Origin of the sequence: Streptomyces sp. NPDC048420 (genome assembly GCF_040651535.1) — a bacterium.
Lineage (GTDB): Bacteria > Actinomycetota > Actinomycetes > Streptomycetales > Streptomycetaceae > Streptomyces.
The window spans coordinates 207,341-264,870 of sequence record NZ_JBEZKG010000008.1; the positions used below are offsets into that span (position 1 = coordinate 207,341).

51 protein-coding genes and 1 riboswitch (1 of these 52 cut by a window edge) are annotated in these 57,530 nt (G+C 70.8%); of the genes, 32 read left to right on the forward strand and 19 right to left on the reverse strand.

The window, feature by feature from the left end; all coding sequences use genetic code 11:
* The 4 genes from pknB to thiO form a co-directional block, all read right to left on the reverse strand.
* Window positions 1–1,300: the 5' portion of a Stk1 family PASTA domain-containing Ser/Thr kinase gene (gene pknB / locus AB0D34_RS16385; RefSeq protein ID WP_362662009.1), read on the reverse strand. Its footprint begins 638 nt before the window's first position; only the first 1,300 of its 1,938 coding nucleotides appear in the window; the start codon lies at window positions 1,298–1,300; the stop codon falls past the left edge of the window.
* Between the two features lie 118 nt (window positions 1,301–1,418).
* Entirely contained in the window at window positions 1,419–2,213 is a 795-nt protein-coding gene (locus AB0D34_RS16390) for a thiazole synthase (RefSeq protein WP_362662011.1), read from the reverse strand.
* A gap of 3 nt (window positions 2,214–2,216) precedes the next feature.
* Window positions 2,217–2,417 carry a sulfur carrier protein ThiS gene (gene thiS, locus AB0D34_RS16395; protein WP_007381442.1) on the reverse strand — a complete coding sequence of 67 codons (201 nt, stop codon included), beginning with the start codon at window positions 2,415–2,417 and terminating at the stop codon, window positions 2,217–2,219.
* A complete protein-coding gene (gene thiO, locus AB0D34_RS16400) occupies window positions 2,414–3,571 on the reverse strand; it encodes a glycine oxidase ThiO (protein WP_362662013.1) in 1,158 nt (385 codons plus the stop codon). The genes thiS and thiO overlap by 4 nt, the downstream gene beginning before the upstream one ends.
* Window positions 3,569–3,681, reverse strand: a riboswitch (TPP riboswitch). Its footprint overlaps the gene before it by 3 nt.
* Before the next feature lie 52 nt (window positions 3,682–3,733).
* Here thiO and AB0D34_RS16405 point away from each other — a divergent pair.
* From AB0D34_RS16405 to AB0D34_RS16430, 6 genes are all read left to right on the forward strand, one after another.
* A complete protein-coding gene (locus AB0D34_RS16405) occupies window positions 3,734–4,084 on the forward strand; it encodes a hypothetical protein (RefSeq protein ID WP_362662015.1) in 351 nt (116 codons plus the stop codon).
* Window positions 4,085–4,116: 32 nt separating this feature from the next.
* Complete coding sequence (locus AB0D34_RS16410; RefSeq protein ID WP_362662017.1) at window positions 4,117–5,331, forward strand: FAD-dependent oxidoreductase; 1,215 nt, start codon at window positions 4,117–4,119, stop codon at window positions 5,329–5,331.
* A gap of 128 nt (window positions 5,332–5,459) precedes the next feature.
* Entirely contained in the window at window positions 5,460–5,831 is a 372-nt protein-coding gene (locus tag AB0D34_RS16415) for an Rv2175c family DNA-binding protein (RefSeq protein ID WP_362662019.1), read from the forward strand.
* A 94-nt stretch (window positions 5,832–5,925) separates the two neighbouring features.
* On the forward strand, window positions 5,926–6,576 hold the full coding sequence (gene thiE, locus AB0D34_RS16420) for a thiamine phosphate synthase (protein WP_362662021.1): 651 nt from the start codon (window positions 5,926–5,928) through the stop codon (window positions 6,574–6,576).
* 98 nt (window positions 6,577–6,674) lie between these two features.
* On the forward strand, window positions 6,675–7,598 hold the full coding sequence (gene metF, locus AB0D34_RS16425) for a methylenetetrahydrofolate reductase [NAD(P)H] (RefSeq protein WP_362662023.1): 924 nt from the start codon (window positions 6,675–6,677) through the stop codon (window positions 7,596–7,598).
* A gap of 56 nt (window positions 7,599–7,654) precedes the next feature.
* The gene (locus AB0D34_RS16430; RefSeq protein ID WP_362662025.1) at window positions 7,655–8,629 is read left to right on the forward strand and encodes a hypothetical protein; all 975 of its coding nucleotides are present in this window, start codon (window positions 7,655–7,657) and stop codon (window positions 8,627–8,629) included.
* A 20-nt stretch (window positions 8,630–8,649) separates the two neighbouring features.
* On the opposite strand, the gene AB0D34_RS16435 is transcribed toward AB0D34_RS16430, so the two are convergent.
* The 5 genes from AB0D34_RS16435 to AB0D34_RS16455 form a co-directional block, all read right to left on the reverse strand.
* Window positions 8,650–10,152 carry an NAD(P)/FAD-dependent oxidoreductase gene (locus AB0D34_RS16435; RefSeq protein ID WP_362662027.1) on the reverse strand — a complete coding sequence of 501 codons (1,503 nt, stop codon included), beginning with the start codon at window positions 10,150–10,152 and terminating at the stop codon, window positions 8,650–8,652.
* A 48-nt stretch (window positions 10,153–10,200) separates the two neighbouring features.
* Window positions 10,201–10,815 (reverse strand): DUF4126 domain-containing protein, encoded by a 615-nt coding sequence (locus AB0D34_RS16440; protein WP_362662029.1) that lies wholly within the window; start codon window positions 10,813–10,815, stop codon window positions 10,201–10,203.
* 406 nt (window positions 10,816–11,221) lie between these two features.
* Window positions 11,222–11,854, reverse strand: coding sequence for a TetR/AcrR family transcriptional regulator (locus AB0D34_RS16445; RefSeq protein ID WP_362662031.1), 633 nt, complete (start codon window positions 11,852–11,854; stop codon window positions 11,222–11,224).
* 47 nt (window positions 11,855–11,901) lie between these two features.
* A complete protein-coding gene (locus AB0D34_RS16450; protein WP_362662033.1) occupies window positions 11,902–13,986 on the reverse strand; it encodes a YhgE/Pip domain-containing protein in 2,085 nt (694 codons plus the stop codon).
* Window positions 13,958–14,686, reverse strand: coding sequence for an ATP-binding cassette domain-containing protein (locus AB0D34_RS16455; RefSeq protein ID WP_362662035.1), 729 nt, complete (start codon window positions 14,684–14,686; stop codon window positions 13,958–13,960). The genes AB0D34_RS16450 and AB0D34_RS16455 overlap by 29 nt, the downstream gene beginning before the upstream one ends.
* Window positions 14,687–14,869: 183 nt before the next feature.
* Between AB0D34_RS16455 and AB0D34_RS16460 the strand changes: the two genes are divergently transcribed.
* From AB0D34_RS16460 to AB0D34_RS16470, 3 genes are all read left to right on the forward strand, one after another.
* Entirely contained in the window at window positions 14,870–15,454 is a 585-nt protein-coding gene (locus tag AB0D34_RS16460; RefSeq protein ID WP_362662037.1) for an SAV_6107 family HEPN domain-containing protein, read from the forward strand.
* Between the two features lie 145 nt (window positions 15,455–15,599).
* Window positions 15,600–16,370: a methyltransferase gene (locus tag AB0D34_RS16465; RefSeq protein WP_362662039.1), complete on the forward strand. Its 771-nt coding sequence runs from the start codon at window positions 15,600–15,602 to the stop codon at window positions 16,368–16,370.
* Window positions 16,371–16,647: 277 nt separating this feature from the next.
* A complete protein-coding gene (locus tag AB0D34_RS16470) occupies window positions 16,648–17,043 on the forward strand; it encodes a DUF3040 domain-containing protein (RefSeq protein ID WP_328746635.1) in 396 nt (131 codons plus the stop codon).
* 159 nt (window positions 17,044–17,202) lie between these two features.
* Here the strand turns inward: AB0D34_RS16470 and AB0D34_RS16475 are convergent, their stop codons facing one another.
* The 4 genes from AB0D34_RS16475 to AB0D34_RS16490 form a co-directional block, all read right to left on the reverse strand.
* A complete protein-coding gene (locus tag AB0D34_RS16475; RefSeq protein WP_362662350.1) occupies window positions 17,203–19,614 on the reverse strand; it encodes a DUF3488 and transglutaminase-like domain-containing protein in 2,412 nt (803 codons plus the stop codon).
* Window positions 19,614–20,984: a DUF58 domain-containing protein gene (locus AB0D34_RS16480; RefSeq protein WP_362662041.1), complete on the reverse strand. Its 1,371-nt coding sequence runs from the start codon at window positions 20,982–20,984 to the stop codon at window positions 19,614–19,616. Before AB0D34_RS16480 ends, AB0D34_RS16475 begins: the two co-directional genes overlap by 1 nt.
* On the reverse strand, window positions 20,984–22,018 hold the full coding sequence (locus AB0D34_RS16485) for a MoxR family ATPase (protein WP_362662043.1): 1,035 nt from the start codon (window positions 22,016–22,018) through the stop codon (window positions 20,984–20,986). The genes AB0D34_RS16480 and AB0D34_RS16485 overlap by 1 nt, the downstream gene beginning before the upstream one ends.
* A gap of 249 nt (window positions 22,019–22,267) precedes the next feature.
* Window positions 22,268–22,873, reverse strand: a complete 606-nt coding sequence (locus AB0D34_RS16490; protein WP_362662044.1) for a carbonic anhydrase — start codon at window positions 22,871–22,873, stop codon at window positions 22,268–22,270.
* A gap of 355 nt (window positions 22,874–23,228) precedes the next feature.
* On the opposite strand from AB0D34_RS16490, the gene rsmH reads away from it, so the two are divergent.
* The 16 genes from rsmH (at window position 23,229) to AB0D34_RS16570 (ending at window position 40,969) form a co-directional block, all read left to right on the forward strand.
* Window positions 23,229–24,185 (forward strand): 16S rRNA (cytosine(1402)-N(4))-methyltransferase RsmH, encoded by a 957-nt coding sequence (gene rsmH, locus AB0D34_RS16495; protein ID WP_362662046.1) that lies wholly within the window; start codon window positions 23,229–23,231, stop codon window positions 24,183–24,185.
* A 51-nt stretch (window positions 24,186–24,236) separates the two neighbouring features.
* Window positions 24,237–24,806, forward strand: a complete 570-nt coding sequence (locus tag AB0D34_RS16500; RefSeq protein WP_362662048.1) for a hypothetical protein — start codon at window positions 24,237–24,239, stop codon at window positions 24,804–24,806.
* Between the two features lie 5 nt (window positions 24,807–24,811).
* The gene (locus AB0D34_RS16505) at window positions 24,812–26,788 is read left to right on the forward strand and encodes a penicillin-binding protein 2 (RefSeq protein WP_362662050.1); all 1,977 of its coding nucleotides are present in this window, start codon (window positions 24,812–24,814) and stop codon (window positions 26,786–26,788) included.
* A gap of 183 nt (window positions 26,789–26,971) precedes the next feature.
* The gene (locus tag AB0D34_RS16510) at window positions 26,972–28,492 is read left to right on the forward strand and encodes a UDP-N-acetylmuramoyl-L-alanyl-D-glutamate--2,6-diaminopimelate ligase (RefSeq protein WP_362662052.1); all 1,521 of its coding nucleotides are present in this window, start codon (window positions 26,972–26,974) and stop codon (window positions 28,490–28,492) included.
* A 4-nt stretch (window positions 28,493–28,496) separates the two neighbouring features.
* Window positions 28,497–29,897 (forward strand): UDP-N-acetylmuramoyl-tripeptide--D-alanyl-D-alanine ligase, encoded by a 1,401-nt coding sequence (gene murF, locus AB0D34_RS16515; RefSeq protein ID WP_362662054.1) that lies wholly within the window; start codon window positions 28,497–28,499, stop codon window positions 29,895–29,897.
* Window positions 29,894–30,967, forward strand: a complete 1,074-nt coding sequence (gene mraY / locus AB0D34_RS16520) for a phospho-N-acetylmuramoyl-pentapeptide-transferase (protein WP_362662056.1) — start codon at window positions 29,894–29,896, stop codon at window positions 30,965–30,967. The genes murF and mraY overlap by 4 nt, the downstream gene beginning before the upstream one ends.
* The gene (gene murD / locus AB0D34_RS16525; protein WP_362662058.1) at window positions 30,949–32,367 is read left to right on the forward strand and encodes a UDP-N-acetylmuramoyl-L-alanine--D-glutamate ligase; all 1,419 of its coding nucleotides are present in this window, start codon (window positions 30,949–30,951) and stop codon (window positions 32,365–32,367) included. Before mraY ends, murD begins: the two co-directional genes overlap by 19 nt.
* A gap of 20 nt (window positions 32,368–32,387) precedes the next feature.
* Window positions 32,388–33,749 carry a putative lipid II flippase FtsW gene (gene ftsW / locus AB0D34_RS16530; protein WP_362662060.1) on the forward strand — a complete coding sequence of 454 codons (1,362 nt, stop codon included), beginning with the start codon at window positions 32,388–32,390 and terminating at the stop codon, window positions 33,747–33,749.
* A gap of 6 nt (window positions 33,750–33,755) precedes the next feature.
* On the forward strand, window positions 33,756–34,850 hold the full coding sequence (gene murG / locus AB0D34_RS16535) for an undecaprenyldiphospho-muramoylpentapeptide beta-N-acetylglucosaminyltransferase (RefSeq protein WP_362662062.1): 1,095 nt from the start codon (window positions 33,756–33,758) through the stop codon (window positions 34,848–34,850).
* A gap of 19 nt (window positions 34,851–34,869) precedes the next feature.
* Window positions 34,870–35,664: an FtsQ-type POTRA domain-containing protein gene (locus AB0D34_RS16540; protein ID WP_362662064.1), complete on the forward strand. Its 795-nt coding sequence runs from the start codon at window positions 34,870–34,872 to the stop codon at window positions 35,662–35,664.
* Window positions 35,665–35,951: 287 nt separating this feature from the next.
* The gene (ftsZ, locus tag AB0D34_RS16545) at window positions 35,952–37,148 is read left to right on the forward strand and encodes a cell division protein FtsZ (protein WP_362662066.1); all 1,197 of its coding nucleotides are present in this window, start codon (window positions 35,952–35,954) and stop codon (window positions 37,146–37,148) included.
* Window positions 37,145–37,873, forward strand: coding sequence for a peptidoglycan editing factor PgeF (gene pgeF / locus AB0D34_RS16550; RefSeq protein ID WP_362662068.1), 729 nt, complete (start codon window positions 37,145–37,147; stop codon window positions 37,871–37,873). The genes ftsZ and pgeF overlap by 4 nt, the downstream gene beginning before the upstream one ends.
* Window positions 37,874–37,879: 6 nt before the next feature.
* Entirely contained in the window at window positions 37,880–38,599 is a 720-nt protein-coding gene (locus tag AB0D34_RS16555) for a YggS family pyridoxal phosphate-dependent enzyme (protein ID WP_362662070.1), read from the forward strand.
* Window positions 38,600–38,727: 128 nt separating this feature from the next.
* Window positions 38,728–39,369 carry a cell division protein SepF gene (gene sepF / locus AB0D34_RS16560; protein ID WP_362662072.1) on the forward strand — a complete coding sequence of 214 codons (642 nt, stop codon included), beginning with the start codon at window positions 38,728–38,730 and terminating at the stop codon, window positions 39,367–39,369.
* A 72-nt stretch (window positions 39,370–39,441) separates the two neighbouring features.
* Entirely contained in the window at window positions 39,442–39,726 is a 285-nt protein-coding gene (locus AB0D34_RS16565) for a YggT family protein (RefSeq protein WP_362662074.1), read from the forward strand.
* 46 nt (window positions 39,727–39,772) lie between these two features.
* A complete protein-coding gene (locus AB0D34_RS16570; protein WP_362662076.1) occupies window positions 39,773–40,969 on the forward strand; it encodes a DivIVA domain-containing protein in 1,197 nt (398 codons plus the stop codon).
* A gap of 170 nt (window positions 40,970–41,139) precedes the next feature.
* Here AB0D34_RS16570 and ileS read toward each other — a convergent pair whose 3' ends face one another.
* Window positions 41,140–44,277, reverse strand: coding sequence for an isoleucine--tRNA ligase (gene ileS, locus AB0D34_RS16575; RefSeq protein ID WP_362662078.1), 3,138 nt, complete (start codon window positions 44,275–44,277; stop codon window positions 41,140–41,142).
* 584 nt (window positions 44,278–44,861) lie between these two features.
* Here ileS and AB0D34_RS16580 point away from each other — a divergent pair.
* The 6 genes from AB0D34_RS16580 to AB0D34_RS16605 all read left to right on the forward strand — a co-directional run bounded on the left by AB0D34_RS16580 (window position 44,862) and on the right by AB0D34_RS16605 (window position 50,650).
* On the forward strand, window positions 44,862–46,064 hold the full coding sequence (locus tag AB0D34_RS16580; RefSeq protein WP_362662080.1) for a TraR/DksA family transcriptional regulator: 1,203 nt from the start codon (window positions 44,862–44,864) through the stop codon (window positions 46,062–46,064).
* 61 nt (window positions 46,065–46,125) lie between these two features.
* A complete protein-coding gene (lspA, locus tag AB0D34_RS16585; RefSeq protein ID WP_362662082.1) occupies window positions 46,126–46,701 on the forward strand; it encodes a signal peptidase II in 576 nt (191 codons plus the stop codon).
* A 58-nt stretch (window positions 46,702–46,759) separates the two neighbouring features.
* Window positions 46,760–47,704 (forward strand): RluA family pseudouridine synthase, encoded by a 945-nt coding sequence (locus AB0D34_RS16590; RefSeq protein WP_362662084.1) that lies wholly within the window; start codon window positions 46,760–46,762, stop codon window positions 47,702–47,704.
* Window positions 47,701–48,171: a GNAT family N-acetyltransferase gene (locus AB0D34_RS16595; RefSeq protein WP_362662086.1), complete on the forward strand. Its 471-nt coding sequence runs from the start codon at window positions 47,701–47,703 to the stop codon at window positions 48,169–48,171. Before AB0D34_RS16590 ends, AB0D34_RS16595 begins: the two co-directional genes overlap by 4 nt.
* Before the next feature lie 110 nt (window positions 48,172–48,281).
* The gene (locus AB0D34_RS16600) at window positions 48,282–49,856 is read left to right on the forward strand and encodes a Na+/H+ antiporter (protein ID WP_362662088.1); all 1,575 of its coding nucleotides are present in this window, start codon (window positions 48,282–48,284) and stop codon (window positions 49,854–49,856) included.
* 53 nt (window positions 49,857–49,909) lie between these two features.
* Window positions 49,910–50,650, forward strand: coding sequence for an SDR family oxidoreductase (locus AB0D34_RS16605; RefSeq protein WP_362662090.1), 741 nt, complete (start codon window positions 49,910–49,912; stop codon window positions 50,648–50,650).
* A gap of 220 nt (window positions 50,651–50,870) precedes the next feature.
* Here the strand turns inward: AB0D34_RS16605 and AB0D34_RS16610 are convergent, their stop codons facing one another.
* Entirely contained in the window at window positions 50,871–51,986 is a 1,116-nt protein-coding gene (locus AB0D34_RS16610; protein ID WP_362662092.1) for a mechanosensitive ion channel domain-containing protein, read from the reverse strand.
* Between the two features lie 119 nt (window positions 51,987–52,105).
* Here AB0D34_RS16610 and AB0D34_RS16615 point away from each other — a divergent pair, with 119 nt between their 5' ends.
* Entirely contained in the window at window positions 52,106–52,675 is a 570-nt protein-coding gene (locus AB0D34_RS16615; protein WP_362662094.1) for a dienelactone hydrolase family protein, read from the forward strand.
* A 1-nt stretch (window position 52,676) separates the two neighbouring features.
* Here the strand turns inward: AB0D34_RS16615 and AB0D34_RS16620 are convergent, their stop codons facing one another.
* From AB0D34_RS16620 to AB0D34_RS16635, 4 genes are all read right to left on the reverse strand, one after another.
* A complete protein-coding gene (locus AB0D34_RS16620; RefSeq protein ID WP_362662096.1) occupies window positions 52,677–54,332 on the reverse strand; it encodes an alkaline phosphatase D family protein in 1,656 nt (551 codons plus the stop codon).
* Window positions 54,333–54,424: 92 nt separating this feature from the next.
* Window positions 54,425–55,234 carry a thioredoxin domain-containing protein gene (locus tag AB0D34_RS16625; RefSeq protein ID WP_362662098.1) on the reverse strand — a complete coding sequence of 270 codons (810 nt, stop codon included), beginning with the start codon at window positions 55,232–55,234 and terminating at the stop codon, window positions 54,425–54,427.
* 71 nt (window positions 55,235–55,305) lie between these two features.
* Complete coding sequence (locus tag AB0D34_RS16630) at window positions 55,306–56,007, reverse strand: hypothetical protein (RefSeq protein ID WP_362662100.1); 702 nt, start codon at window positions 56,005–56,007, stop codon at window positions 55,306–55,308.
* A 77-nt stretch (window positions 56,008–56,084) separates the two neighbouring features.
* Window positions 56,085–57,410, reverse strand: coding sequence for a DUF2252 domain-containing protein (locus AB0D34_RS16635; RefSeq protein WP_362662102.1), 1,326 nt, complete (start codon window positions 57,408–57,410; stop codon window positions 56,085–56,087).
* Window positions 57,411–57,530 lie beyond the last annotated feature (120 nt).

A 57,530-nucleotide genomic window follows, 5' to 3' on the forward strand; every position in this document is an offset into this window, starting at 1 on the left:
GTATGCGGGCGCCCACCCCCGGGTCCGTGCTGATGACGGTGCCGCGCTTCACGGTGTCGCTGTAGGCGTACGTGACCTTGCCGGTCTCCAGACCGGCCTCGTCCAGCCGGTCCCGGGCCTGTGCCTCGGTCTTCGTCAGGAGGGCGGGGACCTGGGTGAACTGGCCGGAGTTGATGTACCAGACGCCCGCGCCGAGGCCGAGGGCCAGCAGGACCGCGGCGACGATCAGGAGCGGGCCGCGCCGGAGGCCGCCGGAGGAGCGGCCACGCCGGGACGGCGGGGGCGGGGGGCTCTCCAGGACGCTGGTGCGGTGGTACCCCGGCTCGGGCTCGTCCTCGTTGACCGGCAGCGGTCGCGGCACCGTCAGCGAGCGCGGGATCACGCTCGTACGGTTGTCCGCGCCCGCGTACTCCACGGAGAGCGCCTGCGGCGGCACCGCGTCCAGCTGGCCGTCACTCAGCCTGCCGCGCGCCTCACGGGTCTGCGCGAGCAGCGCCACGGCGTCGTACGGGCGCAGGTCCGGGGTGCGGGCGGTGGCCGACGCGACCAGCTCGTCCAGTTCGTACGGCAGTCCCGGGACCATGGCCGACGGGGGCGGAACGTCCTCGTGGAGGTGCTTGTAGAGGACGATCGCGGGGGAGTCGCCCTCGTGCGGCTGGCTGCCGGTCAGCATCTCGTACAGGACGACACCGCACGCGTACACGTCGACGCGGGCGTCGGCGGCGCCGGGCTGGTCGATCTGCTCGGGCGAGAGATAGGAGACCGTGCCGAGGACGGCTCCGGTGGTGCTCGTCACGGTGTTCACGGACCGCACCAGCCCGAAGTCGGCGACCTTGACCCGGCCGTCGTCCCCTATCAGGACGTTCTCCGGCTTCATGTCCCGGTGCACGAACCCGGCGCGGTGTGCGGCGCCGAGCGCGGCGAGGACCGGTTCCAGGATGTCCAGGGCGGCGCGCGGCTGCAGGGCGCCGCGCTCGCGCAGCACGTCACGCAGGGTGCAGCCGGCGACGTATTCCATGGCGAGATAGACGTACGATCCGTCGGTGCCCTGGTCGAAGACCTGCACGACGTGGGGGTGGGCGAGCCGGGCGACGGACTTGGCCTCCCGGATGAACCGCTCGACGAAGGCCCCGTCCGCCGCGAGCGCGGGGTGCATCACCTTGAGCGCGAGCACGCGGTCCAGACGGGTGTCCAGGGCCCGGTAGACCGTGGCCATCCCGCCGACCGCGATCCGCGCGTCCACGCGGTAGCGGCCGTCGAGCACCTGCCCGACCAGCGGGTCCTGAAGGGTCGTATCCACGCAGGCGAGTGTACGAGCCGCCGCTGACAGTCCATCCGGTTCGGCGGATTTGGCGGCGGTACTGCAGCTGACCTGTGACGGAGGTCGCACCTGGCCGTGTCTTAGGTCGAACGTGCGTTCAGAACGCTGGACGCTCCGGATCCAGTACGGCCCTGCCCTGCACCGGGGACGACGCCTCGGCGAAATGCCGCCGGGGGATGCGTCCCGCCCGGTATGCCAGCCGTCCCGCCTCCACCGCGTGCCGCATCGCGTGCGCCATCAGCTCCGGCTCCTGGGCCCGGGTCACCGCCGAGGCGAGCATCACACCCGCGCACCCCAGTTCCATCGCCAGCGCCGCGTCGGACGCCGTACCCGCCCCCGCGTCCAGGATCACCGGCACGCGCGCGTGCTCCACGATCAGCTGGAAGTTGTGCGGGTTGCGGATGCCGAGCCCGGAGCCGATCGGCGAGCCGAGCGGCATGATCGCGGCGCAGCCCACGTCCTCCAGCTTGCGGGCCAGTACGGGGTCGTCGTTGGTGTACGGCAGCACCGTGAAGCCTTCGTCGACCAGGGTCTCCGCCGCGTCCAGGAGTTCGATGGGGTCCGGCAGCAGGGTGCGCTCGTCGGCGATGACCTCCAGCTTGACCACCTCCGTACCGAGCGCCTCGCGCGCGAGGCGGGCCGTCAGGACGGCTTCCCCGGCGGTGAAGCAGCCGGCCGTGTTCGGCAGGACCTGGATGCCGAGCCTGGTGAGGACGGACAGCACGGAACCGTGCACCGAGGGGTTCACGCGCCGCATCGCGACCGTCGTCAGCTCGGTGCCGGAGGCGATCAGCGCCCGCTCCAGCACATCCAGGCTGGGCGCCCCGCCGGTGCCCATGATCAGCCGGGACGAGAACGACGTACCGCCGATGAGAAAGGGATCGTCGGCCATGGGTCAGCCTCCTTGGACGGCGGTGAGGACTTCCACGCGGTCTCCCTCGGCGAGGGACGTGGACGGCCACTGCGCGCGCGGGACGACGGTCTCGTTCAGCGCGGCGGCGACCCCGGAGGGCGCCGGGGTCAGCGCCCGCACCACGGTGTCGAGAGCCGTTCCGGGAGCGAACTCCCGCGGCTCCCCGTTGACGGAGATGTTCATGCCGGCTGCTCCACGCGCTGAAGGAAACGCCTCGGGGTGAACGGGCGGGCCACCTCCGGGAGTTCACCGGTGGTCAGGACGTGCGCCATGGCGTCCCCGGTGACCGGGGTCAGCAGGACGCCGTTGCGGTAGTGACCGGTGGCCAGCAGGAGTCCGGGCAGTTCCGTCGGACCGAGCAGCGGGGCGTTGTCCGGGGAGCCCGGGCGCAGTCCCGCGCGGGTCTCCGTGAGCGGCAGTTCGGTGATCCCGGGCACCAGCTCGTGCGCGTCCCGCAGCAGCTCGTACACCCCGCCCGCGGTGACCGTCGTGTCCCAGCCCAGCTCCTCGCTGGTCGCGCCGATCACCAGCTCGCCGTTCTCCCGGGGCACCAGGTAGACCTGGCTGCCGCGGACGACGGCCCGCACGGTGCGGTTCAGGAAGGGCGCGTGGCGCGGCGGCACGGTCAGACGCAGCACCTGACCCTTCACGGGCCGTACGGGAGGCAGGAGGGCCTCCGGGACCCCTTTCAGGCGGCCGCTGAGGCTTCCGGCGGCGAGCACCACCTGGCCCGCGCCCAGCTCCTCGCCGTCGGTCGTGGTGACCCCGGCGGCCCGGTCCCGTACGACCCGCAGGCGCTCGGCCCACACACGGTGGAAGACCACGCCCGCCCGCTCGCACGCGGCCAGCAACGCGCGCGTGAGGCGCCGCGGATCGATCTGGTGGTCGCCGTCCACCCGCAGCCCGCCCCGCACCCCCGGCGCGAGCATCGGCTCCAGGCGCCGGCACTCCCGCCCCGACAGCCACTCCGACTCAAGTCCCGACTGCCGCTGCAGCATGTGCAGTTCACGCAGATGCGCGCGGTCGTCGGCGTCCAGGGCGACGGCGAGCGTGCCGCATCGCCGGTAGCCGAGGTCGTGCCCGGTCAGGTCGCTGAGCTCGGCCGCGAAGTCCGGGTAGCGCTGGGCCGAGGCGAGGTTCAGGCCGAGCAGGGTCTGCTCGCCGTAGTGCAGTTCGGTGACCGCGGCCAGCATCCCGGCGGCCACCTGGGCGGCCCCGCCGCCCGGTTCGGGGTCCACGACGGCCGTGGTGAGACCGCGCTGCGCGGCCCGCCAGGCCGTGACCAGGCCGATGATGCCGCCCCCGACGACGAGGACGTCTGACGTACGTGAGGACATGGGCGTCCAGCCCCTCCCTTCGCCGGCATGACCCGGATCAGGTTCGTACGGTCGGAGGCCGCCCAGCCTCCCTCTCAGCCCGGTGCGTCCGGGCTCCCGCGAGTGCTCTACGTTGGCCACCCTAGCCCGACGCCCCAGGTCTCAGTAAGGGAGCCTCTCTCCGTGGCACGCTCGCTCGACGGTCTCGTCCTCGCCCCTGTCGCCGACCAGGCGCCGGGCCAGGTGGGCACCCGCACCCGGTTCACGTACCACGAGAAGGGCGGGGAGATCTGGGCCGAGTACGCGGGCGGCGACGTCGTACGCGGGCATCTGGTCGGCACGCGCGCGGGGGACCGTCTCGACTTCCGGTACGTGCAGCTCAAGCACGACGGGACGACGTCCTCCGGGCACTGTGTCTCGACGGTCGTGGAGCTCGCCGACGGCCGGGTGCGGCTCCAGGAGACGTGGGAGTGGGAGTCGCAGTCCGGTAGCGGGACGAGCGTTGTGGAGCAGGTCACGCCCCACGACTCCTGACTGACTCATTGTCAGCTGACTATGGTGATCAAATGAGCGAGCAGACGCGGGCGCAGCGGCGGGTGGTCGTGGTCGGCGCGGGCATGGCGGGGGTACAGACCGCGGTCGCCCTGCGCGAACAGGGCTTCAAGGGCACCGTGACGGTGATCGGCGCGGAACCCCACCAGCCGTACGACCGGCCGCCGCTGTCCAAGGCGGTCCTGCTCGGCAAGGCCGAGGGCTCCGCCTTCGACGTGGACTTCGAGGCCCTCGGCATCGAGCTGCTGCTCGGCCGCGAGGTGCTCGGGGTACGCCCTTCGGGGCATGAGCTGGACACGGCCGACGGTCCGGTGCCCTACGACGTCCTGGTCCTCGCCACCGGCGCCGAACCGATCCGGCTGCCCGGCACCGAGGGCGTGCCCGGCGTGCATCTGCTGCGCACTCTGGACGACGCCGAGCGGCTGCGGCCGGTGCTCTCCCGGCAGCACGACATCGTGGTCGTCGGCGCCGGCTGGATCGGCGCCGAGTTCGCCACCGCCGCGCGCGAGGCGGGCTGCGCGGTGACGGTCGTGGAGGCCGCCGACCGGCCGCTCGCGGGCGCGCTGCCCGCCGAGGTCGCCGCCCCGATGGCCGCCTGGTACGCCGATGCGGGCGCCACTCTGCGCACCCACGCGCGTGTGGCGCGTGTCGAGCCCGGCGAGGTCGTCCTCGACGACGGCTCCCGGGTGGCCGCGGGCGCCGTCGTGGTCGGCATCGGCGCCCGGCCCGCCACGGCCTGGCTCGCCGGTTCGGGCATCGAGCTCGGGGCACAGGGCGAGGTCGTCGCCGACGACCGGCTGCGCACCTCCGCGCCGGACGTGTACGCGGTCGGCGACTGCGCCTCCTTCCCCTCGGGGAGGTACGGCGAGCGACTCCTGGTCCACCACTGGGACAACGCCCTCCAGGGCCCGCGCACGGTGGCCGCGGACATCCTGGGCGAGACCCCCACGGTCTACGACCCGGTCCCGTACTTCTGGTCCGAGCAGTTCGGCCGCTTCGTCCAGTACGCGGGCCATCACGCGTCCGCCGACACGACCCTGTGGCGCGGCGAGCCGTCCGGACCCGCCTGGACGGTGTGCTGGCTCCGGGAGAACCGGCTGGTGGCCCTCCTGGCCGTGGGCCGCCCCCGCGACCTGGCCCAGGGCCGCCGCCTGATCGAGGCGGGCACGGAGATGGCCCCGGACCTGCTGACGGACCCGGCGAGGCCGCTGAAGGCGGCGACGGCGTAGGCGGGGTCGTCGGCGCGGGCGTGACCGGTGCCCGGCAGGCCATTGCCGGAGTCGAAGCTCCTCCCATCGGCCCCCGCCGGAGGCGCCCCGGCTTCCGACTGTCAGTGCGGGATGGCACGCTTAATCCCGTGACCGAGATTGACGCAAAAACCGATGCACTCGTTCCCGCCTGGCTCACCCTCCCCGACATCGCGGAGATGCTCGACGTCGAGGTGACGCGTGTGCGGCAGCTGGTCAAGGAGGGCCAGCTCATCGCCGTACGCCGTGGTGAGAACCGCGCGCTGCACGTCCCCGCCGCCTTCATCGACGGGGCCGAGCAGAAGGTCGTCAAGGGCCTCGCCGGGACCCTGACGCTCCTGAGGGACGACGGCTTCACCGACGAAGAGATGCTGGAGTGGCTCTTCACCCCCGACGAGAGCCTGCCCGGCACCCCCGCGCAGGCCCTGAGCGAGAATCGCGGCACGGAGGTGAAGCGCCGGGCCCAGGCGCTCGCCGTCTGAACCGAACAGCACCGGCGTACGGGCCGTGACCACCGGGGCCACGGCCACGGTCGAGCACGGCCCGTACGCCACCGGACCCGGGGGAGACTCACGCATGCCCGACACCGCCCGCACCCAGCTCGCCGATGCCCGCGTCTACCTCTGCACGGACGCCCGCAAGCGCCAGGGCGACCTCGCCGAGTTCCTGGACGCGGTCCTGGCCGGCGGCGTCGACATCGTGCAGCTGCGGGACAAGGGCATGGAGGCGGCCGAGGAACTGGAGCACCTGAAGGTATTCGCCGACGCCTGCGCCCAGCACGGCAAGCTCCTCGCGGTCAACGACCGGGCCGACGTGGCCCACGCGGCCGGGGCCGAGGTGCTGCACCTCGGCCAGGGCGACCTCCCTGTCCCCGCCGCCCGCGCGATCCTCGGCGACGACATCCTCATAGGCCGCTCCACGCACGCCGAGGAGGAGGCCGCCGCGGCCGCGGTCCAGGACGGCGTGGACTACTTCTGCACCGGCCCCTGCTGGCCGACCCCCACCAAGCCCGGTCGGCACGCCCCCGGCCTCGACCTGGTCCGGTACACAGCCGCCCTCGGCACCGACCGGCCCTGGTTCGCCATCGGCGGCATCGACCTCGGCAACCTCGACGAGGTCCTGGAGGCCGGCGCCCGCCGGGTCGTGGTCGTGCGGGCGATCACCGAGGCGGACGACCCGGGCGCGGCCGCCGCGGAGTTCGCGAAGCGGCTCCGGCACACGCTGTAACCGGTCCAGGTGTCCGAGGGGTGGACAACAAGTCGACAATCCGGGCAAATTTCCCTGATCCGGTTGGGTGGCCGCCGCCCCCTGACTAACCTTCCGGTATGGCCCTCGGAACCGCATCCACCAGGACTGACCGCGCGCGCACTGTGCGCGACATGCTCGCCACGGGCAAGATGACGTACTCCTTCGAGTTCTCGGCGCCCAAGACCCCCAAGGGCGAGCGGAATCTGTGGAGCGCGCTCCGGAGGGTCGAGGCGGTCGCTCCGGACTTCGTCTCCGTCACCTACGGCGCCGGCGGCTCCACCCGTGCGGGCACCGTCAAGGAGACCCAGCAGATCGTCGCGGACACCACCCTGACCCCGGTCGCCCACCTCACCGCGGTCAACCACTCCATCGCGGAACTGCGCAACATCATCGGCCAGTACGCCGACGCCGGGATCCGCAACATCCTGGCCGTGCGCGGCGACCCGCCCGGCGACCCCATGGCCGACTGGGTGGCCCACCCCCAAGGCCTGACCTACGCCGCCGAACTCGTCCGGCTCATCAAGGAGTCGGGCGACTTCTGTGTCGGTGTCGCCGCCTTCCCGGAGATGCACCCGCGCTCCGCCGACTGGGACAGCGACGTCACGCACTTCGTCGACAAGTGCCGCGCGGGCGCCGACTACGCCATCACCCAGATGTTCTTCCAGCCGGAGTCCTATCTGCGGCTGCGTGACCGAGTCGACGCCGCGAGCTGCGCGACGCCCGTCATCCCGGAGATCATGCCCGTGACCAGCGTGCGGATGCTGGAGCGGCTTCCGCAGCTCAGTAATGCGATCATCCCCTCCGCCCTGAAAGAGCGGATCCTCACAGCAAAGGACGATCCGGCCGCTGTACGCTCGATCGGAATCGAGTTCGCCACGGAGTTCTGCGCGCGGCTGCTGTCCGAGGGAGTGCCCGGACTGCACTTCATCACGCTCAACAACTCCACGGCATCGCTGGAAATCTACGAAAACCTGGGTCTGCACCATCCACCGCAGGCCTAGACCTGCCGCACGGACATACGACACACTGCGTAGCGGTCACTGGGAGAGGGGCGTACATGGGCTGGACGGTCCTCTACATCGCGTTCGGATTCGTCGCGCTGTGGCTGCTGGGCGAGGTGCTGCTGCAGTACAAGGCGCGGCTGCGCTGGCGGGTGCTCGCCTTCGTCGGCTTCCTCGGCGTGGTCCTCGGCGTGCTGATCTCGCAGGTCGTCGTCATCGGGCTCGGCGCGATCGCCTTCGCGGTCGGCCAGACCTACGTCACCCTGTCGTTCCGTCGTGGCTTCGAGCAGGGCTGGGCGGTCAACCCGCCGGCCGCGCTGGAGGGTCTGACCGGCGGCAAGAAGAGCCGTCGGGAACGCGGCCGCGAGGAGCCCTCCCTGGAGGTCACCGACCTGGAATCGGGTGACCCGGCGGCCTACGGCGACGAGGCCTCGTACGACCAGGGCCGCCCGGACACCGCCGGTTACGATCACGACGACTACGACCGCGACGACGTCTTCACCCCCGCGCGCTCCGCCGCCCCGACGGCCGCCGAGTCCACGGCGGTCTACGAGCCGCAGCCCATGCCCGAGGACACCGGCTCCTACGGCATATACAGCGATGCCACCTACGCCGGCGACCAGTCCTACGCGGCCGCGGGCCAGACCCAGGACCAGTACGCCACGGCGGCCGCCGACCAGTCGTACGGCTACGACGGCTACACCGGCTACGACCAGCAGCAGTACGGGTACGACCAGTCCGGGCAGCAGCAGTACGCCGCCTACTCGGACCCGTACATCGGCACCCAGACCTATGGCGCCGGGTCCTACGACACCTCCTACGGCGGCCAGCAGCAGTTCGTCCAGCAGGGCTACGGCCAAGACCAGTACGCCGGGTACGGCGAGACCCCGGCCGGCGGGGTGTGGGTGCCGCAGCAGCGCACCGACGAGTACGGCGCCGAACTCCCGCAGGAGCAGCAGTACTACCAGGACAACAGCGGCCAGGGGCAGCAGAACCAGGGCCAGGGGTACGACGAGCAGTACCGCTTCTGACCCGGAGCGGCTCCCTCACCTCACTGAGAGCCGCGGAACTCCGGCCCCTCCACGATCAGTCCGGCGACCAGCGCACCCGACATCCCGGCGTGGGGGAGCCCACCGCCGGGGTGCGACCAGCCTCCGGCCGTGAACAGGCCCGGTACAGCGGTGCTGTTGGACGGATGCAGGGTGCCTTCGCCGCCCGCCAGGGAGGGCGGGGGGACGGCGCCGCCCTCGGCCCCCGTCTCCCGCTCGGTGTGCACGGGTGTCCGCACCTCGCGCCACAGGATTCGCTCCCGCAGCCCCGGCATCGCGCGCTCGGCGGCGGTGACCATCTTCTCCGCGAAGGCGTCGGCGGCCCCGGGGGCCGTCCAGTCGTAGGCTGCTCCGGACGCCACCGTCGCCGTCAGCACCATGGACTCGTGCTCCTCGTCGGGGCGCAGAGCGGGGTCGTCCGGCCGGTCGATCCGCACGGTGGGCTCGGGCAGTTCCCCGTGTGCGAACTCGGACAGCTCGCCCTCCGGGTCGGGGCCGTACACCACCGTGCGGTGCACGGCGTCCGGCTCCCGTGCTCCGCGCAGGGCGAGGCACACCACGACCCGGCCCGTGTGCAGATCCTCGGCGTCCGGGGGGACGTCCTTCGCGCCGTACAGCTCGCGCCTCGGCACGAGCCTGCGCAGTCGCCAGGGACCCGTGCCGACGACGGTGTCCGCCTCCACCACCGTCCCGTCGGCGAGTTCGACACCTGACGTGCGGCCGTCCTTCTCCAGCACCCCGGTCACTTCGGCGCCGAAGTGGAACTCGACCCTGCGCTGGACGCACCGCTCGTGAACCGCCCGCGCCAACTCCCGCATGCCGCCCCGGACATACCAGGTCCCGAAGGCATGCTCCATGTACGGCAGGATGGCGGCGCTCGCCGGAGCGGTGCCGGGGTCGACGCCGTACGCGAGCGCGTAGCCGTCCAGCAGGGCCGCGAGACGGGGGTCGCGCAGCTCCCAGGCGCCGATCTCGTACAGGGTGCAGGCCCGACGGGTGCGCAGCAGTCGCTTGTGCGGCACCGCCGGGTAGGGCTCGCGCATCAGCACCGACCAGTTCGGCCACAGCGGCTCCTCCAGGAGCGGTCTGCGGGTGCGGTCCCAGGCCTCGCGGGCCCGGATCAGGAAGTCGCCCCAGCGTGCGCCGGCGCCCGCGCCGAGGGCCTGGTCCAGAGCGGCCACCACTCCCGCGCGGGACGCGTTCGGCAGGGAGACCTCGGTGCCGTCCGCGAACACGTGCCGCGACGACGGATCGACCTGGACCAGATCGACGACCGACTCCAGGGGCTCCTTGCCGGTCTTGACGAACAGATCGCGGTAGACCGCGGGGAGCGTCAGCAGTCCGGGGCCGGTGTCGAAGGCGAAGCCGTCCCGCTCCAAGCGGCGCACCGCTCCGCCGTACGTCTCCGTACGCTCGTACACCGCCACCCGGTGGCCCGCGACGGCCAGCCGGGCGGCGGCCGCCATCGCGCCCATCCCGGCGCCGATCACCGCAATCCTTGCCATGCCTGCGACTTTATCGGCCGCCACTGACACTCCGGCCGACGCCCACCGTCAGCCGGGCGGTCGACCCACCAGCGCCGCGAGGCGTTTCTCCTCCCGGCGCTGCGCCCTTCGGCGTCGGAACCTCCTGATCCGGGAGATCAGGAAGAACAGCACCACCAGCCCCGCCACCAGCAGGACGCCCGCGATGATCGCCGCTGCCGTCGGGTGGAACATCGCGAACGTGACGATGCCGCCCACGCCGAGGTCCTCGGCCAGGCTCAGGACGATGTTGCTGAAGGGCTCGGGGGAGGTGTTCACGGCCATGCGGGTGCCCGCCTTGACCGTGTGGCTGGCAAGGGCCGTCGAACCGCCCACCAGGCCCGCGACCACGTCGTTGAGCGAACCGCTCTGGCCGGCCAGCAGGGCGCCGACCCAGGCGCCGGCCACCGGACGGACCACCGTGTGGACCGAGTCCCACGCGGAGTCGACGTACGGGATCTTGTCCGCCACCGCCTCGCACAAGAACAGCACGCCCGCGATGACGAGGACCTCGGGGCGTTGCAGGGTCTCGGGGACCTCGTCGCTCAGCCCCGTCGCGCCGAACACGCCGAGCAGCAGCACCACCGCGTACGCGTTGACGCCGCTGGCCCAGCCGCTCGTGAACACCAGAGGGAGTACGGACACGGACGCGATCGTAACCAGTCGGCCACAGGGCGTCCTGGGGATGAGCGCGCACAACTGAGTATCCGTACCTAGTGGGTGAGATGAGTACGCGCGCGGATGGGCTCCGACCTGGGTGAACGAGAGAGTGGAGGCACGGCGAAGGGGAACGGCTCCGGCACCGGCGACACGGGGCGCCGGAACGGAGCCACCCCGGACCCGCTCCTTCCGTCGGCCCAGGTCGGCGGGAGCGAGGCACGGGGGAACCCGGGAAAGCGGGGGAACGACCGAACGGGGGCCCAGTGGGGGGAAACGGGGGAACACACGGGGGTACGGGGGAAATCGGGGGAACAAGGAAGGCGCCGGTTCGAGGTGGCCCGCGGGGGACGCGGCCACAGCGGACCGGCGCTTTCGCATGCCGGGCCTCGCGTCAGCCCCGACGTCCGCTCACCCGCCCCTGCAACAGCCGCGACAGCGCCGCGTGCACGTCGTCCAGCGAGCGTTCGGGTTGGAAGGACTGCCAGTCCAGGGCAGCCACCAGGACCATGCCGACCAGGGCGGAAGCCGTGAGCGAGACGTCGATCTCCTCGCTGAACTCGCCGTTCTCCACGCCCTCGCGCAGCACGCCCTCCACGACCGCCACGGCCTCCTGACGGACCACCATGAGCGTGGACTTCCAGGCCCGGTTGGTGCGCCACAGCTCGGCCACGTACAGCTGGGTGAAGGCCGGGTAGCGGTCGATGAAGACGAGGCCCGCGCGGATCATCGCGTCCAGGGCGTCCACCTTGCCGCCACCGGCGCGTGCCGTCCCTTCGGCCGCCTCCCTCAGCGAGGCCGTGAGCAGACCCACGCCGTGCCGCAGCAACTCCTCGAAGAGGACGGACTTGCTTGCGAAGTTGTAGTAGACCGTGCCCTTCGCGACTCCGGCCCGCTCGGCGATCTCGTCGACCGTGGTGGCGGAGAAGCCCTGCTCGGCGATAAGCGTGACGGCCGCCTCGTAGAGCTTCTGCCGGGTGGCCTCGCGGCGCGTGCTGACGCCCGCCGTGGTGCTGCTGCTTTCCATGGTCCTGATTCTCACAGGTGAGGGCGCCCCTGAGGTCGTGGAAGGGCTCACAGGGTCAGCTCCGGGTGCAGCCGGTCGAGCGTCCACACCTGCCGTCGGCGGGCCGACACCGCGGTCAGCGCGAGGGCGCCCGCGGTGAAGGCGAGGAGCACCACGCACGCGTGCCACACAGGAGTGAGACCGCCGCCCGTGATGAGCCTCCTGAGGGCCTCGACGACGTAGCTCATCGGCAGGAAGGGGTGCAGCGCGTTGAAGAAGCCCGGACTCGTCTGGACGGGGTAGGTGCCGCCCGCCGAGGTCAACTGGAGCATCAGGAGGGCCAGTACGAGGATGCGGCCTGCCGCTCCGAAGCGGGCGTTCAGCCACTGGACGATCGCCGCGAAGCAGGCCGTCACCAGGAACAGGAAGCCCACGGTTCCGGCCGCGCGGGCCATCTGCAGGCCGACCGCCCAGTGCAGCACCGACATCAGGGCCACCGTCTGGAGCACCCCGATCGCCACCACCGGCAGCCAGCCCGCCAGCGCGATCCGCCAGGCCGAGGCACCGGCCGCGAGGGCACGCCGGTTCATCGGCGCGATCAGCATGTACGCCACCATCGCGCCCACCCACAGGGACAGCGGGATGAAGTACGGGGCGAACCCGGTGCCGTAGTTGGGCGCCTTGTGCAGGTCCTTGGAGACGAGCTGGACCGGGTCGGACATCACGTCGGTGCGCTGATCGCGGTCCTTCTTGTCGTAGTCGGGGATCTGCGAGGCACCGTCGTGCAGCCCGGTGGAGAGCTTCTCGGAGCCGTCGGCGAGCTTGTACATGCCGCCGCTCAGGGTGTCGGCCCCGCTCTTGAGCCGGCCGATGCCGCTGTCCAGGTCCTGTGCGCCGGTCCTCGCCGTACCGAGGCCCGAGTGGAGCGTCCTGGCCCCGGCGGCGACCTTCCCGGCGCCCTCGTTCAGCTTGTTGATCCTCGCTACGGCGTCGTCGAGGTCCTCGGAGAGCCGGGGCGCCCGGTCGGCGAGCACGCGGGCCTGCCGCTGAAGCGTGGCCAGCTGTCCGTCGAGCTTCTTCAGGTCGCCGTTCTGGTCGGCGACGAGCACGTTGACGTCGTCGGCGACCCGCGCCACGTCGGCGGCGGCCCGCCGTGCCTTCTTCAGGTCGGCGCAGGCGGCGTCCGGCAGCACCGGGTCCGTGCAGCGCGTCTTATAGACGGCGTTCAGGGTGTCGGCCGCCGTATGCGCGCCCTTGGCGGCCGCCGGGGCGGTCCTCACCAGGGTGTCGAGGTTGTGGCGGACGGCTCCGGCCGAGTCGGTGACGAGCCGGGCCGTGTCACCGATGCTCTCCTCGTTGTCCGCGAGGAACGGCCCCACCCTGTCCGCGACCCCGTTGACCTTGTCGGCGAGGGTCTGGGTGCCGTCGGCGACCTGGCGCGCTCCGTCCGCCAGATCGCCCGAGCCCGAGTCGAGCCTCTCCAGCCCGTCGGACAGCTTCCCGCTGCCCGCCTGGGCGTCGTCGAGGCCCGCGGCGAGGTCCTCGGACCCCTTCTCCGCCTTGCCGATGCCGCCTTCCAGGTCGTCGGCCCCGTTGGCGGCCTTCACCGTGGCGCCGTGGATGTCGGAGAAGGAGATGAAGATCCGGTCCAGGAAGGATCGCGAGGCCTTCGTGGAGGCGGCCTGGCGCACCTCGGCGAAGACCGTCCGCGAGATCTGCCCGACGATGTAGTTGTTGGCGTCGTTCGTACGGACCTGGAGCGCGCCGGTCTCGGGGGAGTCGCCCGCGCTGGAGGCGATCCGCCGGCTGAAGTCGACCGGCATCGTGAGCGACAGGTAGTACCTGCCGTCCTCGACGCCCTCCCGGGCCTCGGCCGCACTCACCTGCTGCCAGTCGAAGGTGTCACTGTCGCGCAGCCCCTTGGCGATCTCGTCCCCCGCCGCGAGCCTGCTGCCGTCGGCGGTGGCGCCCTTGTCGTCGTTCACGAGGGCCACGGGGATACGGTCCAGGCGGCCGTACGGGTCCCAGAAGGACCAGAGGTACAGGGCGCCGTACAGCAGCGGCAGCACCAGCAGGGCCACCAGGGCGGCCCGCGGCAGCTTGCCCCTGCCGAAGCGGCGCAGCTCAAGCGCGGCCAGTCGCGGCGAGCGCATCGGCCTCCTCCTTCCGGTTCCCGGGTCGCGTGGACACCGTCACGGCGTCCTGGGGCGCCTCGCTGCACACCGCCACGACCGTCGTCCCGGCCGCGGCGAGCGACCTGAGCAGCGCCCAGGCCTCGGTACGTTCGGCGTCGGACAGCTTCAGGTCCAGGTCGTCGATGCCGAGCAGCCGCGGCCGGCCGATCAGCGCCAGCGCGATCGACAGCCGCAGGGCCTCCAGGCGTTCCAGATCCCGTACGGCGGTCCGCGCACCCTTGGGCAGCGCCTCCCGGTCGAGCCCGGCGGCCGTCAGCGCGGTGTCGATCCGCAGCCTCGCCTCGGCCGCACCCTCGGCGCGGGGCCGCAGCAGCCCGCGTACCGAGTCGCCGAACCGCCGCTGCAGCAGCGCCCGTTCGCGCAGGTGCTCCCCGACGGTCAGCGCCGGGTCGAGGTCGGTGACCCCGGCGACATGGGCCAGGGCGCTGATCCGGCGCACCGCCGTCATCCGCTTCGGCAGCCGGGCCTCGCCCACGGTCGCTGTGCCCTCGGTGGCCTTCATCCGTCCGGTGAGCGCGAGGAGCAGGCTCGTGCGGCCCGAGCCGGACGGCCCCGCCACCGCGATCAGCGCCCCGGACTCCGCGGTGAGGTCGATCCCGCGGAAGGCCCAGCCGCGAGGCCCCTCGACCCCGAGACCCTCGGTCGTGACAGCTACCACGACCCACCCCCTGAGTTCTGGAAACGAGTTTTTGAACTGACTGGTCAGTGCAAAAACTAACCCGAACCTTCGATCGAAGCAAAAGCCCAGGTCAGAACGGATTGTCAGTGGCATACCTCACGATGGGCACATACGGCACTCCGTAGCGGGATGTGCCGTCAACCAGACGACAGGAGGTTCGTCATGGCCAGCTATCACGCAGCAGCCGCCCGTCGGCGCCGCGCCACCGGCCCTGCCCCCTCACTGACCGGTCCGGCGAGCGACGTGCACCCCGTCCTGCGCCGGACGACGGCCCCGCCCGCCGCCCTCGACCTGCTCGCCCAGGCCCGCGCGGGCCTCGACGAGGCCTCGGCGCTGGAGACGCCGAACGAGCGCTACGCGACGGCCCATCTCGCCGCCCTGCGCACCGCGGCCGCCGTCCTCGCCGCGCGGGGGCGCCCGGAGCCCACGCCCCGACGCCGTGCCAAGATCCGGAGCGCCTGGGAAGTGCTCCCCGAGATAGCGCCCGAACTCGCCGAGTGGAGCGCGCTGTTCGCTTCCGGGGCCCGGCGCCGTGCCCGGGCCGAGGCCGGCATCCAGGGCGCGGCCAGCCGCCGGGACGCGGACGACCTCATACGCGACGTGGCGATGTTCCTGCGGCTCGTCGAGCGGATGCTGGTGCTCCAGCCGGTCCTGCCACAGCCACGGCAGGACACTGAGGGCGCTCACGGACGGGAGGAGAGCGGCCACGGCAGCGACCACGACCGCGACTTCCCGGACGCGGGGTGACCGGTGCGCCGCGCGACGGATCCACCGAGGTCCGCCCTGCGAGACGGGCGGCCGGGCGCGCCACCGGAGTGACCGGGTGAGGTATCGGAGGCAATAGGGTGGAGGGCGCCTGAAGCTTCCCACTCGCGCCGAGGAGTCACCTGCCGTGTCGGACCCGCTGCGACCCCGCGCCTCCCTCCGTACCGCCGTGGTCTGGGAGGTCCTCCAGGACGCCCTCGACCGCCGGGTCAAGGCCACGGGACGCCAGGCGCTGGACGTCCTGGACACCGGAGGCGGCAGCGGCAACTTCGCGGTGCCCGTCGCCCGCCTCGGCCACCAGGTCACCGTCGTCGACCCCAGCCCCAACGCGCTGTTCGCGCTGGAGCGCCGCGCCGCCGAGGCCGGTGTCGCCGACCGGGTGAAGGGCGTCCAGGGCGATGCCCACGGCCTCTTCGACGTGGCCGAGCGCGGCGCCTACGACGTCGTGCTGTGCCACGGCGTCCTGGAGTACGTGGACGACCCGGCCGAGGGCGTGCGCAACGTGGTGGCCGCCCTGCGCCCCGAGGGCGTCCTCAGTCTGCTCGCCGCGGGACTCGGCGGCGCCGTGCTCACGCGGGCCCTGGCCGGCCACTTCAAGGAGGCCCGGCAGGCGCTCGACGACCCGAACGGCCGCTGGGGCGACGGCGACCCCGTGCCGCGCCGCTTCACCGCCGAACAGCTCACCGCGCTCGTCGAGGGCGCGGGACTCACCGTCGGCGCCGTGCACGGCGTGCGGGTCTTCGCCGACCTCGTCCCCGGCGTGCTCGTGGACACCGAGCCCGGCGCCCTGGAAGCCCTGCTGAAGCTGGAGGAGGCGGCGGCCGAGCTCTCCGCCTTCCACTCCGTGGCCACCCAGCTCCATGTGCTCGGCGAGACGCGGGAGGCCTCCGAGGCCTGAGCAGGCTCCTGTGCCGTAGTGCTGATCAGGTACTTGATGGCACATGGAGTACGCCACAGGCCCCCCGATCGGGCGCTCAGCGCCGTATGATCGAGGGAGACCGCCCGGCATGACGGGACGGCCGCTGGGGAATGACAAGATTCAGCGACCGGAGCGTTCATGGCGGAATCCGGTTGGCCAATTGGCGCAGAGGGGCGGGTTTCACGGGGGCGATTCCCTGCCTATCCTGAAGGGACCCCCCGAGTCGCCCCGGCGACTGCACGATGAGGAGGACGACGTGCCGCTCTCGGAGCACGAGCAGCGAATGCTCGAGCAGATGGAGCGAGCGCTGTACGCCGAAGATCCCAAGTTCGCGACAGCGCTTGAGGGAAGCGGGCTGCGTACGTACACCCGGCGACGGGTCTACCAGGCGGTCGCCGGCTTCCTCGTGGGTATCGCGCTCCTCATGGCAGGTATGGTCGCCAAGCAGGTGTGGCTCAGTGTGGTCGGCTTCCTGGTCATGCTGGGTTGTGCGGTGCTCGCCGTGACCGGTTGGCGCAAGGCTCCCAAGCCGGGCGAACAGCCCGCCGCGGGTGCTCCGCACGCCCGTCGCCAGGGACGGCAGAAGCGCTCGATGATGGACAGGATCGAGCAGCGCTGGCAGCGCCGTCGCGACGAGCAGGGCGGCCAGTAGCCGCTCCGACAGTTCCCACAGAACTCCTGAGGGGGTGGCCCACCCGGTCGGGTGGGCCACCCCCTCACGTATGCCCTCGGGTCGTCCTGCGTCCCCGACAGCACAGTGGCCCGGGCCATCACCGTTCCGTCACCCGGAGGCGCCCGGGAGCGGCGTTTTTCAGCCTTCCTGACCGGACGGCTTGCGCAGCGTCGGCCGGATCGCCGCCGCTCGGGTCGTGACCCCGGCCCACCACTCCGTCGCCGCCCACACCACCCGTGCGGTGGAACGCGGCGCGATCAGCGCGCGGATCCGGGTGCCCCGGCTGACCGAGCCGCGCAGTCCGCCGATCACGAGCTGGACGTCCTGGGCGAGGCCCACCGTCGCGCGGGGGCGCGGGGCGTAGAGCACCTGCTCCACGGCGTCCGCCACCCGGTGCACGGAGGCCGCGACCGTGGCGTCGAGATGCCCGAGCCGTACGATCCGCGCCGCGGCCTTGCGCGGGGTCTGCGAGTCGTCCGGCAGGATCCCGAAGTCCCACGCGGTGTCGGTGAGCTCCTGCCAGACCGCCAGGGTGTGCGCGGCGGTGCCCGCCTCACTGCGGCCGTGCGCGCCCAGACGTACCGAGCGGACGCGCAGCCGCCACAGCATCGGGGCCAGGGGAATCGCCAGCACGGCCAGCCCGACGAACACCCAGAACAACAGGGCCAGGTACCACCACGAGCCGCTCACACCCCACCAGGGGCCGCCGCTGTCCTTGGCCGCCGCGGCCGCCGGGGAAGCGCTGTCGCACTCCTGCAGCCTCCGCAGCTGGGCCGAGCAGCTCTCGCTCGCCGAGGGCGAGGCCGAGGGTGCGGTGGACGACCCCACGGAGGGCCGCGCCACGCCGGGGTCCACGCTGCCGGAGGAGTCCGGGACGGTGTACGAGGGCACCGTGCCTCGGGTCGGGGTGGGCTCGAAGCGGGTCCAGCCCACACCCTCGAAGTACAGCTCGGGCCAGGCGTGGGCGTCCTTCAGCCCCACCGACACCGAGCCGTCCGCCTGCGGGGTGCCGGGCGCGAAGCCCACCGCGACCCGGGCCGGAATGCCCAGCGAGCGGGCCATCGCCGCCATGGCGAAGGAGAAGTGGACGCAGAAGCCCTGCTTGTCCCGCAGGAAGTTGGCGATCGCGTTGGGCCCGTCGCCGACCTCCACCTGGGTGTCGTACTCGAAGCCGCCGGTCACCGCGAAGTAGTCCTGGAGCGCGACCGCCTCCTCGTAGCGGTTCTTCGAGCCCGCGGTGACCTCACGGGCGGTCTTGGCCACCACGGCCGGCAGCGAGTCGGGCAGCTCGGTGTACTCGCGCTCGATGGCCGGGGGAGGCGGGGGCGCCGCGGCGAGCTGTTCGGCCGTGGGCTGCACGTCCAGGCTCTTCACCTCGTACGTCAGCCCGCCCGTGTTCTGCCCGTGGTCGCCGACGAGCGCCATGCCCTGGGGCTCGTACCGCCAGCTGCCGCGGACCTTGACTCCGCTGGGCGGATACGGCATCGGCAGGTAGTTCTGCTGGTACCAGCCGGCCGCCGAGATGGTGGTCTCCACCTCGGCGCGCTTGACGTCCGAGGCGAGGCCGATCGGGGTGGGGAAGTCGTCCGGCACACCGGTGATGGACCGCTTGGACGGTTTCCAGGTCCGGCCGTCGAAGTCGTCCAGGGAGACGATCCGCAGGTACAGGTTGGAGACGTCGGTGCTGCTGCCGGTCTGCACGGACAGGGCCTGGCGGTCCTCGTCGACGTTCAGGCTGTCGCGCAGTGACAGCAGCGGGTTGACCGCGGAGATGGTGCCGCCGTTCCCGTTGCCGACGCCCACGCCCGTACCGTTGGCGTCCAGGAGGCCGCCGTTCATCGCCGGCAGGGCGAGCGGCACCACGAGGGCGACGCCCAGGGCGACCACGCCGATGCGCCGCCCGGTACGGACCGGTGCCACCGGACCGTTGTCACCGCCCGGAGTACGCGCCGCCCCGCCGAAGACGCGGCCCCACTGGGAGAGCCGGTCGCGCCCCTCGGCCAGGAGCAGCAGCAGATAACCGGCCGCCGCGACCAGGAACCAGAACCAGTCGCCGTGGCCTTCGGAGAGCCCCGCGGCGACGGAGTACAGCGCCAGCAGGGGCAGGCCCGCCGGGGCCGCGCTGCGGAAGGTCACCGCGAGGGTGTCCACCAGGAGCCCGACGACCAGGACGCCGCCCAACACCATCAGCTTGATGCCGTCGGACTCCAGCGGAGCCGGGATCGCGTACCGCGCGATGTCGTCGCCGCCCTGCTGCAGCAGGTCCGCGAAGTGCAGGAAGACGCCCGGTCCTGGGACGATCCCGAGGAAGGCCTGGTCGCGGGCGAAGACCAGGGTCAGCATGACCAGCGTGACGACGGCCTGGGCGGCCATGGTCAGCGGACGGGCCAGCGGTATCCGCCGGGCCGCCGCGCCCACGAGCGTCTGCACCCCGAGCAGCAAGGCGGCCTGCACGATCCAGGTGACCGGCTCCACCAGCGGGAGCAGGGCGCACGCGGCCATCAGCGTGGCCGCCCACGCGCACAGCGCAAGTCGCCCACGGCCGCTCATCATGATCCCTCCCCGACGCCGGCCGCGCCGACGCCCGTGCGCTCGCGGTCCGCGAGGCGCCACAGCTCCTCCAGGGCGGCGCCCCGCGGCACGCCCATGACCGTCCAGCCCGCCTCGCGCAGCATCCGCAGCCGCTCCTCGTGCCCGTCCGAGGGGCCGGGCACGTCGGACGGTTCCCGCACCCAGCTGTCGCTGTCCAGCACGAAGGCGAGCGCGCCCCCGCTGCGCTGCCGCATCTTGGCGGCCACCGTGGCCTGCTCCTCGTCGAGGTCGCCGAAGAAGGCCACCAGCAGCCCTTCGTTCCCGCTGCGCAGCACGTCGTAGGCGCGCGAGAGGCCGGTGCCGTCGGAGTGGTCGATCACCGCCAGGGTGTCCATCATCAGCCCGGCCGCGTCCGCCGTGCCCTGGCTGGCGCCCGCGAAGCCGTCGGCGCCCTCGCCGGGCACGGCGTTGCCGGTGTCCGTCAGCAGCCGGACGGAGAAGCCCCGTTCGAGCATGTGCACCAGGACGGAGGCGGCGCCCGAGACGGCCCACTCGAAGGCCGAGTCCGGGCCCGCGCCCGCGTAGGCGAGGCCCCGGGTGTCCAGGAGCACCGTGCAGCGGGCACGCTGGGGCTGTTCCTCGCGGCGCACCATCAGCTCGCCGTAGCGGGCGGTGGAGCGCCAGTGGACGCGGCGCAGATCGTCGCCGTAGCGGTAGCCGCGCGGGATCACGTCGTCCTCGCCGGCCAGGGCGAGCGAGCGCTGCCGCCCGTCGCCGTACCCCTTGGCCTCGCCGCTGAGGCGCACCGGCGGCAGTGCCTCCACGCGCGGGATCACGGTCAGGGTGTCGTACGTCGAGAAGGAGCGGGTCAGCTCGCACATGCCGAACGGGTCGGTCAGGCGCAGCTGGAGCGGGCCCAGCGGGTAGCGGCCGCGCAGGTCGGAGCGGACCCGGTAGGAGACTTCGCGGCGGCCGCCCGGCTCGACCCGGTCGAGCACGAAGCGAGGGCGCGGGCCGAGGACGTAGGGCACCCGGTCCTGGAGCATCAGCAGGCCGGTGGGCAGCCGGGAGACGTTGTCCATCCGCAGATGGACGCGGGCCTCGCTGCCGGCCGGTACGCGCGCGGGGGAGAGCCTTCGGCTGCCCGCGACCCGGTAGCGGGTGCGGTAGAGCACGGTGGCGCAGACCAGGGGCAGCACGGCCAGCAGGAGGCCGACCCTGAGCAGGTCGCTCTGGCCCAGGACGTACGCGCAGACGGCCGCGGCTATCCCGGCGGCGAAGAAGGAGCGGCCCCGGGTGGTCAGGCCGGCCAGTGCCGTGCGGACCCCGCCCTTGTCGCCGCGGTCCACATCGGGCCCTTCGGCGCTTCCGGGCCCACCGGCGGACATCACAGGCTCCGCGGCGGCTGCTGCGGATACGCGGGCGTGCCGCGGCCGATACCGAGACCGCCCTGCTGGGGCGCCGCCGGGACCGGGGTGCGCTGCAGGATCTCCTGCACGACCTGCTCCGAGGTGCGCCGGTTCAGCTGGGCCTGGGCGGTGGGCAGCAGACGGTGGGCGAGGACCGCGACGGCGAGCGCCTGGACGTCGTCCGGCAGCGCGAACTCGCGGCCGCTGAGGGCGGCGGATGCCTTGGCGGCGCGCAGCAGGTGCAGCGTCGCGCGCGGGGAGGCGCCGAGTCTGAGGTCGGGGTGGGTGCGGGTGGCGGAGACCAGGTCGACGGCGTACCGCCGGACCGTTTCGGCGACATGGACGCCGCGGACGGCCTCGATGAGCTTCACGATGTCGTGGGCGTGCGCCACCGGCTGGAGGTCCTCCAGCGGGCTCACCCCGCCGTGGATGTCGAGCATCTGCAGCTCGGCCTCCGCACTGGGGTAACCGACCGAGACGCGCGCCATGAAGCGGTCGCGCTGGGCCTCCGGGAGCGGGTAGGTGCCCTCCATCTCGACCGGGTTCTGGGTGGCGACCACCATGAAGGGGCTGGGCAGCTCGTAGGTCTGCCCGTCGATGGTGACCTGGCGCTCCTCCATGGACTCCAGAAGGGCCGACTGGGTCTTCGGCGAGGCGCGGTTGATCTCGTCGCCGATCACGATCTGCGCGAAGATCGCGCCCGGCTTGAACTCGAAGTCCCGGCGCTGCTGGTCCCAGATGGACACGCCCGTGATGTCCGAGGGCAGCAGGTCGGGCGTGAACTGGATACGGCGCACCGAGCAGTCGATGGACCGCGCCAGGGCCTTGGCCAGCATGGTCTTGCCGACGCCGGGGACATCCTCGATCAGAAGATGTCCCTCGGCGAGCAGCACGGTCAGCGAGAGCCGTACGACCTCGGGCTTCCCCTCGATCACGCCCTCCACCGAACTGCGTACCCGCTCCACGACGGCGGTCAGATCAGTGAGGCTCGATCGATCGTCATAGGTGGTCACCCGGCCCTCCTCGGCCCGTACTTTCAGGGCCGACGCTCTGTGATGCGTAACCGGCCCACCCCGAATCACGGACACCACGCGTGAAAAGTTCCGCGCGACGCCACAACCGCATTCTTGCTGCCGTTACCGATTCGTGTCACTCGACTGTGGACAACTGGCTGCACTATGTCGGGTCTTACGGCGTTTTGGGCACCCCGAGGGCCGAAATCAACAGCGAAACGACAGCTACGGCAGCCGGTCGCGCCGCTCTCAGGCCGGGTCGATCTCGCGCAGCAGACCCGTCTTCACGTCGAACACGAAGCCGCGCACGTCGTCGGTGTGGAGCAGGAACGGCGAGGTCCGCACGCGCTGCATGGACTGCCGTACGTCCTGTTCGACGTCCCGGAAGGCCTCCACCGCCCACGCCGGGCGCTGTCCGACCTCCATCTCCAGATCGGTGCGGAAGTCCTCGGTGATCGCCTCCAGACCGCAGCCGGTGTGGTGGATCAGGACGACGCTGCGGGTGCCGAGCTTGCGCTGGCTGATGGTGAGCGAGCGGATCACGTCGTCGGTGACCACACCACCCGCGTTGCGGATGGTGTGGCAGTCGCCGAGCTCCAGGCCGAGCGCGGCGTGCAGGTCGAGGCGGGCGTCCATGCAGGCCACGACGGCGACGTGCAGGACCGGGCGGGCGTCCATCCCGGGGTCGGTGAACGCGGAGGCGTAGCGCTCGTTGGCGTCGACCAGGCGGTCGGTCACGGAGCCACCGCGGGGTATGGCGCCTTCGGTGGGAACGGGTGCGGAAGTCGTCATAGCCATGACGGTACTGGTCACGGCTGTTCCGGTCCTGTCGTGAGAAGGGAAAAAGAGCGTCATCACGTCCTCTGTGTGAGGTAACCCACAAGGGTGCCGGGTGCGTCCGAACGGGCGGTTTCCGTTCATTCGCCGCTTCGTGCCCGCGTCGGTGCGCGACGCGCAGGCCGGTTGATTGACCGCGCGACACCGTGGACTAAAGTGACGCGAAGCGGGAGGCGAGGCCTCCCTGCTGACATTCCCCGGAGGCCCCCGGCGCAGGCGCGGACGGCCTCCCCACGTGCGCGGCGCGTACGTACGGCTCGGCCTCCTCCCGCTCCCGGTCGGCTGACGCTTCCGGCGCCGGCAGGCCTCCCCTTCCACGAGCGGGCGGGGACCCGGCGGTGCGTAGGGGCCGTGCCGGACCTGAGAGGGCCCCTTGAGCCAGAGTCGACACGTCCCGGTGATGCTCCAGCGGTGCCTGGACCTGTTGGCCCCCGCGCTGGAGCGGCCCGGAGCGGTGGTCGTCGACTGCACGCTCGGCCTCGGCGGCCACAGCGAGGCCCTGCTCCAGCGGTTCCCGCAGGCCCGGCTCGTCGGTCTCGACCGCGACAAGGAGGCCCTGCGCCTGTCCGGCGAGCGGCTCGCACCCTTCGGTGAGCGCGCCACGCTCGTCCACGCGGTCTACGACGAACTCCCCGATGTCCTCGACCGGCTCGGCATCGCGCGCGTGCAGGGCGTCCTCTTCGACCTCGGCGTCTCCTCCATGCAGCTCGACGAGGCCGACCGCGGGTTCGCCTACGCCCAGGACGCCCCCCTCGACATGCGCATGGATCAGACGACCGGCATGAGCGCCGCCGAGGTCCTGAACACCTATCCGGCGGGCGAGCTGGTGCGGATCCTTCGGGCGTACGGCGAGGAGAAGCAGGCCAAGCGGATCGTGTCCGCGATCGTGCGTGAGCGCGACAAGGAGCCGTTCACGAACAGCGCCCGGCTCGTCGAGCTGATCCGCGACTCCCTGCCGCAGGCCGCCAAGCGCACCGGCGGCAACCCGGCCAAGCGCACCTTCCAGGCCCTGCGCATCGAGGTCAACGGCGAACTCTCGGTCCTGGAGCGGGCGATCCCGGCCGCGGTGGAGGCGCTCGCGGTGGGCGGCCGGATCGCGGTGCTGTCGTACCACTCGCTGGAGGACCGGCTGGTCAAGCAGGTGTTCGCGGCCGGTGCCGCCAACACCGCCCCGCCCGGCCTGCCCGTCGTCCCCGAGCAGTACCAGCCCCGGCTCAAGCTGCTCACGCGCGGTGCCGAACTTCCCACCGAGGAAGAGATCGCCGAGAACCGGCGGGCCGCACCGGCGCGTTGCAGGGGCGCCGAGCGAATCAGGGAGTCCATCGAGTGAAGTCCGTGAGGCGCGTACGTGAGTGGGGAAACCGGACTCACTGGAGGGCGTGTGAGTAGGAAACCCGAACTGAAGGGGAGGGCGGCCCGTCTCGTGCGCCTCTTCCCCGGTCCCACGGGCTCCGGACAGGCGGCCCGTACCCCCTTCGTGCTCCTCGTGGTGCTCCTCCTCGGCGGCGGCCTCATCGGGCTGCTGGTGCTGAACTCCGCGCTCAGCGAAGGGTCGTTCAAGCTCACCGACCTCCAGAAGGAGACCAAGGGCCTCACCGACGAGGAACAGGGGCTCCAGCGGGACGTCGACGCCTACTCCGCCCCCGACGCCCTGGTGCGCCGCGCCCGTGAACTCGGCATGGTGCCCGGTGGCGACCCGGCCTTCCTCGACCCCGACGGCACCGTCAAGGGCGTCCCGTCGCCCGCCTCCGGCGCCGAGCAGGCCTCCGCGCGGATGCCGCTCGTCCTCGCGCCCGAGGCGATCGGCACCGTGACGGTCCCGACGCCGACGGTCAGCCCCACGCCGACGGAGGCTCCCGCGCAGGCCCCCGAGGCCGTCGTGGAGACCCCTGAGGCCGATCCCTCCGCTGTCCCGCCCTCCACCTACCCGACCCCGACCCCCGGCAGGTGACGGAAGTGTCCGACGATTTCGGCAGGCAGCCGCCGCGCCGCCGTGTGCCCGGACCCGCGCGCCCCGAGCGCTCCGCCCGCCCCGTCGGCCGGCCGCGCCCCGGGCCCGGTGCCCGTCCGGCCCGCCGCCCCGCGGCGCCTCGCCAGGCGGCCCCCAAGACCATCCGCCTGGGCAGCCCCCGCCCCCGGCTGCGTCTGGTCGGCCTCGCGCTGACGCTGGTGCTCGCCGCCTTCGTCGTACGACTGCTCCAGGTGCAGGCCGTCGACGCCAGCACCTACGCCGCCAAGGCCGAGCAGAACCGGTACGTCGGCTACACCCTGGCCGCCGAGCGCGGCGGGATCACCGACCGGGACGGCGTGGCCCTCGCGACCAGCGAGGACGCGTACGACATCACGGCCGACCCCACGCTCTTCACCCGCGAGCAGCTGAAGGTCGATGACGGGCCCGAGCAGGCCGCCGCGCTGCTGGCGCCGATCCTGGGGCAGGAGCAGGAGACGATCGTCAAGAAGCTGCGGCCCAAGGACAAGAAGCTGCGCTACGTCCTGCTCGCGAGCCGCCAGACCCCGCAGGTCTGGAAGCAGATCAAGGACCTCAAGTCCGCGCTCGCGACCAAGGCGGAGACCGACCCGAGCACGGCCAACGTCCTCGGAGGCGTCCTGTCCGTACCGACCACCAAGCGTGTGTACCCGAACGGCGACCTCGCCGCCGGGATACTGGGCTGGGTCAACGCCGACGGCAAGGGCGGCGGCGGGGTCGAGCAGCAGTTGAACACCCTGCTGGCCGGTAAGGACGGCAAGATCCGCTACGCCCAGTCCGGCGGCCGCCAGGTGCCCACCGTGGGCTCCACCGAGACCCCCGCGGTGCCCGGCAGCGACGTCGAACTCACCATCGACCGCGACATCCAGTGGGCCGCCCAGCAGGCCATCACCGACCAGGTGAAGGAGTCCAAGGCGGACCGCGGGTACGTGATAGTGCAGGACACGCAGACCGGCCAGGTCCTCGCCATGGCCAACGCGCCCGGCTTCGACCCGAACGACCTGTCCAAGGCGAGCTCGGTGAACATGGGCAACGCGGCTCTCCAGGACGCCTACGAGCCCGGTTCCACCGCCAAGGTCATGTCGATGGCCGCCGTACTGGAACAGGGCGTCGCCACCCCGCTCACGCATGTGATCGTGCCCAACCGGCTGCACCGCGGTGACCGGCTCTTCAAGGACGACATCGACCACGAGACCTGGTACCTCACGCTCAACGGCGTGCTCGCCAAGTCGTCGAACATCGGCACCATCCTGGCGACCGGCCAGCTCGGCAAGACCCAGGCGCAGGCCAACCAGGTCCTCTACTCCTACCTGCGCAAGTTCGGCCTCGGCCGCTACTCCGGGCTCGACTTCCCCGGCGAGACCCCGGGCATCCTCGCCAAGCCCGCCGACTGGTCGACCTCGCAGCAGTACACGATTCCTTTCGGCCAGGGTGTCTCCCTCAACGCGATGCAGGCGGCGTCCGTCTACTCGACGATCGCCAACGGCGGTGTCCGCGTCGAACCCACGCTCGTGCGCGGCACGAAGGGGCCCGACGGGCGCTTCACCCCCGCCGCGAAGCCCAAGGAGACAAGGGTCGTCAGTGCCAAGACGGCCAAGACGCTCGCCCGGATGCTGGAGTCGGTCGTGGACGACGAAGAGGGCACCGGCACCAAGGCACGCATCCCCGGCTACCGGGTCGCGGGCAAGACGGGTACGGCCAACCGCGTGGATCCGGCCACCGGCAAGTACAAGGGCTACACCTCGTCGTTCGCCGGGTTCGCACCCGCCGACAAGCCCCGGATCACCGTCTACTGCGCCATCCAGAACGCCACCAAGGGCAGTTACTTCGGCGGCCAGATCTGCGGACCCGTCTACAAGCAGGTCATGGAGTTCGCGCTGAAGTCCCTTCAGGTCCCGCCCACGGGGGCGAAGGCCGCGAACTTCCCTGTCACCTACTCGCCCTGATCAGCAGCACCTCATCAGCACCTCGGAAAGGCCACCAGGAACCACCTCGTGACGACGATCACCTCCGATTCCGGGAACCAGGGCACGCCTCGCCCCTCACTTCGCTCCGAGGCGGGTGCGCCCGGTACGCTCACCGCCGTGCCACACGCTGATCAGTCCCAAACCACCCAGAAGGGCGCACCCGTGACATATCCGGGACCGCCCCGGCCGGTCCGGGTCTCCGCAACACCCCTCGCGGAGCTCGCCGATCAGCTGGGTGCCGATGTGCCGAAGAGCGGCGCGGGGGTCACGGGCATCACCCACGACTCGCGTGCCGTCCGCCCCGGCGACCTGTACGCCGCTCTCCCGGGCGCCCGTCTGCACGGCGCCGACTTCGTCACCCAGGCCCTCGGCCTGGGCGCCGTCGCCGTGCTGACCGACCCGACCGGCGCCGAGCGCGCCGCGGCGACCGGGCTTCCTGTCCTGGTCGTCGACGACCCGCGCGCGCGGATGGGCGAACTGGCGGCCACGATCTACGGCCACCCCGGCCGCGACCTGCTCCAGATCGGCATCACCGGCACCTCGGGCAAGACCACCACCGCCTATCTCGTCGAGGGCGGTCTGAAGGTCAAGAACAACACCGGCCTGATCGGCACCGTCGAGATGCGCATCGGTGACGAGCGCATCAAGTCCGAGCGCACCACGCCCGAGGCCACCGATCTCCAGGCCCTGTTCGCGGTCATGCGCGAGCGCGGGGTCGAGGCGGTCGCCATGGAGGTCTCCAGCCACGCGCTGGTCCTCGGCCGGGTCGACGGCTGTGTCTTCGACATCGGCGTCTTCACCAACCTGAGCCCGGAACACATGGAGTTCCACTCCGGCATGGAGGACTACTTCCAGGCGAAGGCACAGCTGTTCACGCCGAAACGCAGCCGTCTCGGCGTCGTCAACCTCGACGACGAGTACGGCCGCCGGCTCGTCAAGGAAGCCACTGTCCCGGTCGTCACCTTCTCCGCCGAGGGCCACCCGGACGCCGACTGGCGTGCCGCGGACGTCCAGGTCGGCCCGATGGACTCGACGTTCACCGTGATCGGCCCCGAGGGCGAGCGGATCGAGGCCAGGTCGCCGCTGCCGGGCCCCTTCAACGTGGCGAACACCCTCGCCGCGATCGTCGCCCTCGCCGCCGCGGGACTCGACCCGCAGACCGCAGCCGACGGTGTCGCCGCGGTGCCGGGAGTGCCGGGCCGTCTGGAGCGCGTGGACGCCGGACAGCCGTATCTCGCGGTGGTGGACTACGCCCACAAGACGGACGCCGTCGAGTCCGTCCTCAAGGCGCTCCGCAAGGTCACCGAGGGCAGCCTGCACATCGTGCTGGGCTGCGGAGGCGACCGTGACCGGACCAAGCGCGGGCCCATGGGCGCCGCCGCGGCCCGCCTCGCCGACACCGCCGTACTGACCTCCGACAACCCACGCTCGGAGGACCCCCTCGCGATCCTCGCAACCATGCTCGAAGGTGCGGCGTCCGTGCCAGTACACGAGCGTGGCGAGGTCCAGGTCTTCGAGGACCGGGCCGCCGCGATCGCCGCAGCCGTCGCCCGAGCACGGCCCGGAGACACCGTGCTGGTCGCGGGCAAGGGCCATGAGCAGGGCCAGGACATCGCCGGGGTGGTCCGTCCCTTCGACGACCGCCAGGTGCTTCGAGAAGCCATCCAGAAGACCCAGGGATGAACTTGTGATCGCCCTCTCTCTCGCCGAGATCGCCTCAGTCGTCGGCGGGCAGACGCATGACATACCGGATCCGTCGGTGCAGGTGCACGGGCCCGTCGTCATCGACTCCCGGCAGGTGAAGGACGGCAGTCTGTTCGCCGCCTTCGTGGGGGAGCGCGTCGACGGCCACGACTACGCCGACCAGGCCGTCCAGGCGGGGGCGGTGGCCGTGCTGGCCCAGCGTCCCGTCGGTGCACCCGCGATCATCGTCGACGACGTCCAGACCGCCCTCGGCGCCCTCGCACGTCATGTCGTACGACGGCTCGGCGCGACCCTGGTCGCCCTCACCGGCTCGGCCGGCAAGACCAGCACCAAGGACCTGATCGCGCAGGTGCTGCGGAGCAAGGCGCCGACGGTGTTCACGCCGGGCTCGCTCAACAACGAGATCGGGCTGCCGCTCACCGCCCTCACCGCCACCGAGGAAACCCGTTTCCTCGTCCTGGAGATGGGCGCCCGCGGCATCGGCCACATCGCCTACCTCACGGATCTGACGCCCCCGAAGATCGGTCTCGTCCTGAACGTCGGCACCGCCCACATCGGCGAGTTCGGCGGCCGCGAGCAGATCGCGCAGGCCAAGGGCGAACTCGTGGAGGCCCTTCCCGAAGACGGCACCGCGGTACTCAACGCCGACGATCCCCTCGTACGGGCCATGGCATCCCGTACGAAGGCGAAGGTGATCCTTTTCGGAGAGTCCGGCGAAGCGGACGTACGCGCCGAGAACGTGCGACTCATGGACAGCGGACAGCCCGCCTTCATGCTCCACACACCCTCCGGTGCAAGCGAAGTGACCATGCGCCTGTACGGTGAGCACCACGTGTCGAACGCGCTCGCCGCGGCCGCCGTCGCCCATGAGCTGGGCATGTCCGCAACCGAGATCGCCACCGCGCTCTCCGGGGCGGGCTCCCTCTCCCGCTGGCGTATGGAGGTCACCGAGCGCCCGGACGGCGTGACCATCGTCAACGACGCCTACAACGCGAACCCCGAGTCCATGCGAGCCGCTTTGCGCGCGCTCGCGGCGATGGGCAAGGGGCGGCGGACCTGGGCGGTGCTCGGCAAGATGGCCGAGCTCGGGGACGAGGCGCTCGCCGAGCACGACGCGGTCGGACGGCTCGCCGTCCGGCTCAATGTCGGCAAGCTCGTCGCGGTCGGGGGCAGGGAAGCGTCCTGGCTGCAACTGGGCGCATATAACGAGGGTTCGTGGGGTGAGGAGTCGGTGCACGTGTCCGACGCACAGGCGGCGGTCGACCTGCTGCGCAGTGAGTTGCGCCCGGGAGACGTCGTCCTCGTGAAGGCGTCCCGTTCGGTCGGTCTGGAGAGCGTCGCCCAGGCGCTGCTCGACGCCGAGGGTGAGGTTGCCGCCCGATGATGAAGCAGATCCTGTTCTCAGGAGTCATCGGCCTCTTTCTGACCCTGGTCGGCACCCCGCTGCTGATCAAGCTGCTCGCGCGCAAGGGTTACGGCCAGTACATCCGGGACGACGGCCCGCGCGAGCACGCCAGCAAGCGCGGTACACCGACGATGGGCGGTATCGCCTTCATCCTGGCGACCGTCGTCGCGTACTTCCTGTCCAAGGTCATCACCGGCTACCCGCCCACCTACTCGGGTCTGCTGGTGCTCGGCCTGATGTGCGGGATGGGCCTGGTCGGCTTCCTCGACGACTACATCAAGATCGTCAAGCGGCGTTCGCTGGGCCTGCGGGCCAAGGCGAAGATGGCGGGCCAGCTGATCGTCGGCATCAGTTTCGCGGTGCTCGCGCTGATGTTCCCGGACGCCCGCGGCAACACCCCGGCCTCCACCAAGCTGTCGTTCATCACCGACTTCGGCTGGAAGATCGGCCCGATCCTGTTCGTGGTCTGGGCCCTGTTCATGATCCTCGCCATGTCGAACGGGGTGAACCTCACCGACGGTCTGGACGGCCTCGCCACGGGCGCCTCCGTCCTCGTCTTCGGCGCCTACACGTTCATTGGCGTCTGGCAGTTCCAGGAGTCCTGCGCCAACGCGGGCACCCTGACCAACCCGAACGCCTGTTACGAGGTGCGCGATCCGCTCGACCTCGCGGTGATCGCCTCCGCGCTGATGGGTGCCTGTCTGGGCTTCCTGTGGTGGAACACCTCGCCGGCCAAGATCTTCATGGGCGACACCGGTTCGCTCGCGCTCGGCGGTGTCCTGACCGGCCTCGCGATCCTGTCCCGCACCGAGCTGCTGGTCGCCATCATGGGCGGTCTGTTCGTCCTCATCACGATGTCGGTCGTCATCCAGGTCGGCTCCTTCCGGATGACCGGCAAGCGCGTCTTCCGCATGGCACCGCTCCAGCACCACTTCGAACTCAAGGGCTGGTCCGAAGTCCTCGTGGTGGTCCGTTTCTGGATCATCCAGGGCATCTGTGTGATCGTCGGACTGGGTCTCTTCTACGCGGGATGGGCAGCAGAGAAGTGATCGACCTGCAGGGTATGCGCGTCACCGTCGCCGGGCTCGGCGTCTCCGGCATCCCGGCGGCCAAGGTGCTGCACGCGCGCGGGGCGCACGTCACGGTCGTCAACGACGGCGACGACGCACGCGCGCGTGAGCAGGCCGCCGAGTTGGAGGCGCTCGGCGTCACCGTGCGCCTCGGCGACGGCGCGACCCTGCCCGAGGGCACCGAACTCGTCGTCACCGCGCCCGGCTGGAAGCCGGACAAGCCGCTGTTCACGGCGGCCCGCGCGGCCGGCGTCGAGATCTGGGGCGACGTCGAACTCGCCTGGCGGCTCAGGGGCCCCGACGCGGCCCCCTGGCTCGCGATCACCGGCACCAACGGCAAGACGACCACCACCCAGATGCTGGCGTCGATCCTGAAGGCCGCGGGTCTGCGCACCGCGGCCGTCGGCAACATCGGCATCTCCGTGCTCGACGCCGTGCTCGGCGAGGAGCAGTACGACGTGCTCGCCGTGGAGTTGTCGAGCTACCAGCTGCATTGGGCGCCCTCGCTGCGCGCCCACTCCGCCGCCGTGCTCAACCTCGCCCCCGACCATCTCGACTGGCACGGCTCCATGGAGGCGTACGCCGCCGACAAGGGCCGCATCTACGAGGGCAATCGGGTCGCCTGCGTCTACAACGTCGCCGACAAGGCCACCGAGGACCTGGTGCGCGAGGCGGACGTCGAGGAGGGCTGCCGGGCCGTCGGCTTCACCCTCGGCACCCCCGGGCCGTCCCAACTCGGCGTCGTCGAGGGCATCCTGGTCGACCGGGCCTTCGTCGAGGACCGGCACAAGAACGCACAGGAACTCGCCGAGATCTCCGACGTCAACCCGCCGGCCCCGCACAACATCGCCAACGCCCTTGCTGCGGCCGCCCTCGCACGCGCATTCGGGGTGCCCGCACGGGCCGTACGGGACGGGCTGCGGAACTTCACCCCGGACGCACACCGCATCGCCCACGTGGCCGCCGTGGACGGTGTCGCGTACGTCGACGACTCCAAGGCCACCAACACCCACGCGGCGGAAGCCTCGTTGGCGGCCTACGAGTCGATCGTGTGGATCGCGGGCGGGCTCGCCAAGGGCGCGACCTTCGACGAGCTGGTCACCAAGTCGGCAAAGCGACTTCGCGGGGTCGTGCTCATCGGCCAGGACCGCGCCCTGATCCGCGAAGCCCTGGCGCGACACGCCCCGGAGGTACCCGTGGTCGACCTCGACCGGACCGACACTGGGGCGATGCTCGCGGCTGTCCAGGAGGCCTCCCGCCTCGCCGTCGCAGGTGACACGGTGCTGCTGGCCCCGGCCTGCGCCTCGATGGACATGTTCGCCAACTACAACAAGCGCGGTGACGCGTTCGCGGAGGCGGTTCGCGAACTCGGCTCCTGACCGACGTAGCGGAGGCGTTGATGCCCACCAGCCGTACCGGCAGGCCCCCCGTGCAGCGGGCGCCCCGCCGCCCCGCCGTCTCCCGGCCGCCCCGCGACAACCCCGTACGACGGCTGTACGGCAACGCCAGGCGCGCCTGGGACCGGCCGCTGACCGCGTACTACCTGATCCTCGGCGGCAGTCTGCTGATCACCGTGCTCGGTCTGGTGATGGTGTACTCGGCCTCCCAGATCACGGCTCTGCAGATGTTGTTGCCGGGGTCCTTCTTCTTCCGCAAGCAGTTCCTGGCCGCCGTCATCGGCGCCGTCCTGCTGCTGATCGCCTCCCGGATGCCGGTCAAGCTGCACCGGGCGCTCGCCTACCCGATCCTGGCGGGCGCGGTCTTCCTGATGGCCCTCGTACAGGTGCCGGGGATAGGGATGTCGGTCAACGGCAACCAGAACTGGATCTCGCTCGGCGGCTCCTTCCAGATCCAGCCCAGCGAGTTCGGCAAGCTCGCCCTCGTGCTGTGGGCGGCCGATCTGCTCGCCCGCAAGCAGGACAAGAAGCTGCTGACCCAGTGGAAGCACATGCTGGTGCCGCTCGTCCCGGTCGCCTTCCTGCTGCTGGGGCTGATCATGCTCGGCGGCGACATGGGTACGGCGATCATCCTGACTGCGATCCTGTTCGGCCTGCTGTGGCTGGCGGGGGCGCCGACCCGGCTGTTCGTCGGCGTCCTGTCGATCGCCGGGCTGATCGGCATGATCCTTATCAAGACCAGCCCCAACCGCATGGCCCGGCTCGCCTGCATCGGCGCCACCGAGCCCAAGTCGGGGGCCGCCGACTGCTGGCAGGCCGTGCACGGCATCTACGCCCTCGCCTCGGGCGGAATCTTTGGCTCCGGGCTCGGCGCGAGTGTGGAAAAATGGGGCCAACTACCCGAAGCCCACACCGACTTCATCTTCGCCGTCACCGGTGAGGAACTGGGCCTCGCGGGGACGCTGTCGGTGCTCGCCCTCTTCGCGGCCCTAGGCTATGCGGGTATCCGCGTGGCCGGACGCACGGAGGACCCCTTCGTCAGGTATGCCGCGGGAGGCGTGACCACCTGGATCACCGCTCAGGCGGTGATCAACATCGGTGCGGTGCTCGGTCTGCTGCCGATCGCCGGTGTCCCGCTCCCGCTGTTCTCCTACGGAGGCTCCGCCCTGCTGCCGACCATGTTCGCCATCGGGTTGCTGATCGCGTTCGCGCGCGACGACCCCGCTGCGCGGGCGGCGCTTTCGCTGCGGCAACCTCGCTTTGGTAGAAAGCGGGCGGGAGGCGCCGCGTCGGCACGGGGGCCTCGGAGATGGAACACGATGAGACGGCGCGCCCCAGCGGCGCGGTCGTCCGGAGAGCGGTGAATTTCGGTGCATGTCGTACTCGCCGGTGGGGGGACCGCCGGCCACATCGAGCCCGCGCTCGCCCTCGCGGACGCCCTGCGCAGGCAGGACCCGGGAGTGGGAATCACGGCCCTGGGCACGGAACGGGGCCTGGAGACCAAGCTCGTCCCGCAGCGGGGGTACGAGCTAGCGCTCATCCCGGCCGTGCCGCTGCCCCGTAAGCCCACCCCTGAGCTGATCACCGTCCCGGGCCGGCTGCGCGGCACGATCAAGGCCACCGAGCAGGTCCTGGAGCGCACCAAGGCCGACGCGGTTGTCGGCTTCGGCGGCTATGTCGCGCTGCCCGCCTACCTCGCCGCCAAGCGGCTCGGCGTGCCGATCGTGATCCACGAGGCCAACGCCCGCCCCGGCCTCGCCAACAAGATCGGCTCGCGGTACGCCGCCCAGGTCGCCGTGGCCACGCCGGACAGCAAGCTGCGCAACTCCCGCTACATCGGCATCCCGCTGCGCCACACCATCGCCACCCTGGACCGGGCCGCCACCCGTCCCGAGGCCCGCGCGATGTTCGGGCTCGACCCGAACCTGCCGACCCTGCTGGTCTCCGGCGGCTCGCAGGGCGCCCGGCGCCTCAACGAGGTCGTCCAGCAGGTCGCGCCCTGGCTCCAGCAGGCCGGGATCCAGATCCTGCACGCGGTCGGCCCGAAGAACGAACTGCCGCATGTGCAGCAGATGCCGGGAATGCCCCCGTACATCCCGGTAAGTTACCTGGACCGGATGGACCTCGCGTACGCCGCGGCCGACATGATGCTCTGCCGCGCGGGCGCGATGACCGTCGCCGAACTCTCCGCCGTCGGACTCCCGGCCGCCTACGTCCCGCTGCCCATCGGCAACGGCGAACAGCGGCTGAACGCCCAGCCGGTGGTCAAGGCCGGCGGCGGACTGCTGGTCGACGACGCGGAACTGACGCCGGACTGGGTCCGTGCCAACGTCCTGCCGGTGCTCGCCGACCCGCACCGGCTGTACGAGATGTCCCGCTCGGCCGCGGAGTTCGGCCGCCGGGACGCCGACGAGCTGCTCGTCGCCATGGTGTACGAGGCGATCGCCTCCCACCGACGCCAGTAGCCAGGGAGAGGGAGTGCGCGTGGCCGGATCGACTACCGCCGAGCGCGGTGAACGCCAGCAGGAGTCGTCCGGCCCGCCTCCCGCCCGGCGGTTGAGGGTGCGCAGACTTCGTACGATCATCATCCTCGCCGTTGCGCTCGTAGTCCTCGGAGCGGGATCCGTCTGGCTGTTGTACGGCTCCCAGTGGCTCCGCGTGGAAAGCGTGTCGGTCTCGGGGACCAGGGTGCTGACTCCGGCGCAGGTGCGCGAGGCCGCCGCCGTGCCGGTCGGATCGCCGTTGATTTCCGTCGACACCGATGCGATCGAGGCACGACTGCGCCGAAAATTGCCCCGAATTGGCGTGGTTGACGTCTCCCGTTCCTGGCCCCACGGAATCGGGCTGAAAGTGACCGAGCGGACTCCGGTTCTGCTCGTCCAAAAGGGCGGAAACTTTGTCGAAGTGGACGATGAGGGTGTCCGTTTCGCCACAGTTTCCGAGGCCCCTAAAGGCGTTCCCGCACTGGAATTGACGCTCTCTCAGCCCGACTCCCGCGCCGCGAGCCTGCGCCGCTTCGGCGAGGACCGGCTGGTGCGTGAAGCGGTGCGCGTCGCGGGTGTAATTCCGGCCGCCGTCGCCCGGGTCACCCGATCCGTCAAGGTGCGTTCGTACGACGACATCTCGCTGGAGTTGAGCGGCGGGCGGACGGTCGCCTGGGGGGGCAGCGAGAAGGGTGCCGCCAAGGCCCGTACGCTCACCGCTCTCATGAAAGCCGCCCCGGATGCGCGGCACTTCGACGTCAGCGTTCCCACCGCCCCTGCGTCATCGGGGAGTTGACGCACATCAGCGCAGGCCAGCACCCTGGTTGGGCACTGCTACGGCTGATCACATAGGGTGAAAAGAAAAACGGGAGGTTCGGCGTGTTCGTTGAACGTGCGCCACTTGTCGACTTAGTGTCCTGTTCAGAAGACTCCAGGAAACAGACACACTGGTAACCCTAAACTTCAGCGTTAGGGTTCGGGTCGGCGCTACGGACCGTCCCAATCGGCATCAGTCGTCGGATCGCGGGGCACCAGTGCTTCGTTGGTTCGACGACACGTAACTCGAGGCGAGAGGCCTTCGACGTGGCAGCACCGCAGAACTACCTCGCAGTCATCAAAGTCATCGGTGTCGGCGGCGGTGGTGTCAATGCCATCAACCGGATGATCGAGGTCGGTCTCAAGGGCGTCGAGTTCATCGCCATCAACACCGACGCGCAGGCGCTGTTGATGAGCGACGCCGACGTCAAGCTCGACGTCGGCCGCGAACTCACCCGCGGACTCGGCGCCGGCGCCAACCCGGCCGTCGGCCGCAAGGCCGCCGAGGACCACCGTGAGGAGATCGAGGAGGTCCTCAAGGGGGCCGACATGGTCTTCGTGACGGCCGGTGAAGGCGGCGGCACCGGCACCGGCGGCGCGCCCGTCGTGGCCAACATCGCCCGCTCGCTCGGCGCCCTCACCATCGGCGTGGTCACCCGCCCCTTCACCTTCGAGGGCCGGCGCCGTGCCAACCAGGCCGAGGACGGCATCGCGGAGCTCCGCGAAGAGGTCGACACCCTCATCGTCATCCCGAACGACCGGCTGCTGTCCATCTCGGACCGCCAGGTCTCGGTGCTCGACGCCTTCAAGTCGGCCGACCAGGTCCTGCTCTCCGGTGTCCAGGGCATCACCGACCTGATCACCACGCCCGGTCTGATCAACCTCGACTTCGCCGACGTCAAGTCGGTCATGTCCGAGGCCGGTTCGGCCCTCATGGGCATCGGCTCGGCCCGCGGCGACGACCGCGCGGTGGCCGCCGCCGAGATGGCGATCTCCTCACCGCTCCTGGAGGCGTCCATCGACGGCGCCCGGGGCGTACTGCTCTCCATCTCCGGTGGCTCCGACCTCGGCCTGTTCGAGATCAACGAAGCGGCCCAGCTGGTCAGCGAGGCCGCCCACCCCGAGGCCAACATCATCTTCGGCGCGGTCATCGACGACGCCCTCGGCGACGAGGTCCGGGTCACCGTGATCGCCGCCGGCTTCGACGGGGGCCAGCCCCCGGCCCGCCGGGAGACCGTCATGGGCTCGTCCTCGTCCTCGGCCCGCCGTGAGGAGCCCACTCCGGTACGGCAGACCGAGTCCCGTCCGTCCTTCGGCTCGCTCGGCAGCGTCACGCCGAAGGAGGACCCCGAGCCCGCTCCCGAGCCGGCCGCCGACCTCCCGGTCGCACCGCCGGTCCCGCCGTCGCGGACCTACTCCGACAGCGCGGCCGAGGAACTGGACGTGCCGGACTTCCTGAAGTGATAGGACAGCGCGAGAGCGTGAGCGGCGCGCACTTCGCCTTCACCGACCGGTGGGGCGGGGTGAGCGCCGCTCCGTATGAGCAGCTCAACCTCGGCGGGGCGGTCGGCGACGACCCCGGCGCCGTACGGACCAATCGCGAGCTGGCCGCCAAGTCGCTCGGTCTCGGCCCGGCCCGGGTGGTCTGGATGAACCAGGTTCACGGGGCGGACGCCGTGGTGGTCTCGGAGCCGTGGGGCGAGAAGCCGGTGCCCCGGGTCGACGCGATCGTCACCGGCGAGCGCGGTCTCGCCCTCGCCGTCCTCACCGCCGACTGCACTCCGGTGCTGCTCGCCGACCCGGTCGCCGGAGTCGTCGCGGCAGCCCACGCGGGCCGGCCCGGCATGGTCGCCGGAGTCGTCCCCGCCGCGCTACGCGCGATGACCGAACTCGGCGCCGATCCCGCCCGGATCGTCGCCCGCACCGGACCCGCTGTCTGCGGCCGGTGCTACGAAGTGCCCGAGGAGATGCGCGCCGACGTCGCCGCCGTCGAACCCGCGGCGCACGCCGAGACGAGTTGGGGCACCCCCGCGGTCGACGTGACCGCCGGAGTACACGCTCAGCTCGACCGGCTCGGGGTGCGCGACCGGCAGCAGTCGCCGGTGTGCACACGCGAGTCCGAAGACCACTTCTCGTACCGCCGCGATCGCACCACAGGGCGACTCGCGGGATATGTCTGGCTGGACTGATGGGGCATGACGGACCGTAAGGACGAACTCGCCGCAAATCTGGCGAAGGTGGAGGAGCGCATCGCCGCCGCGTGCGCGGCCGCCGGGCGGGGGCGCGAGGAGGTGACCCTCATCGTGGTCACCAAGACCTATCCCGCGAGCGATGTGCGGACGCTGGCGGAGCTCGGCGTGCGTCATGTCGCCGAGAACAAGGACCAGGACGCGGCACCCAAGGCCGCCGAATGCTCGGATCTGCCCCTTACTTGGCATTTTGTCGGCCAGTTGCAGACCAACAAAGTGCGATCTGTGGTCGGTTACGCGGATCTTGTGCAGTCCGTCGATCGTTCGAAGCTGGTGACGGCCCTCTCGAAGGAGGCCGTGAAGGTCGGGCGCGAGGTGGGATGCCTCATCCAGGTCGCGCTCGACGCCGGATCGAGCGAGCGAGGGGAGCGAGGTGGCGTAGCGCCGGGCGGAATCGAGGAGTTGGCCGATCTCGTGGCTCGCGCTCCGGGACTGCGGCTCGACGGACTGATGACCGTCGCTCCGCTCACCGGCGAGTACGCGGGACGCGAACAGGCGGCGTTCGAGCGGTTGATGGATTTGTCGACCGACCTGCGCCGAGCCCATCCGGCTGCGAACATGGTCTCGGCAGGGATGAGTGCGGACCTCGAACAGGCCGTGGCGGCAGGGGCGACACATGTGCGCGTCGGCACCGCGGTACTCGGAGTCCGCCCCAGGCTCGGGTAACGTCGCCAGGAAGTCGGACCACAGCAGAAAATATGGTCATTACCGCCGAAAGGCGTCATAACGACCTCGTGGATCGCGGGCACTTGGCAGTCGTCAGCCGATCCACCACAGAGCGGAGGACTCAGAGAATGGCCGGCGCGATGCGCAAGATGGCGGTCTACCTCGGCCTCGTGGAGGACGATGGGTACGACGGCCGCGGTTTCGACCCCGACGACGACTTCGAACCTGAACTCGACCCGGAGCCCGAGCGGGACCGCCGACGGCATGAGCCGTCTCACCAGTCACATCAGGCACTTCAGTCTGAAAGGGACGAATCGATCAGAGTCGTGCAGTCCTCGGTGCCGCGCGACCCGGTGCCCCGATCCTCTTCGCTCACCGCGGAATCGGTGCGCCCCGCGCGCATCGCACCCGTGGCATCCATCACACAAGAGCGCGCAAGCCTGGAGAAGAACGCACCGGTGATCATGCCCAAGGTCGTGTCCGAACGAGAGCCTTACCGGATCACCACACTTCACCCCCGGACCTACAACGAGGCCCGTACCATCGGGGAACACTTCCGTGAGGGCACCCCGGTGATCATGAATCTGACTGAGATGGATGACACAGACGCCAAGCGACTTGTCGACTTTGCGGCCGGTTTGGTGTTTGGTCTTCACGGCAGCATCGAGCGGGTGACGCAGAAGGTGTTCCTGTTGTCGCCTGCTAACGTCGATGTCACGGCGGAGGACAAGGCCCGCATCGCAGAGGGCGGGTTCTTCAACCAGAGCTGAGACGCACGACCGGAAACAGCAGTACAAGTAGTACCGAGCAGCACGAAAACAGGGGAGAGGGAAGCACCAGCAATGAGCGTGGTCCTGGATGTCGTCTACATCGCGCTGATGTGCTTCCTCATCGTGCTCATCTTCCGGTTGGTCATGGACTACGTCTTCCAGTTCGCCCGCTCATGGCAACCCGGCAAGGCGATGGTGGTCGTTCTGGAGGCCACCTACACTGTCACTGATCCACCGCTCAAGCTTCTGCGGCGGGTTATCCCGCCGTTGCGTCTCGGGGGCGTGGCGCTCGACCTGTCCTTCTTCGTACTGATGATCATCGTCTACATCCTGATCTCCGTCGTGAGCCGGCTGTGAACGATACGGTCTTGCCGAATGCCGACGACTACGTTGAGGTGAAGAGATGCCGTTGACCCCCGAGGACGTGCGGAACAAGCAGTTCACGACCGTCCGCCTCCGAGAAGGCTATGACGAGGACGAGGTCGATGCCTTCCTCGATGAGGTCGAAGCCGAACTGACCCGGCTGCTCCGCGAGAACGAGGACCTGCGCGCCAAACTGGCCGCGGCCACGCGCGCTGCTGCCCAGAACCAGCAGAACATGCGCAAGCCCCCGGAGCAGCAGGACCAGCAGCAGGGCGGCATGCAGCAGCAGGGTGGCATGCCCGGACAGGGGATGCCGCAGCAGGGCATGCGTGGGCCCGGTCCCGGCGCCCCCGTACCGGCCGGCATATCTGGGCCGCCGCAGCAGCAGATGGGTGGCCCCATGGGTGGCCCGCCCCAGCTGCCGAGCGGTGCGCCGCAGCTGCCTGCCGGTCCCAGTGGCGGCCAGGGAGGCCCGCAGGGTCCCGGACAGATGGGGCAGGGTCCGATGGGCCAGGGCCCCATGGGTCAGGGTCCGATGGGCCAGGGCACCATGGGCGGTCAGCCGCCCATGCAGCAGCAGATGGGTGGCCCGATGGGCGGCCCCATGGGCGGTCCGATGGGCGGCCCCGGTCAGGGCCCCGGTGGCGACAGCGCCGCCCGTGTCCTCTCGCTGGCCCAGCAGACCGCCGACCAGGCGATCGCCGAGGCCCGTTCCGAGGCCAACAAGATCGTCGGCGAGGCGCGTTCGCGTGCCGAGGGTCTCGAGCGTGACGCCCGTGCCAAGGCCGACGCCCTGGAGCGGGACGCGCAGGAGAAGCACCGCGTCGCGATGGGCTCCCTGGAGTCCGCCCGCGCCACGCTGGAGCGCAAGGTCGAGGACCTGCGCGGCTTCGAGCGCGAGTACCGCACGCGTCTGAAGTCGTACCTGGAGTCGCAGCTGCGTCAGCTGGAGACCCAGGCCGACGACTCGCTGGCTCCGCCGCGTACCCCGGCGACCGCGTCGCTGCCGCCGTCCCCGGCGCCGTCCATGGCCCCGGCCGGTGCGAGCGCGCCGTCGTACGGCAACCCGGGCATGGGCGGCGGTCCTTCGCCGGCCGCTCCGTCCTACGGTGGCCAGCAGCAGATGTCGCCCGCGATGACCCAGCCGATGGCGCCGGTGCGGCCGCAGGGTCCCGGTCCGATGGGCCAGGCTCCCTCGCCGATGCGCGGGTTCCTCATCGACGAGGACGACAACTGACGGCCTCTAGTACGCCTTAGGCGTCGGCAGCGTTCAGGGAGGGGCCCCGGATTTCGATCCGGGGCCCCTCCCTTTTACGCGTGTTGATCACGGTGTCGCGCGCAGACATGAAGGAAGGCCCGGTTCCGCGACGGGGACCGGGCCTTCCTTCCCGGGCTTAAGGCTCGGGCTTACGCCTTGCGCAGGCGGAACGTCAGGGACAGGCCCTCGTCGGTGAACGGCTCACCGTAGGAGTCGTCCGCCTCGCCCTGCGCGAAGTCCGTGGCCAGGACCTCGTCGGCGATCAGGGCGGTGTGCTCGGACAGGGCCGCGAGGACCGCCGGGTCCCTGGACGTCCAGCGCAGCGCGATCCGGTCCGCGACGTCGAGGCCGCTGTTCTTGCGGGCCTCCTGGATCAGGCGGATCGCGTCCCGGGCGAGGCCCGCCTGCCGCAGCTCCTCGGTGATCTCCAGGTCGAGGGCGACCGTGGCACCCGAGTCGGACGCCACCGACCAGCCCTCGCGCGGAGTCTCCGTGATGATCACCTCGTCGGGGGCGAGCGTGACCGTCTCGCCGTCGACCTCGACCGACGCCGTGCCCTCGCGCAGGGCGAGGGAGAGCGCGGCCGCGTCGGCGTTCGCGACGGCCTTGGCCACGTCCTGGACGCGCTTGCCGAAACGCTTGCCGAGGGCGCGGAAGTTGGCCTTCGCGGTGGTGTCGACCAGGCTGCCGCCGACCTCGGAGAGGGACGCCAGGGACGAGACGTTCAGCTCCTCGGTGATCTGCGCGTGCAGTTCACGGTCGAGGGCGTCGAAGCCGGTCGCGGCGATGAGCGCACGGGACAGCGGCTGCCGGGTCTTGACGCCCGACTCCGCGCGCGTGGCGCGGCCCAGCTCCACCAGGCGGCGGACGAGGACCATCTGCTTCGACAGCTCCGGATCGATGGCGGTGAGGTCCGCCTCCGGCCAGGTCGCCAGGTGCACCGACTCCGGGGCGCCCGGGGTGACCGGCACGACCAGGTCCTGCCAGACCCGCTCGGTGATGAACGGGGTCAGCGGGGCCATCAGCTTCGTGACCGTCTCGACGACCTCGTGCAGGGTGCGCAGCGCGGCCTTGTCGCCCTGCCAGAAGCGGCGACGGGACCGGCGTACGTACCAGTTGGACAGATCGTCGACGAACGCCGACAGGAGCTTGCCGGCGCGCTGGGTGTCGTAGGCCTCCAGGGCCTGCGTCACCTGGTCGGTCAGCGCGTGGAGTTCGGACAGCAGCCAGCGGTCCAGGACCGGGCGGTCGGCCGGGGCCGGGTCCGCCGCGCTGGGCGCCCAGTCGGAGGTACGGGCGTACAGGGCCTGGAAGGCGACCGTGTTCCAGTACGTGAGGAGCGTCTTGCGGACGACCTCCTGGATGGTGCCGTGGCCCACGCGGCGGGCCGCCCACGGGGAGCCGCCGGCCGCCATGAACCAGCGGACCGCGTCGGCGCCGTGCCGGTCCATCAGCGGGATCGGCTCCAGGGTGTTGCCCAGGTGCTTGGACATCTTGCGGCCGTCCTCGGCGAGGATGTGGCCGAGGCAGACGACGTTCTCGTACGACGACTTGTCGAAGACCAGGGTGCCGACGGCCATCATCGTGTAGAACCAGCCGCGGGTCTGGTCGATGGCCTCGCTGATGAACTGGGCCGGGTAGCGGGACTCGAAGAGTTCCTTGTTCTTGTACGGGTAGCCCCACTGCGCGAACGGCATCGAACCCGAGTCGTACCAGGCGTCGATGACCTCCGGCACGCGCGTGGCCGTCTTCTCGCACTGGGGGCACGCGAAGGTGACCGCGTCGATGTACGGGCGGTGCGGGTCCAGGCCCGACTGGTCGGTGCCCGTCAGCTCGGTCAGCTCGGCGAGGGAGCCGACGACCGTGAGGTGGTCGTCCTCGCAGCGCCAGATCGGCAGCGGGGTGCCCCAGTAGCGGTTGCGGGACAGCGCCCAGTCGATGTTGTTGTTCAGCCAGTCGCCGTACCGGCCGTGCTTGACGGTGTCCGGGAACCAGCTGGTGTTCTCGTTCTCCTGGAGGAGGCGGTCCTTGATGGCCGTGGTGCGGATGTACCAGGACGGCTGCGCGTAGTAGAGGAGCGCGGTGTGGCAGCGCCAGCAGTGCGGGTAGCTGTGCTCGTACGGGATGTGCTTGAAGAGGAGGCCGCGCTGCTGGAGGTCCTCGGTGAGCTGTTCGTCCGCCTTCTTGAAGAAGACGCCGCCTACGAGGGGGACGTCCTCCTCGAAGGTGCCGTCCGGGCGCACCGGGTTCACCACGGGCAGGCCGTAGGCGCGGCAGACCTTGAGGTCGTCCTCACCGAAGGCGGGGGACTGGTGGACCAGGCCCGTACCGTCCTCGGTCGTGACGTACTCGGCGTTGACCACGTAATGGGCCGGCTCCGGGAACTCCACGAGCTCGAACGGTCGTTGATAGGTCCAGCGCTCCATTTCGGCGCCGGTGAAGGACTGGCCGGTGGTCTCCCAGCCCTCGCCGAGCGCCTTGGCGAGAAGCGGCTCGGCGACGACGAGCTTCTCCTCGCCATTGGTCGCGACGACGTAGGTGACCTCCGAGTGGGCGGCGACCGCCGTGTTGGACACCAGGGTCCAGGGGGTCGTCGTCCACACCAGGAGCGCGGCCTCGCCGGCGAGCGGACCGGAGGTGAGCGGGAAACGGACGTACACGGACGGGTCGACGACCGTCTCGTAGCCCTGCGCCAGCTCGTGGTCGGAGAGACCGGTGCCACAGCGCGGGCACCAGGGGGCGACGCGGTGGTCCTGGACCAGCAGGCCCTTGTCGAAGATCGTCTTCAGCGACCACCAGACCGACTCGATGTACTCGGGGTCCATCGTGCGGTACGGGTCCTGGAGGTCGGTCCAGTAACCCATGCGGGTCGTGAGCGCCTCGAAGGCGTCGGTGTGCCGGGTCACCGACTCACGGCACCTGTCGTTGAACTCGGCGATGCCGTACTTCTCGATGTCCTGCTTGCCGGAGAAGCCGAGCTCCTTCTCGACCGCGAGCTCGACCGGCAGGCCGTGGCAGTCCCAGCCGGCCTTGCGGGCCACGTGGTAGCCGCGCATGGTGCGGAAGCGGGGGAAGACGTCCTTGAAGACGCGCGCCTCGATGTGATGGGCGCCGGGCATGCCGTTGGCGGTGGGCGGGCCCTCGAAGAACACCCACTCGGGGCGGCCCTCGGACTGCTCCAAGGTCTTGGCGAAGATCTTCTGCTCGTGCCAGAAGTCGAGCACGGCGTGCTCCAGCGCGGGCAGGTCGACCTGGGCGGGCACCTGGCGGTACGTCGGCGTTGTCATCAGCGGGCTTCCTCCGGCGGACTTGCTGCCTTCCGTCCGGAGGGACGAGAGCGTCTACGCCGGTTTCGGCGAGCTCCCGCGGTACCACCCTCCTTGGCCCGCCGACACCTGGTGTGCGCCGGTGAGCCCCCTCATTGGGGTCGCGATGCCGGGTCTACGCCCCCCGCAGGGGGTTCTTCCGGCGGCTCCGGGGTGATCTTCGCGTCGCGCTCGCCCCCGGGCTTCCACCGTCCCCGGGTCGCTCTGGGCTGCGTACGCCGCTACTCGTCCCCATCCATGCCTTTCGCTCCGCCCAGTGTACGGCGCCCCGGGGACAGCGGCCGACCGGTTTTCCGGGCCCGGGCCGGGAGGCCGCCGTAGCGCTCGGAGTGACCCGAATGGAGCGGCACGGCTGTTCGGATTCTGGGACGGACGGTCCGGCGGATTACCTGGCGGGGAGCTGGGCACAACGCTTGCATGTCTCGCGCCGGGCACGCGCGGGGCGGGCGAATCGGGCGGCGTGCCCCGTTGCCGCGGGACTCAAGTCGATTTATCGTCCCAGCACGATTCGCGAGCAAGATCACAATATGTGAAGGGGCCGCGGCATGGTGGCGAAGAAGACCGCCGTAGAGCAGTCGGCGTCGGGCCGGTCCACCCATGTCCGTGCCTCCAGCGGCGAGGCCAAGGGCGCGGGCGGAAAGAAGAGCGCGCGCGGGGTGTCGTCCGGGGCGCCCGCGTCGTCCGGCAAGAGCGCGGCGGCCAAGGCTGTGAAGGCGGTCGGAGCGGCCGCGAAGAGGGTCGCGAAGAAGGCCGCGGCTTCCACGGCGGCTCCCCGCGGGCACGCGGCGGAGGAGACGGCCCCGGCCGGGAGACCGGCGGCCGAGACGCCTGTCGGCGGGAGGACAGAGGTCACCAAGGGCGTCGGCAGGGCCTCTGTCACGAAGAAGGCCGCGGTCACCAAGAAGACGGCCACCACGAAGGCTGCGGTCACCCAGAAGACCGCCTCCAAGAAGGCCGCGGTCGCCAAGAATGCCTCCGCCACCAAGAAGAAGGCGGTCACGAAGAAAGCGGTCACGAAGAAGACCGCCGCGAAGAGCACGGCTGCGACCAGGAACGCGGCAAAGGGCACGACCGCGACGAAGGCCGCGGGGAAGGAGACGGCCGCGAAGGACACCGCGGTCATGGAGACGGTCGCCACGGAGGCCGGTGCCCCGCAGGGGGACGCCGGGCGGGGCACCTCCGGGAAGAGCACCCCCAAGCGGGCGGCCAGGAAGAGCACGGCCAAGAAGGCGGGCGCGGCAAAGACCGCGAAGAAGACGGGAGCCACGACAGTGGTTGCGAAGAAGACCCCTGGCACGGCCACGGCGGCGAAGACCGCCGTACCCAACGCGCGCGTCTCCGCGGTGGAGCCCGGCGAACTCGCGGTGCGCCCCGGTGAGGACCCGTGGACGCCCGAGGAGGTCGCCGAGGCGCGCGCGGAGCTGACGGCCGAGGTCCTGCGGCTGCGCACCGAGATCTCCACCTCCGAGGAGTCCCTGGTCGGGCTCATGCGGGACTCCGGGGACGGCGCGGGCGACGACCAGGCCGACACCGGCACCAAGAACATCACGCGCGAGAGCGAGATGGCCCTCGCGGCCAACGCGCGCGAGATGCTCATCCAGAGCGAGCGCGCCCTCGGACGCCTCGACGCCGGCACCTACGGACTGTGCGAGAACTGCGGCAATCCCATCGGCAAGGCACGGATGCAGGCCTTCCCGCGCGCGACCCTGTGCGTGGAGTGCAAGCAGAAGCAGGAACGCCGGTACTGAAGGCGCTTGGCGGCGTGTCGTACCCTCGTCCTCAGTCAGGTACCTAGGTCGAGGGACACACGTGACAGAGGCGGAGCGCATCATCGGTACGCCGGATACCCCAGAGGCGGCGGGGGCCGAGCCGGAGCAGGACCAGACGGCGCGGCCCAGGGGCAGGCGCCGCATCGCCGTGCTGTTCACGGTGGCCGCCTTCGCGTACGCCCTGGACCTGATCAGCAAGATGATCGTGGTCGCCAAGCTGGAGCACCACGAGCCGATCGAGATCATCGGGGACTGGCTGAAGCTGGAGGCGATCCGCAACGCGGGCGCCGCCTTCGGCTTCGGTGAGGCCTTCACCGTGATCTTCACGGTGATCGCGGCCGCCGTGATCGTGGTCATCGCCCGGCTCGCCCGCAAGCTGTACAGCCTGCCCTGGGCGATCGCGCTGGGCCTGCTGCTCGGCGGTGCGCTCGGCAACCTCACCGACCGGCTCTTCCGCTCGCCCGGCGTCTTCGAGGGTGCGGTCGTCGACTTCATCGCGCCCAAGCACTTCGCCGTCTTCAACCTCGCCGACTCGGCGATCGTGTGCGGCGGCATCCTGATCGTGCTGCTGTCGTTCAAGGGGCTCGACCCGGACGGGACCGTCCACAAGGACTGAGCCCGGGTTTTCCACAGGCTCGTTCGGGGGTACCGGACCGGTCCGGCATACTCGACGGGTGAGCACGATTCCCGAGATCCGTACCCTGCCCGTACCGGACGGCCTGGAGGGCGAGCGCGTCGACGCCGCCATCTCCCGCATGTTCGGCTTCTCCCGTACCAAGGCGGCCGAGCTCGCCGCCGCGGGAAAGGTCGCGGTCGACGGGTCGGTGGTCGGGAAGTCCGAGCGGGTGCACGGCGGAGCCTGGCTGGAGGTCGAGATGCCGCAGGCGGCCGCGCCGGTGCAGATCGTCGCCGAGCCGGTCGAGGGCATGGAGATCATCCATGACGACGACGACGTGCTCGTGATCGTCAAGCCGGTCGGAGTCGCCGCGCACCCCAGCCCCGGCTGGACCGGCACCACCGTGATCGGCGGCCTCGCCGCCGCCGGGTACCGCATCTCCACCTCCGGTGCCGCCGAGCGCCAGGGCATCGTGCACCGGCTCGATGTGGGCACCTCCGGGCTGATGGTCGTGGCCAAGTCGGAGCGGGCGTACACCTCGCTCAAGCGCCAGTTCAAGGAGCGCACGGTCGACAAGCGGTACCACACGCTCGTCCAGGGCCACCCGGACCCGACCAGCGGCACCATCGACGCGCCCATCGGCCGCCACCCCAACCACGACTACAAGTGGGCGGTCACCGCCGAGGGCAAGCCGTCCGTGACGCACTACGACCTCATCGAGGCGTTCCGCGCGGCCTCCCTGCTCGACGTGAAGCTGGAGACCGGGCGCACCCACCAGATCCGCGTCCACATGGCGGCCCACCGCCACCCCTGCGTCGGCGACCTTACGTACGGCGCGGACCCGACGCTCGCCAAGCGGCTGCGGCTGACCCGGCAGTGGCTGCACGCCGTGCGGCTCGGCTTCGAGCACCCCGGGGACGGGGAGTGGGTGGAGTTCGCCAGCGACTACCCGGACGACCTCCAGCAGGCCCTGGACCTGGTGCGTGAGGAGACCTACGGGTGAGCACGCGCGCGTACCGGGTGCGGGTCGCCGAGGACCCCGCCGACCGTGAGGCCTGCTTTGCGGTGCGCAAGGAGGTCTTCGTCGGCGAGCAGGGCGTGCCGGAGGACATCGAGTACGACGCCTACGACGCCGTAGCGGTGCATGTGCTGGCCGTGCGGGAGGACGGGGTGCCGCTCGGCACCGGGCGGCTGCTGTACGGCGAGGCGGCGGCCGGGAAGACCGACGGGGATCTGTCGGTGGGCTCGCTGGGGCGGCTCGCGGTGACACAGGCGGCGCGGGGGCTCGGGGTGGGCGCCGCGCTCGTGGGGGCGATCGAGGACGCGGCACGCGCGCTTGGGCTGGCAGCCGTGGACCTGCATGCGCAGACGCACGCGCTGGGGTTCTACGAGCGGCTCGGGTATGTGGCGTACGGGCCGGAGTACCTGGAGGCGGGGATAGCGCACCAGGGCATGCGGCGCGCGCTGTAAGCGACGGGACGGTCGCGGTCGTTCGGGAGAGCGGCGGTCAGGAAGGTCTCGGGGCGGAGCGGGCAGACTGAAGTGACCGTTGGTTCGTCGATCTGCCCGGAGTCCTCACCGTGGATCAGTTGGCCCTGTTGTTCGTGTTGTTGCTGGGGGCTTTGATCAGCGTGCCGTTGGGGGAGCGGTTCGGGTTGCCGGCGCCGGTGCTGATGACGCTGCTCGGGATCGTGCTCGCGGTGCTGGACTTCGTGCCCAATGTCGATATCCCGCCTGACCTGATCCTGCCCATCCTGCTGCCGCCGTTGCTCTACGCGGCGGTGCGGCGCACCTCCTGGCGGCAGTTCGCGGCCAACAAGCGGCCGATCTTCCTGCTCGCCGTCGCGCTCGTGTTCGTCACGACCGCGTGCGTGGCTGTCGTGGCCAACGCCATCGTGCCGGGGCTGCCGATCGCCGCCGCCGTCGCGCTCGGCGCGCTGGTCGCACCGCCCGACCCGGTCGCCGCGACCGCGGTCGCGGGCCAACTCGGGCTGCCCCGGCGCCTGGTGTCCATCCTGGAGGGCGAGGGGCTCTTCAACGACGTGACGGCGATCGTGCTCTACCACGTGGCCGTCGCCGCCGCGGTCAGTGGTTCGTTCACGCCGGGGGAGGCCGTCCTCCAGCTGGTGCTCTCCGCGGTGGTCGCCGTCGTCGTGGGACTCGTGCTGGGCTGGGGCGCCAACAAGTTGATGGATCTGCTGGGCGACGCCACGCTCCAGATCGGGCTGACGGTCCTCGTGCCGTACGCCTCCTACGTGCTCGCCGAGGAACTCCACGGCTCCGGTGTGCTCGCCGTGCTGACCACCGCCCTGTTCCTCGCCGAGTACTCCACCGACGCCGACGACGTGATGACCCGGCTCGCGGGCCACACCTTCTGGGACATCGTCGACACCCTCGTCACCGGGGTGGCCTTCGGGCTCATCGGGCTCGAACTGCACAACGCGATCCGGACCGCGTCCGGGCGGTGGGGCGAGATGCTCGGGTGGGCGGCGGCGATCGTGGCCGTCGTCGTGGTCGTACGGCTGCTGTGGCTGTTGCCGGCCACCTGGCTCACCAAGCGGATGCACGCGAAACGGGACTACGACGAGGAGATCCCGATGGGATGGCGGGAGACCGTCATCATGTGGTGGTCCGGGATGCGGGGCGTGGCGTCCGTGGCGCTCGCGCTGGCCATTCCGCTGGAGACCGACTCCGGCGCGGGCTTTCCCGACCGGGACGAGATCGTGTTCGTCGCGTTCGGGGTGATCATGGCGACGCTGGTGCTCCAGGGGCTCACGCTGCCCTGGCTGGTGAAGCGACTGGGGGTGCGTTCCGATTCGGAGCGGGAGAAGGAGTTCGAGAAGGTCCTCGCGGTCCGGGCGGCGAAGGCGGCCAAGCGGCGGCTCAAGGAGATCGAGAGCGGCGAGGAGTTGCCGGAGGAGCTGTCCGAGCAGATGCTGCGGCGGGCGTTCGAGATCGGTGTGCGGATCTCTCCCGAATTGGGGGACGAGGAGCGGCGGGAGGCCCGGCGGCGGCTCAAGCGGGTGCGGCGGATCCATGGCGAGATGCTGAGCGCGGCGCGGCACGAGGTGCTGGCGGCGCGGAGTGAACCGGGGGCCGATCCCGAGATCGTGGACCGGGTGCTGCGGCATCTGGATGTTCGTAGTCTGCGGTGAGGTTCGGGTAAATGGGGATGAGTGCGCCGACCGGACGTTTGTAGGCTGCACTTATGGCTCGCAACGTGGTGATCAGCGGTGGTGGTACGGGAATCGGGCTCGCGGCGGCGCGGGTCTTCGCCGAGGACGGGGACCGGGTGTTGCTGCTCGGGCGGCGGCCCGAGGTGTTGCAGAAGGCCGACGTGCCGGGGGCGTTGACCTACGCCGCCGATCTCGGTGACGTCGACCAGGTGCGCGGGGTCGTCGGGTTCGTGGGACGGGAACTCGGGACCGTGGATGTGCTGATCCACAGTGCCGGGGGGACCGGGCAGCTCGAACCGGCCCTGGAGAGCGGGGATGCGCTCGATGCCGTCGCGCACAACTGGACCGTGAACTTCCGGCTCAATCTCCTGACCGCGGCGCTGCTCACCGAGGGGTTGAAGGAGCGGCTTGCCTCGCCGGGTGGGCGAGTGCTGTTCGTGAGCTCCATCGCGGCGTACCGGGGGTCCGGGAGCGGGGCGTACGGGGCGGCGAAGGCCGGGTTGCATCCGTACGCGCATGATCTGGCTCGGGAGTTGGGGCCTCGGGGGATCACGGCGAATGTGGTGGCGCCGGGGTACATCGAGGACACGGAGTTCTTCGGCGCGGCGATTGATGCCGGGCGGCGGGAACGGCTTATCGGTGACACGTCCAACGGGCGGGCGGGGACGCCTGGGGATGTTGCCGCGACGCTTCATTGGCTGGCGTCGGCTGGGGCGGCGCATGTGACTTCGCAGGTTGTGCAGGTCAATGGTGGGGCGGAGAGGGGGCATTGACAGCGGGTAGTGGGCGGGCGCGGGTCGGTGGGGGCGGGTCGCGCAGTTCCCCGCGCCCCTAAAAAACGGACGCGCCCCGCACCCCCTATGGGCAGACGCGCCCCGCGCCCCTGAAAACGGACGTGCGCCGCGCCCCTAACGCAGACGCGCCCCGCACCCCTAAAGGCAGACGCGCCCCGCGCCCCTGAAAACAGACGCGCCCCGCGCCCCATTGGCACCGTCAGCCTCGGCCCGTCCTCGGGGGTTCGTGGGCTCGGCGTGCGTGTTCGCCGTTCCTCCTGTTGCCGTCCTGGCGGAATCCCGGGGCCAGTGTCGCGTCCGCCGTGTTCACGCGCGGCAGCGCGTACGGGTGCTGGTCGGTCAGCCAGCGGATCATCTGTTCGCGGACCGTGACCCGCACCGTCCAGATGTCGTCCGCGTCCTTGGCGGTGACCAGGGCCCGTACCTGCATGGTGTTCGGGGTGGTGTCGGTGACGGCGAGGCCGTAGTCGCGGCCGTCCCAGGCGGGGCACTCGCGGAGGATGTCGCGCAGTCGCTCGCGCATCAGCTCGACCGGGGCCGTGTGGTCGACGTGCCAGAAGACGATGCCGGTCATCTGCGGGGTGCCACGGGACCAGTTCTCGAAGGGCTTCGAGGTGAAGTACGACACCGGCATGGTGATCCGGCGTTCGTCCCAGGTGCGGACCGTCAGGAACGTCAGTGTGATCTCCTCGACGGTGCCCCACTCGCCGTCCACCACCACGGTGTCGCCGATGCGCACCATGTCGCCGAAGGCGATCTGCAGCCCCGCGAACATGTTGCTCAGCGTCGACTGGGCAGCGACACCGGCGACGATGCCGAGGATTCCGGCCGAGGCCAACAGCGAGGCACCGGCCGCGCGCATCGCGGGGAACGTCAGCAGCATCGCGGCCACCGCCACCACGCCGACGACCGCCGCGACCACCCGCATGATCAGCGTCACCTGGGTGCGCACGCGGCGGACCCGGGCGGGGTCGCGGTGCACGCGCGCGTAGCGCGTGTACGTCGACTCGACGATCGCAGCGGCGATCCGGATCACCAGCCACGCGGCCGAGCCGATCAGGACCAGCGTCAGCGTCTGCCCGATGCCGGCGCTGTGCCGCTCCAGCAGCCTCGCCTCGTCGTACGAGCCTCTGAGCATGGCCGCGCAGAGCACGAGCTGGTAGGGGATGCGACCACGGCGCAGCAGACCCCACAGCGGGGTCTCACTGTGGCGGTCGTCGGCCTTGCGCAGCAGACGGTCGGTGGCCCAGCCGATCACCAGGGTGAGCAGAACCGAGCCGCCGACCACGATCAGCGGGCGGAGTATGTTCTCCATGACCCCGAACCTAACCGGACGGGGCCGGGCATGAACATGTGACTTCTGCCCCGAAGTGGGTACGGCCGTCGTCCCGGCCTTGGACAGGCGTTGTCAGTACCGGCTGGCACCATGGGCTCATGAACATCATGCTCTTTCACTCGACCTACGGCCTCAGGCCCGCCGTCCGTCAGGCCGCCGACCGGCTGCGGGAGGCCGGGCACGAGGTGTGGACGCCGGACCTCTTCGAGGGGCGCACGTTCGAGACGGTCGAGGAGGGCATGGAGTTCAACGAGGGCATCGGCAAGGACGAGCTGCTCAAGCGGGCCGTCCTGGCCGCCGCACCCTACTCTGAGCGCGGTCTGGTCTACGCCGGCTTCTCGCTCGGCGCCTCGATCGCGCAGACCCTCGCCCTGGGCGACGAGAAGGCCCGCGGCCTGCTGCTCCTGCACGGCACGTCGGACATCGCGCCGAACGTGACGGTGGACGACCTCCCGGTCCAGCTGCACGTGGCCGAGCCGGACCCCTTCGAGACCGACGACTGGCTGAGCGCCTGGTATCTCCAACTCGGCCGCACCGGCGCCGACGTGGAGGTCTACAGATACGCCGGGGCCGGTCACCTCTACACCGACCCCGACCTCCCGGACTACGACGAGGAGGCCGCCGAGGCCACCTGGCGGGTGGCGCTCGGCTTCCTCGACACGCTGTGACCTAGACCGGCGTGTACGTCCGCTCGGCCTTCTGCGTGCCGGTCCGGGTGCGGTACGAACGCGCCCAGGACGAGGTCGCGTTCGCCTTCGTCTTGTCGGACAGCACGTAGTAGTCCATCTGTGCCCGCTCGGCGGTGATGTCCAGGACGCCGTAGCCGTGGCGGTCGGTGTCGACCCAGTGGACGTGCCGGTTGGCGACCTGGATGACCGGCGCCGCGAGCGCGGTGACCGTGCCCTCGGGGACCTTCAGGATGTCGTCGAGGTTGTCCGAGGTCACCGAGGTGACGACGAACTCCGTGGCGGCGGAGGCCGACAGCGGGTAGGTGCCGGCGTCCACCGGCACGTCGTTGGCCCACGCCATGTGGATGTCGCCGGTCAGGAAGACGGTGTTGCGGATGGCGTTGGAGCGCAGGTGGGCGAGGAGTTCCCGGCGGTCGTCCGTGTAGCCGTCCCACTGGTCGGTGTTGAGGGCGAGGCCCTCCTTCGGCAGGCCGAGCAGCTCGGCGAGGGGCTTGAGCAGATCCGCGGAGAGCGAGCCGATCGCGAACGGTGAGATCATCACGGAGTTGCCGACCAGCCGCCAGGTCGTGTCGGAGGACTTCAGGCCCGCCTTGAGCCAGTCGAGCTGGGCGCGACCCGTGATCGTGCGGTCCGGGTCGTCGACCGAGCCATTGCCCACCGCGACCTGCTGCGAGCGGAAGGACCGCAGGTCGAGCAGTGAGAGGTCGGCGAGCTTGCCGAAGCGCAGCCGACGGTAGGTGGTGCCCGCGATCGCCGTGCGCACCGGCATCCACTCGAAGTAGGCCTGCTTGGCGGCGGCCTGACGGGCCGTCCAGGCGCCCTCCGCCCCCTCGGTGTGGTTCTCGGCGCCGCCCGACCAGGCGTCGTTGGCGAACTCGTGGTCGTCCCAGATCGCGATGACCGGGGCGGCCGCGTGCAGCGCCTGGAGGTCCGGGTCCGTCTTGTACTTGCCGTGCCGGGTCCGGTAGTCGGCGAGCGTGAGTATCTCGTGGGTCGGCGCGTGCTGCCGTATGACGGTGTCGCGGGTGCCGTACTCGCCGGTGCCGTACTCGTAGATGTAGTCGCCCAGGTGCAGCCAGGCGTCCAGGTCGCCGCGGGCCGCGAGATGGCGGTACGACGAGAAGTAGCCGGCCTCCCAGTTGGCGCAGGAGACCACGCCGAAGCGGAGGTTCGCGACGGCCGCGTCCGATGCCGGCGCGGTGCGGGTGCGCGCCGCCGGGGAGGTCGTACCGCCGGACGAGAAACGGAACCAGTAGTCGGTCGCGGGCGCGAGGCCGCGTACGTCGGCCTTGACGGTGTGGTCGGAGGCGGCACTCGCGGTGACGGAACCCTTGGCGACGATCGTCGTGAAGGCATTGTCGCGGGCGACGGTCCAGGAGACCTCGGTGTCCGGGCCGAGCCCGGAACCGGGGACGGCCTCGGGGGTCGGGGTCACCCGGGTCCACAGCAGGATGCCGTCCGGAAGCGGGTCGCCGGAGGCGATGCCGTGCAGGAAGGCGGGGGCGTCGGCCGCGCGGGCCGGGAGAGCGGCGGCCAGTGGGGCGGCCAGCACAGCAGTGGCCGCCGCGGCCTTGACGACCGTACGGCGGCGCGGGGACAGGGAGTTGGTCTCGGCTGATCTGTATCGACTGGTCACGGCCGATCAGGTTACTGATCGGTATTAACGGGAGCGGGCGAACTCGTGAAAGTTCGCCCGCTCTTTTACCGAAGGGTGTACGCGACGAGGCGTCAGGCCTTCAGTGCCGCGTCGATCGCCGTGGTGAAGTCGGCGACCGTCATGGGCGCGTTGCCGTCGGCACCGGTCAGCGTCTTGCCGTCCATCTTCAGGGTCGGGGTGCCGGTCACCCCGTCCTTGTTGAACTTCTCGGACATGTCCAGGGCCCACTTGTCGTAGGTGCCGTTCTTCACGGCGTTCTGGAAGGTCTTGTTGTCCTTCAGCTCCGGGACGGTCTGCGCGATCTTGATGAGGTAGTCGTCGTCCTTGAACTTGTCGTCGCTCTCCTCGGGGTGCCACTTCGTGGAGTACATCGCGGTCTTGTACTCGAGGAACGCCTCGGGGCTGACGTTCAGCGCCGCGCCGAGCGCGCTGAGGCCGTTCTTGGAGCCCTCGCCGCCGAGGTTGCCGTCGAGGAACGAGGCGCCGACGTACTGGATCTTGAACTTGCCCTCGTCGTAGTCCTTCTTCACCGTCGAGCCGACGGTCTGCTCGAACTGGGCGCACACCGGGCAGCGCGGGTCCTCGTACATGACCAGGGTCTTCTTGGCCGTGCTCTTGCCCATGACGACGGTCGTGCCGTTGGTGCCCGTGGTGTTGGCCGGCTTGACCAGCTTGTCGTTCTTGGCCTCTTCCCAGTAACTGGGCTTGTTGCCCTGGACGACCGCGTAGCTGATGCCGCCGGCTATCGCCAGGACGCCGACTATGGAGCAGACGACGATGACCTGGCGCTTCATCTTGTCGCGCTTGGCCTGGCGTTCGCGCTCGATGCGCAGCCGCTCGCGGGCGGCGGTCTTCGCCTGCTGGCTGTTCCGCTTGCTCATGGTGGTGTTCTCCGTGAAGGGGACGCGCACACGTCGTGTGTGCGGGGGTACGTGAAGGGGACTGGTGGTGCTCAGGCGAAAGCGACCGAACACGGCGGTCCACGCCGTCCCAGGGAGTGCACGAGGATCTCTTCGAGAACCACGGTGATACGGCGGCCGGGTCGCGGTCGGCGCACCGGCTCCGGTGCCGACCGTACGGTCATCGCGGCGACCGCGAGTTGCAGAGGCCGGAACGCCAGAAAGGCTGTGGCGGCCACGGCCCGCAGCAGCTGGGCCAGGGCCCGCTCACCGCGGCGCAGCCAGGCGGCGGCCATGAGACCGACAGTGACGTGCGCGGCGAGCAGCAGCCAGGCGGTCCGCGGGTCGGCGTGGGCCAGCAGACCGCCGAGCCGGTCGGGGTCGGTGCCGGTCATCCGGGCCAGCGGCGAGCCGACGCTGGTGCCGTCGCCGCAGAACACGTCCCAGCCGACCGAGCGCAGCGGGCCCGCGACCGGGCCGCCCGCGGCGCCGTAGCAGACGTGCTGGCCGGTGGTGAAGACGGTGTCGGCGGCCAGCTCCAGCGGGATCAGCACGGCGGCGATCCGCCCGAAGCCGCGCTCGCGGCCTGCCAGCGCGTAGGCGAGCGCGAACACGGCGACGGCGACCGCCGCCACCGTGTTCAGCGGCAGGGGAGCCCGGGACAGCAGCACGTGCGACGCGGTGCTGAGCGTCACGACGAGTGCCGTGAACAGCGCCGCGCGGAGCGCTCGTAGCTGGGTCCCGGATATGTCCATAGCGTGGAGAGTGTGACACGCGGGCCTGTAAGGGACCCCTAAAGGGTCTCTGTGAACGGCCCGTCGTTATCGACTGGTCACAGACCGGGGATCCGGCCGTTGCGGAACAGGTCGACGAAGGTCTGGTGGTCGGCACGCGCGCGTGCGCCGTAGCTGTGCGCGAAGTCGACCAGGAGGCCCGCGAAGCCCTCCTCGTCGGCCGCGATCGCCGCGTCGATGGCCCGCTCGGTGGAGAAGGGCACCAGGGACTCACCGGAGGTGTCGTCCGCCGCCCCGTGCATGGTGGCCGTGGCCCGGCCGAGGTCGGCGACGACCGCCGCGATCTCCTCCGGGTCGTCGATGTCGCTCCAGTCGAGATCCACGGCGTACGGCGAGATCTCGGCGACCAGCTGTCCGGCGCCGCCCAGCTCGGTCCAGCCCAGCCACGGGTCGGCGTGCTGCTGCAGGGCGCGCTGGGAGATCACCGTGCGGTGGCCCTCGTGCTGGAAGTAGTCGCGGATCGCGGGGTCGGTGATGTGCCGGGAGACCGCCGGGGTCTGGGCCTGCTTGATGTAGATGACGACGTCGTTCTCCAGGGCGTCGCTGTGGCCCTCCAGAAGGATGTTGTACGACGGCAGCCCCGCCGAGCCGATCCCGATGCCCCGGCGGCCCACGACGTCCTTGACGCGGTAGGAGTCCGGGCGGGCCAGGGACGTCTCCGGCAGGGTCTCCAGATAGCCGTCGAAGGCCGCGAGCACCTTGTAGCGGGTCGCCGCGTCCAGCTCGATCGAGCCGCCACCGCCCGCGAAACGGCGCTCGAAGTCGCGGATCTCGGTCATCGAGTCCAGCAGCCCGAAGCGGGTCAGGGAGCGGGCGTCACGCAGGGCGTCCAGGAGGGGGCCCTCGGCGGTGTCCAGGGTGAAGGGCGGCACCTCGTCGCTCTTGGCGCCGGTGGCCAGGGCGTGGATCCGCTCGCGGTACGCGCCCGCGTACACCTGCACCAGCTCGGTGATCTGGTCGTCGCCGAGCGCCTTGGCGTACCCGATCAGCGCGATGGAGGCGGCGAAGCGCTTGAGGTCCCACGTGAAGGGGCCGACGTAGGCCTCGTCGAAGTCGTTGACGTTGAAGATCAGCCGGCCGTTGGCGTCCATGTACGTGCCGAAGTTCTCCGCGTGCAGGTCGCCGTGGATCCACACGCGCGAGGTGCGCTCGTCCAGGTACGGGCCGCCCCGCTTCTCTTCGTCCAGGTCGTGGTAGAAGAGCGCGGCCGTGCCCCGGTAGAACGCGAACGCCGAGGCCGCCATCTTGCGGAACTTCACACGGAACGCGGCCGGGTCGGCGGCCAGGAGCTCGCCGAAGGCGGTGTCGAAGACAGCGAGGATCTCCTCGCCGCGGTGCTCGTCGTTGAGCTGCGGAACCGACATCGCGGGGTGCCTCCTGGTGCATGTGTACGACAGCGATTCTGTCGTCTGTCCAACGGGCGGGCCCGGGTGAAAGTGCCCGCGACCCTCGTTGTGAAGGTACGCGGGGCGACCCCCTGAGTG

Coding starts and splice junctions, on each gene's coding strand:
- AB0D34_RS16390 (WP_362662011.1), bottom strand. CDS start 2,213: ATGGCCGACGATCCCTTTCTCATCGGCGGTACGTCGTTCTCGTCCCGG.
- thiS (WP_007381442.1), bottom strand. CDS start 2,417: ATGAACATCTCCGTCAACGGGGAGCCGCGGGAGTTCGCTCCCGGAACG.
- thiO (WP_362662013.1), bottom strand. CDS start 3,571: ATGTCCTCACGTACGTCAGACGTCCTCGTCGTCGGGGGCGGCATCATC.
- AB0D34_RS16410 (WP_362662017.1), top strand. CDS start 4,117: ATGAGCGAGCAGACGCGGGCGCAGCGGCGGGTGGTCGTGGTCGGCGCG.
- thiE (WP_362662021.1), top strand. CDS start 5,926: ATGCCCGACACCGCCCGCACCCAGCTCGCCGATGCCCGCGTCTACCTC.
- metF (WP_362662023.1), top strand. CDS start 6,675: ATGGCCCTCGGAACCGCATCCACCAGGACTGACCGCGCGCGCACTGTG.
- AB0D34_RS16430 (WP_362662025.1), top strand. CDS start 7,655: ATGGGCTGGACGGTCCTCTACATCGCGTTCGGATTCGTCGCGCTGTGG.
- AB0D34_RS16435 (WP_362662027.1), bottom strand. CDS start 10,152: ATGGCAAGGATTGCGGTGATCGGCGCCGGGATGGGCGCGATGGCGGCC.
- AB0D34_RS16445 (WP_362662031.1), bottom strand. CDS start 11,854: ATGGAAAGCAGCAGCACCACGGCGGGCGTCAGCACGCGCCGCGAGGCC.
- AB0D34_RS16450 (WP_362662033.1), bottom strand. CDS start 13,986: ATGCGCTCGCCGCGACTGGCCGCGCTTGAGCTGCGCCGCTTCGGCAGG.
- AB0D34_RS16460 (WP_362662037.1), top strand. CDS start 14,870: ATGGCCAGCTATCACGCAGCAGCCGCCCGTCGGCGCCGCGCCACCGGC.
- AB0D34_RS16475 (WP_362662350.1), bottom strand. CDS start 19,614: ATGAGCGGCCGTGGGCGACTTGCGCTGTGCGCGTGGGCGGCCACGCTG.
- AB0D34_RS16480 (WP_362662041.1), bottom strand. CDS start 20,984: ATGTCCGCCGGTGGGCCCGGAAGCGCCGAAGGGCCCGATGTGGACCGC.
- AB0D34_RS16490 (WP_362662044.1), bottom strand. CDS start 22,873: ATGACGCTCTTTTTCCCTTCTCACGACAGGACCGGAACAGCCGTGACC.
- mraY (WP_362662056.1), top strand. CDS start 29,894: ATGATGAAGCAGATCCTGTTCTCAGGAGTCATCGGCCTCTTTCTGACC.
- murD (WP_362662058.1), top strand. CDS start 30,949: ATGGGCAGCAGAGAAGTGATCGACCTGCAGGGTATGCGCGTCACCGTC.
- ftsW (WP_362662060.1), top strand. CDS start 32,388: ATGCCCACCAGCCGTACCGGCAGGCCCCCCGTGCAGCGGGCGCCCCGC.
- AB0D34_RS16555 (WP_362662070.1), top strand. CDS start 37,880: ATGACGGACCGTAAGGACGAACTCGCCGCAAATCTGGCGAAGGTGGAG.
- sepF (WP_362662072.1), top strand. CDS start 38,728: ATGGCCGGCGCGATGCGCAAGATGGCGGTCTACCTCGGCCTCGTGGAG.
- AB0D34_RS16565 (WP_362662074.1), top strand. CDS start 39,442: ATGAGCGTGGTCCTGGATGTCGTCTACATCGCGCTGATGTGCTTCCTC.
- AB0D34_RS16570 (WP_362662076.1), top strand. CDS start 39,773: ATGCCGTTGACCCCCGAGGACGTGCGGAACAAGCAGTTCACGACCGTC.
- ileS (WP_362662078.1), bottom strand. CDS start 44,277: ATGACAACGCCGACGTACCGCCAGGTGCCCGCCCAGGTCGACCTGCCC.
- AB0D34_RS16580 (WP_362662080.1), top strand. CDS start 44,862: ATGGTGGCGAAGAAGACCGCCGTAGAGCAGTCGGCGTCGGGCCGGTCC.
- AB0D34_RS16605 (WP_362662090.1), top strand. CDS start 49,910: ATGGCTCGCAACGTGGTGATCAGCGGTGGTGGTACGGGAATCGGGCTC.
- AB0D34_RS16610 (WP_362662092.1), bottom strand. CDS start 51,986: ATGGAGAACATACTCCGCCCGCTGATCGTGGTCGGCGGCTCGGTTCTG.
- AB0D34_RS16615 (WP_362662094.1), top strand. CDS start 52,106: ATGAACATCATGCTCTTTCACTCGACCTACGGCCTCAGGCCCGCCGTC.
- AB0D34_RS16625 (WP_362662098.1), bottom strand. CDS start 55,234: ATGAGCAAGCGGAACAGCCAGCAGGCGAAGACCGCCGCCCGCGAGCGG.
- AB0D34_RS16630 (WP_362662100.1), bottom strand. CDS start 56,007: ATGGACATATCCGGGACCCAGCTACGAGCGCTCCGCGCGGCGCTGTTC.
- AB0D34_RS16635 (WP_362662102.1), bottom strand. CDS start 57,410: ATGTCGGTTCCGCAGCTCAACGACGAGCACCGCGGCGAGGAGATCCTC.